The following is a 57,671-nucleotide window of genomic DNA, read 5'->3' as shown; positions in this document are numbered from 1 at the left end:
GAGCACTAGCTTGACTTTGGTTTGTTCAACAACGAGATAGCGAATACTGCCGTGCTCAACCTCACGTCTGGCGAAGGGGCAAATATTGTATTTCATGATCACTTTTTTCACCCAGTTATCGGTTTGTTGAGTGATCAGTTCTATCTCATTCATGCTAGTGCTTAACTCTTACGGCCAAAATTAGGGGGCGATCATAGGGATGATAGACGCCACAAGCAAGATGGCCATAGTAATATTAAAGATCTTCTGCTGGCGTTCGTTTTTCAAAATACGTTTAAGCGCCACGCCAAAACCAAGCCACACCACGGCGCAGGGAAAGGCCACACATAAAAACACTGTGGCAATAGTGACCACTTGCGGCGTGAGATCCTGTTGCACCGAGGTAAAAGTGGCAATTGCGCCCACGGCCATAATCCAGCCTTTAGGGTTAACCCATTGAAATGCGGCGGCCTGCAGAAAGCTAAAGGGTTTAGCGATACTTTTTCCCTCCATCTTGCTACTGCTGTTGGCAATCAGCCAAGATAGGTAAAGGAGATAGACAATCCCAATCACTTTAATCACTTGGTGGATTATCGGATAGGCTTGAAATAGGGCGCTTAAGCCTAGGCCGATGGCGAGGATCATAGTGGGAAAGCCAAGGCTAATCCCCATCAGATGCGGAATACTGCGTTTAACGCCAAAGTTGACCCCAGAGGTCATCAGCATAATGTTGTTAGGCCCAGGGGTGATCCCCGATGAGAAGGCAAACAACGCGATAGCGAGTATTAACTCCATAGATCTATTTCACACCTTTTGTTGTCGTTATTGGCATTGTGATAAGGGCATATTCCCTCGATTTTTGCGTCGTGACTATGCAAGTTGCAGTCGCTCGGCGAGGCATTCTAGCGGGTAAATTGAGCCGCGCCTATACGCCCTGCGGGCATAATAAAGTAACAAATCATAACGAATTGGCCAGAGTTGAGTGCCTTACTGCTATTTTGCCGCAATCCTTGTCGATGACCATGATTTAACACTATGATGCATATCGACTTTCAGTCTTGGAAATAGCAACTATCCTTAAGCTGTAAAAATCGCAATAAGGGAATAAGTATGTATTTACCACAAACTATTGGGCGTTTATTGACGCTATTAATCATAGGTTTTGCCGCGCTGACGGCCTGTGTGAGTGTGGATGATTCGCAGGCGCTGCGAACCACAATTGTGACTTCGGGGGATTTGAGCCAATTACCGCCGAGCGCCATGACCTACAGTTGGCACCCAACACTCCAGAAAATCTTTGTCGACAGTCGATTAGACAAACAACAAGTCCAACAGCATATGCAAGATACGCTGAAAAAAGTGCTACTGACGAAAGGTTATCGTTGGGTTGAAGATCCGCAGCTGGCTGACTTTCAAGTCGGGTTTGGCGTTGCCATGGGCACACAAATGTCGGATGAGCAGATACTCGCCGCCGCAGGCTTAGTGCCAGGGTTGTCAAACCAAGGTGTTGACCCTAAAAAGTACGATAAAGGCTCAGTGCTGATTAGCTTTTTTAAACCAACGGGCATCGCGGGGCAACCTACGGAAATGGTCTGGAGAGTCCTTGCCCAAGGCTTTGCCAACATTAAGGATATGGATGAAGTTAAGGCCCGCTTCGATGGTTTAATCGATGAAATGCTGTTATCGCTGCCCGCCACCCATGCGGTGCAATAGCGCGGTTATCTTGGCGTAGTCATCAGTACAGTCATAAGGCAGTACAGTCATAAGGCGAGTAAGATTCTCGTCTTATGCTCTTGCGGGAACATGAGTTTAGGATGCCGCAATGATTGACTAGACTGTTCTCTGAGCTATTTACAGTTACAGGTGTTTTTACAGGACAGGATGTGACGTCCGCAGAGGATTTTTAAAGGGAGATTATGATGACACAAAGTATCTTTGTTAATTTAGCGGTTGAAAGTGTTCAACAATCACGGGCTTTTTACGCTGGCCTAGGATTTGGTATCAATGAGCAATACAGCAATGAGCAGGCTGCTTGCGTGGTGATTGCCGACAATATTTATGTGATGTTGCTGGCGAAGCCTTTTTTCGCTGGCTTTACCGATAAGGCGATTGCCGATGCCCGCACCACGACAGAAGTGCTCAATTGCCTAGACTGCGACAGTCGAGAGCGTGTCGATCACTTGGTCAAGCTTGCCGAGCAGCATGGCGGCAAAGCCTATCGTCAAGCGCAGGATCAAGGATTTATGTATGGCCATGCTTTTGAAGATCCCGATGGACATATCTGGGAACTTGTTTATATGGTTGCGCAACCAAGTTAGAGCAAAGCCTCTGCTCGATTGATTTAATCTCTTCAAAATCAGGCTTATCCAAGAATGGCGAGCGTTGCGTGGGGCTTATGCTTTACACAACGCCGCTATTCCTAATCAAGCTAGCTTAAGCTGGCTTATTTTCTTGCCTTATTCTCTTGGTTAGCTACATGAGTTTCGAGAAATTCCTTCAGAAAATCAAAATTATCCATATTTATTTCCCTATTCGTGAACGACACTTGGCCGGAAATCTGGACAAAGTTGATCGTCAAGCGGCGTGTGCCTCTATATTTAAAGTATTTTGTGCTGGCAATCTCATCCAATGGGACAAACTGTTGTTTCATATCAAAAAGATGAAACTCGGCATCGTAGAGATTAAATATAAGGCCTTCTTGATAGATATCGATGTAATAACCATCAGGTCCAGCTTCAGCTAATCTAAGCTGTTCATCTTTAGCGGCTTTGCTCAATCTTATCGTTTCAGAAATGATCATGAAGGCGAAGAAAAATGCCACCACAACGGCTAAAACGACAACAATTGTAAATCCTATATCCCATGGTTCTGTCGATAGCGATGCGGTCAGTTCCTTCCAAGGACCGCTTGCTATTATTAGCGGGATTATTAAGAGCAAAAATATTCCAGATTGCTTATTACGTAATTTTTGTTGGAATGCACAGCGACGGATAAAATTTTGAGGTCCTTGTTTCATAAAATATATTCCATATAAAGATTTTTACCTTGGAAAAGGTGAGCGCCATTTTATCCATGTGGGATGCTGGGAGTGGGTGCGGCTGAGTGATTGCAAGATAAGGGGGATCACAATGCTTTAGGTATGAGTATATCGAGGTTCAACCTAAGCGATTTAGACGCTTCACTACTGTCATCTAACGGTTTAGCAATAAGTGTGCTGACTGCCATAGCGGCGCTCAACACACTCATTTGACAGGAATTTTAACTTATATTAGTCAGCTAACGCTATGCTGACTTCATAGGCGGTGAATTTGCGAATATTAATTACGCCCGTATCGAAGATCAGATACTGACCTTTAATCCCCTGTAAAATCCCGCTTATCACCTCATTTTTATCGAAGTTGTGGGAAGTGATTTTCTTCGGAAAGGTGTCGATGGGATAGTGAATCGACTGAATCGTTTCATCTAAACGTTCGATACTGTAATCGCCTTTTTGCATACCGATTTCATGCAACTTAGCCTCAATTTGCGGGATCAGTTCCGCCGCCTTAGCATTTAAATCGATATCGTCGGCGTGGCCCTTAAGCATGGTTTGCCAGTGGGTTTTATCGTTAATGAGTTTGGCTAACTCCACTTCCACTAAACCCGAGATTTGTCGTGTCGACACTTTAAAAATTGGTAAACCTTGGGTCGCGCCCTGATCTATCCAGCGAGTAGGCAATTGTGTGTGGCGAGTGATGCCGACCTTGATGCCTGAAGTATTGGATAGATAAACATAATGCGGCACAAAACAATGGCTTTGCGCCCACTCTGGCTCGCGGCAAGTACCTTGGTCAAAGTGACAGGTTTCGGGTTTCATAATGCACATATCGCAACTGGCGAGCTTTTGCATACACACAAAGCAATGGCCTTGCGAATAGCTCTTTTTGGTCTTTTTGCCGCAGTTACAGCAGAAGATGTTACCCGTGTGGGTCAGGGTCAGCGGCTTGCCAATTAAGGGATTCAGTGGCAGTAACTCGTCGCCAACAACCAGTTGATACTGTACTTGTTGCGCCTCATCTAAGTGTGCGCGCAGCTTTTTTAGCGTTCCTAACATAGGTGTTCCTAGTTTTTTATGGTGTCACTGGGTTTGGTAAGGCATCCAGCGGACTTATGCATTCGTCATTGCGTGATGTGCAGTATACAAGATTATCCCGCCGAGTTTAGATAGGAATTCTCGATTGAGAGCCTGACTGCCATGTGTGGCTAATCTGGGCTTTCTGGTGGCGTAATTATGTTAATAAATTGATTGTCTTGATAAAAACCAGTAACTTAGCTGCCATTATTCAGGGAGGTTAACGATGCGGATGGTATTAGGGCTGATTTTTTTCCTGTCGATGCAGGTGGTGGCGCAGACGGACAAGATGCAGATCCATTCTGAAATATTGAATGATGATATTAACTTGCAAATCAAACTCCCCGATACCTATGGTCATTCCAGCGATTTTCGTTATCCCGTTTTAGTTGTCTTGGATGGCTCGACACAATTTGAGCATATTGCCGCGAATGTCGGCTTTTTAAGTAGCTATGCCATTATCCCTGAGCTGATTGTCGTGGGTGTCAGCTCGAATAATCGCTTAAAGTCGTTTACGCCGACCCAATTAGAACAGTTTAAAGACCGAAGTGGCGGAGCAGAGAATTACAGGCAGTTTTTAGAAACAGAACTACTCAGCTGCTTGGGCCAGAAATATCGCACCGCCGATTACCACGTACTGTCGGGACACTCTATGGCTGGGCTATTCAGCAGCTATGTGGCTCTGACGCCTGACACTCGGTTTAATGCGGCGATATCCATCAGCCCAAGCCTTTGGTGGGACAATAATTGGCTCGTGCGAGAGTCCGCTCAGTTAGCCGTCGCCAAACGGATAAAACCCATGCGCTGGTTTTTGAGTATCGCCAGTGAACCTAATGAGATGGCCAGCGCCTTTGCAACCCAAATAACCCAATTGCAAAATACCTTGGGTAATAGCCCGTCAGTGAAGCCTCCTTCAACCAAAATGTTGCAATGGTTTAATAAACGCTTCCCCGAAGAAACCCATGACAGCACCCCGCTTATTGGCAATGTTGAGGCATTAAAGATGCTGTTTGCGAATTGGAATGCGGTGCCCGAAATCGCGGTGATGCCGCTAAAGGACTTAAAGCAGTTCTATCACCAGCAAACGGCGGTCTTCGGCTATGAGTTTCCGCTCTCTGCCCAGCAGTACAATGTCTATGGTCTCAAGGCCAGCTATGAGCAAAAAACGGCGTGGGGTGTGGAGATTTTACAGGAGGGGACAAAGGTGTTTCCTATGTCTGAGGTGCTCTGGGATAGCTTAGCAACAGCCTATGATCTTGATGGTCAAACCGCACTCGCGATTGATGCTTCCAACAAAGCGGTGCAGTTGGCAAAGCAATCAGACTCTGTGTTTTTAAATGAAATCTTGAGTCAGGCCAAAAGTCTACAAGGCAAGACTCGCCAGTAGCGTGCGGTTTAAACGCTAACAGTATCGCAACATATTTGGACAAGCGCCCAGCATCTGGGTAATCTTGTCATCCTTTTAAATCATTGAGACCGTATCTTGCCTGCCAATTTTTTACTCTTGCTCGCCGCCGCCATTTGGGGCTTTGGTTTTGTCGCCCAAACCTTAGGGATGGAGCATTTATCGCCCTTTGCATTCAACGGGCTACGTTTCTTAATTGGTACAGTGTCACTCGTTCCTCTGGTGTGGTACTTGGCTCGGCAAGGCAAAATTCATCTCGGTACGCCCAAAGACTTTGCCATGGGTTGCGGTGTGGTGGGCGGACTGTTATTTGCTGGCGCATCGCTACAACAGGTGGGGCTGCTTTACACTACGGCGGCCAATGCGGGCTTTATCACTGGGCTTTATATCGTGTTAGTACCGATATTGGGCTTAGCGCTGAAACATGCTACCGGCGCAAATACCTGGGTGGGCTGTGGTATCGCCGTGGTAGGGCTGTATTTTTTAAGCATTAAAGAAGGCTTTCACCTCGGCTATGGCGATATGCTGCAATTGATTGGCGCACTGTTTTGGGCGATGCATATTTTGGCGGTGGACCATTTTGCTAAGCGGATTTCGCCAGTGTTACTCGCCATGATGCAATTTTTAGTGTGCGGCGTATTAAGCCTGCTGGTGTCGGCGGCCATTGAGGTGACGACAGTCGATAAGGTGATTGCAGCCTGGGGCTCACTGGCCTACGCGGGGCTCATTTCAGTGGGTATTGCCTACACTTTACAGGTGCTGGCGCAAAAGCATGCACATCCTGCGCACGCGGCGATTATTTTAAGTCTTGAAACCGTGTTTGCGGCCATCGGCGGTATTATGTTCCTTGGAGAGAGCTTAGGGCTGCGGGCCTTGTTGGGTTGCGGTTTGATGCTGCTGGGGATGTTGATTTCCCAAGTGCCGCTGCGCTATTTAATTAAGTCTCGGCACCAGAAAGTCAGCTAGCTCACCATAAAAAACGCCGCAGGGTTTGCCCGCGGCGTTTTTTGTTGAAGGTGTTGAGGGTTAACGGCTGAGTTTATCCAGCACTAAGTCATCACCGAGGGCATAGAGGGATTGCACCAGTTGTTCCTCTTGGGCAAGGTCGGTTAAGCCTAAACCAATGGTGGCGCGAAACAGGGCGATGCCAGTATGGCCTGCGGTCTCAAACTGGCTGCTAAACTGTTCGATATTGATACCTAGTGCGGTGATCCGATTGGAAATATCCAGCACTAATCCGGGTCTATCGTAGGACACTAGGCTGTAGGTTAGTCGCTTAACGGGTTTGAGGGCGACCGAGGTTTTTGAATAGGTGAGGGTGAGGCCGTCGATGCATTCCAAGGCTTCAATTAGCTCGTCCATTTTCAGCGAAGGCACCTCGAGTAACAATATGGCGGCAAAAATCCCGTCGATATGGCGCAGCTCTGAGTCTAACCAGTTGCCGCCATGGCGACTCACGGCGTGGGCGATTTGCTCGACTAATCCTTTTCTATCAGGTGCTTGAAGCGTGATTAAATATCGTAGCATGGCGACTGACTCCTATTTTTTGTAAAAGGCACCTGTTTTAAAATCGGGTGTAACACAACTGTCATCTTTGCGTCATATAATTCAACGCACTTAGAATGAAGGGTGTTGTTATTGCTCAGTTTATGCTCAAACAGTGTAAGCATAGCATTTCGCAATTCCTAGCGAAAAAACTCACAGGCTTTAATAATAGAGGTTCTTAATGGAAAGTCAGGTCATTCAACCTGGTTCTGCGCCGCAAAGTATGCTGAAAGGCGGACGTTCAAGTCGCAGGGCATTTAAGGATAAAGCGGCTCAAATTGGGGTCACGATTGGCGGCACTATGGTGTTTGTTGCCTTATTGTTGATCTTCTTCTATTTGCTGTACGTGATTAAACCCATTTTCGACAGCGCGGATGTGACTCCCGTAAAAAGCGTGAGTTATCAACATGCTGAAGTCGCGACTCTGATGGTCGGTGCCGACGAGCAAAATGAGGTCATGTATCGCGTGGCCGCCGATGGCCAAGTGGATTTCTACACGGTTGCCGATGGCAGCTTACTCTCCAGTTTTACACCGCCATTACCCTCTGGGGTGAGCGTCACCAGCGCCGCGATTGCCGCGCCGAGTGAGCAACGCTTCGCACTGGGGTTAAGTAACGGTCAAGCCTTAATCGTGGGAATCGAATTTGGCTTAAGTTACCCTAACAACAAGCGCCTTATTACCCCAAAACTGCGTTACAGCGCGGGTGAAGCGCCGATCACTATCGATGAGTCGGGCAGCGCAATCCATCATTTAGCCTTTAGTTACAGCAACGATAAAATCAGCTTCGCCTACCAAGATGACAATGGCGCTTGGCGTTTAAGCCGTCTCGAAGGTCAAGAAAACATGATGACCGAAGAGGTGGAATGGACGACCACGGGCGCACTACTGCCCGATGCACCTAAAAAAGTCGCACACCAATTGATGACACCGGATCAACGCCAATTGATGCTGCAAATGGGCAACAAGGTGTTTATCTACAATATCCGTGATGTTGAAAGCCTAGATTTAATGCAGGTAATCGATGCGGAAAAGGAAAAGTCTAAGGTTAACAACATTGCCTTACTCGCCGGTGCCAGCTCGATTCTGGTGAGCTACGACTCAGGTGTGGTGACCCAGTACTTCCAAGTGAATGGTCCAAAAGGCCGTTTATACAAAGAGATCCGTGAGTTTACTGACTTAGCGCCAGTGGCCTCGATTGCCTCTGAGTTCTACCGTAAAAGTTTTGCCGTGGTGAGCCCTGAGGGTGAGTTATCACTCCTGTATACCACCAGTGAGCGCGAACTGTTTGATGAAAAGTTTGACTTTAAAAACCCAGGCGTGATGGGCTTTAGCCCACGTTCTAACGGCCTAGTGGTCGAAGCGAACAACCAACTGAATATCTTCCACGTGGAAAACTCGCACCCAGAAGTGTCTTGGAGCGCGCTGTGGAATAAGGTGTGGTACGAAGGTTACCCAGAGCCTAAGTTTGTGTGGCAATCCACCTCGGGTAGCGATGACTTTGAAGCCAAGCTCAGCTTAATGCCATTGGCCTACGGCACCATGAAGGCGGCGTTCTACGCCATGCTGTTTGCCGTGCCATTAGCGATTGCGGGCGCCATTTACACTGCTTACTTTATGTCGCCAAAGGTGCGCGGCATTGTTAAGCCAACGATTGAAATCATGGAAGCCCTACCGACGGTTATCTTAGGTTTCCTCGCCGGACTTTGGTTAGCTCCGCTGATTGAAGAGCACTTGCCGGGCATCTTAGTGCTGCTGGTACTGCTGCCGACGGCGATTCTGGTGTCGGCCTATTCTTGGAGCAAATTACCCGGTACTTGGAAACAACGCCTGCCTGAAGTTTATCAAGAGCTGATGCTCATTCCGGTTATCTGCTTTGTGGGGTGGTTCTCCTTTGCCATCAGTCCAATGATCGAAGTGGCGCTGTTTGATGGCAACACTCGTCAATTTATCACTAACGAATTAGGCATCACCTTCGACCAACGTAACGCGCTGGTCGTGGGTATCGCCATGGGCTTTGCGGTTATTCCAACGATTTTCTCGATTGCCGAAGACGCGATTTTCTCTGTGCCACGCCATTTATCCAACGGCAGTCTGGCGTTGGGCGCGACGCCTTGGCAAACCCTGACACGTGTGGTGCTGTTGACCGCAAGCCCTGGGATTTTCTCTGCGGTGATGATGGGTCTAGGCCGCGCTGTGGGTGAAACCATGATCGTACTGATGGCAACGGGTAACACCGCCATCATGGAATGGAGCGTGTTTGAGGGTATGCGTACGCTGGCGGCTAACATCGCGGTGGAAATGCCTGAGTCGGCGATTGGCAGCTCTCACTACCGTGTGCTGTTCCTCGCGGCCTTCGTTCTGTTCGTATTTACCTTCTTCTTTAACACGATTGCCGAAGTGGTAAGACAGCGTCTGCGTGACCGCTATAGCTCGCTGTAATGGAGATAAGATAATGATACTAAATACTATTTCGCCAATGACCTTGAGAGGTTTGTGCAATGGGTAAGTGGGTAAAATCAGGCTCGCCATGGATTTGGATGACAGGTGGCGCGGTGAGCATCAGTTTGATTGCAGTATTAGGCCTGTTACTGCTCATTGCATGGCGCGGATTAAGCTACTTTTGGCCTGCAACGATTTATCAATGGGAACTCGAAGATAACACTGGCGCACGTTCAACCTTAATCGGTGAGATTTACGATAGGGAAGAAGTGCCGACCGAACGCTTAACCGCCGCGGGCCACGTGTTTAAACAGCCACCCGGTGAGTTTGTGACACGTTACTTAGTGAAAACCGGTAACCGTGAGTTTGTGGGCTTAGATTTCCGTTGGATTTTAGCAACAGACATTATCAGCCGTAGTGAGCCAGCCGATGTGGCCATGCTCGAGCGTGCTAAAAACGGTAACTTTTATGGCTACCCTGTGGCCGTAATTGAAAACGGTAAACGCTTAGAGCTTAAAAACGATGCACTTGAATCCTCCTTAATGGAGCATATCGACCGTGCCGTTGCTTTGTCTGACAAAGCGTTATCACTGCAAAAGCAAGATATTGGTGCGATTAACTACAAGATTGAAAAACTGCGTTTAAAAGAGCGCCGTTATGAGTTAGATGGTGAGTTGACCGATAGCCGTAAGCAGGAGTTAGCTGCGGCGAAAGTGGCGCTCGAGCAAGACTATAAACTGCTTGAAAAAGAGCTGTTTGCCCTGCGTGATGAAGCGGCTCGCGACTCTGTTATCGTGCGTGATATGCGTGGTGTTGAGGTCGAGCTTAAGCTGGATTCGGTACTCGATGTTACCTACGTCAACCACTTAGGCTTGATGGGTAAAATCGGCAAATGGTTTGTCGGGCTTGGCCGCTTTGTTAGCGACGACCCACGCGAAGCCAACACCGAAGGCGGCGTGTTCCCAGCAATTTTCGGTACCGTGTTTATGGTGCTGTTGATGGCGATTATCGTGACGCCATTTGGGGTGATTGCTGCGATTTACCTGCACGAATATGCCAAAAAAGGTCCTATCACTAAGATGATCCGCATTGCGGTAATCAACTTAGCGGGTGTGCCATCGATTGTGTACGGGGTATTTGGTTTAGGGTTCTTCGTATACATGATGGGTGGCTCGATTGACCAACTGTTTTACGCCGAAGCCTTACCGTCACCGACCTTTGGTTCACCAGGGGTGATTTGGTCGGCGTTAACCTTAGCGATCCTGACCCTGCCAGTGGTGATTGTATCGACCGAAGAAGGCTTAAGCCGTATTCCGAGTGCGGTGCGTCAAGGTAGCTTGGCTCTGGGCGCGACCAAGGCCGAAACCCTGTGGCGGATTGTGATCCCGATGGCAAGCCCTGCGATCATGACGGGGCTGATTTTAGCCGTGGCCCGCGCTGCGGGTGAGGTAGCACCGTTAATGCTGGTGGGTGTAGTGAAATTAGCACCGACATTGCCACTGGACTTAAACTTCCCGTTTGTGCATTTAGAACGTAAATTCATGCACTTAGGGTTCCATATTTATGATGTGGGCTTCCAGAGTCCTAACGTTGAAGCGGCACGTCCTCTGGTATACGCCACCTCCTTCTTGCTGGTAACAGTGATTGTGGCACTGAACTTAACCGCGATTAGTGTGCGTAACCACTTACGTGAAAAATATCGTTCGCTTGAGCATTAATCAGCGATTATCCTGAAAGTATTAGGACTGAATATGATTTCTATAGATTCGACAGCCATGAAAACCAACAACTTTGACTTAGCAAACTTGAGCCAGAACGATACCGCACTGGAGATCCGCAACTTAGACCTGCGCTATGGTGACAAGCAAGCGCTGTTTAATGTGTCGATGAAGATCCCGAAGAAGCAAGTTACGGCGTTTATCGGCCCCAGCGGCTGTGGTAAATCCACCTTATTGCGCTGCATTAACCGCATGAACGATCTGGTGGACAACTGCCATATCGACGGCGAGATTTTGCTGCACGGTCAAAATATTTATGACAAAAAAATCGACGTTGCCGCCCTGCGCCGCAACGTAGGTATGGTGTTCCAGCGTCCTAACCCATTCCCTAAGTCGATTTACGAAAACGTGGTTTATGGTCTGCGCTTGCAGGGCATTAACAACCGCCGTGAACTCGACGAAGCGGCCGAGCGTTCGCTACGCGGTGCGGCGATTTGGGATGAAGTGAAAGACCGTCTGCACGATAACGCCTTTGGCTTATCTGGTGGTCAGCAGCAACGTCTGGTGATTGCCCGTGCGATTGCCATCGAGCCAGAAGTATTACTGCTCGACGAACCGACTTCGGCCCTAGACCCGATTTCAACCTTAACCATCGAAGAGCTGATCACTGAGCTTAAGACTAAGTACACAGTGGTTATCGTGACCCACAACATGCAACAGGCGGCGCGGGTGTCGGACCAAACGGCCTTTATGTATATGGGCGAATTGGTGGAATACGCCGATACCAACACGATCTTCACCACACCGAAAAAACGTAAGACCGAAGATTACATTACCGGCCGTTACGGTTAATCACCTTGCCTTTGGTAGTGGTGATGTGAGTGATAAGCGATTAACGAAATAAGCCACCGCCTAGAACAGAGTTAAGCATTGCAAACTCCATCTAGGCGTTGATACAGTTGAGTAAAAGGTTGGCCAAATGGAAAATATGAATTTAAACAAACATATCTCTGGGCAATTTAACGCCGAGTTAGATGATATCCGTAACCGTGTACTCGCCATGGGTGGCTTGGTTGAGCGTCAGTTAGAGCAAGCCATCGACGCCTTAAGTACCTTAGATGCCGAATTAGCGCAAAAGGTGATCACCGGCGATCACAAAGTGAATGGCATGGAAGTCTCGATTGACGAAGAATGCACCCGCATTATCGCCAAACGCCAACCGGCAGCGAGCGACTTACGTCTGATCATCGCGATTTCAAAATCGATTGCCGATCTTGAACGTATCGGTGATGCCTGTGTACGTATAGCCAAGGCCGCATTAGATAAGCGTTTGAATAATCAGCAGCCGTTATTAGTCAGCATTGAAAATATGGGCCGCCATGCGATTCGTATGCTGCACGCAACGCTCGATGCCTTAGCACGTATGGATGCCGATTCGGCGCTGGAGCTTCACAAAGAAGATGCCAAGCTCGACCGTGAATACGAAGGCATTATCCGTCAATTAATGACCTACATGATGGAAGACCCACGCTCAATCCCCGATGTATTAGACGTACTCTGGGCAGCCCGTGCGGTTGAGCGTGTCGGCGATCGTTGTAAAAATATCTGCGAATACATTATTTACTACGTAAAAGGCAAAGACGTTCGCCATACTTCCTACGAAGATATGGAAAAGGATTTAAAGGACTAAACGCCTTTTATCACACGGCTTTATCCGCAAACGCTCTGCCTAACCGCAGAGCGTTTTTGTTTAAGGGGATAAATGGGAAGAGGGCACTTGAGAGTCGTTGCTGATGCGTATTGGTAGGTGAGTCATGGCATTTGCTCAACGACGCGCAGCGAGTCCATCCGTGGATGCTCGACCGCCCCGTCCGTGGGGCGGACGGTCGTCTCGCAAATCATCATGGCTCACCTGTTTAGTATTGTCGTAGCCTGTAGACTTCATAATCTTACTCAGCACGCTTTGGGACAAAAGCGAGATAGCTCCTTTGCTCTAACTTGTTAGTTTCGGATTAAAATTTCTATGAATTTATGCTGCCATAAACGGCGCGAGCTTGCGAGCACCCGGTGACTGAAGGGAGCGAATGAAATGGCCTGTTAGACATTTTATAGTGAGTATTTTACTGCCTGAATGGTAACTAGTAGTCTTTGCAACTTTTCATAGTAATATTTTTGAGCCATTTTTTAAGTAGCTTCCTTACTAGTTGTAGCGCCAATGCTTAAAAATTGGGGGGTAGACTCTAATCTTTCATTGTACAGATTGTAAAACAGCTTTTTATAAATCCATGTTAAATCATAACTTTCTCTTGATAAAAAATTTTCTTTTCTCATGTTTTGGTTATATAGAGTCTTCTATTATATCAACTTCTTTTTCTAGTATAGATAATTCATACTCCGATAAACTATCTATTCTTTTTCTAATAATTTTTTCTAAAGGATCTAGCACTTCATCATTGTCAATGACTTTCATAAACATTTCATGTGACCTTCTCAGTGATTGTCTCAAATCATCACCAACAGAAGTGTCTAAAATTTTAGGCTTCATAATTGTTTGATGATAAATATGACTTTCTTCTTGATGGTAATCATGATTAAGGATCACATAATTCTGAAAAGTACTATATAACTCAATATAGCAATACAACACATACCTTCCGTTGTTTTTCTCTTCAGTGAAAAGTATTAAGGTGTGAGTAGGATAGTTAGGCTCCATCAATGGCCTGAACTCTTCATAAATAGCTTCTATCAATGAATTAGTAAAGTATGGAACGATATTTTCCGAAAAAATTATTTTCCCATTACCATCTATATCAATTTCAATAGTTCTATTTAAACACTCCCTTTTAATACCACTATGCAAGGCGAACTCTGAAGCAATTTTATTATAACCTAGCTTAATCTTTTCATCTAATCTATCAATATTTAAACCGATATAAGGCACAAACAATGACTCTTTATATGTTTCAATATTTATATATTCGAAGTCGTTTGGATTATATCCATTTTCCTCTATTTCATCTCTTACTCTTTTCTTGTAATTTGTAATAATTTAGCTACTGGCAAATATCTCAGCTATTCTTTTATCATAGTCTATTGAATGACTTGGTCTTGATGGAAAAATAGTGCCGTCTTTGTAGTTAACATCGAAATCAGATAACCTTCCATTAAATAGTTTACCGAGTATCTTTGTTGAAGAAGCAGAGCCATGATCTTTTTTCTCATATAATCTTTAAATAATTCATTTACAGGGGAGAAAAATTTAACAAATGCAATATCTATCTCGTCATTAAGTTTATTTCCACATTGTTTACATAAAATATTTTGTGACTTTAGCTTTCCTCTAAGAGCATTATGTAAAATATGTTCACAGTGCTTCTCACATTGATTTTTTTGTTCAATTTTATCAACCATTAGTTTGTTACAGATAAAACAATTCATAGAATAGAAGTACCTTTTATGTCTAACGTCTTAGTATTTATGTGCATGCACGTTTACCTCATTAGACCAGTAAAAACACGCATAGTTAATAACTTGTAATAAAAGAACTTATCAGCTTTTCCTCAAATACGCCATCCGGAAAAACGCGCACGAGTACAGGATAAAAATAGTTCAAAATTATTATGCTTTGAATACGACTGTGTACCTATCCAGCTTCGTGATGGAGGATTAGTGAATTACGTCACACGGGTTGTAACGATGAAAATTTTTAGCCTAGAAAGTCCGCTCATTACTTTACCACTGACAACCTGTTAACTCGTTATGGGGCAAAAGCTTTTAGCTAGATGAACAGTTCAATGGTCGTAAAGATTGTCATTGTTGCAACTGTGACCGTTGGCGGCATGGATGCCGCCGTCGAGCCCTCAGGGATGAGTTTATGGCGTGTCACAGGGGAAACAATGACAATTCATCCAGCACATCTGACGACAAACTTATCTTACTTTGGGGCATAAGCTTTTTTGCGGTCGAGCAAATCAGCCCCAATAACTGAAATGACTTATCCTAGGCGCTAAAGCCAATAATCAAGGCGAGAACTTCCCGCCTTGATTACGTAATTTGAGGATTGGCTAGGATTCAGGGCACACTTTGGGTTCGCGTTTGAACCGTATAATTCGTGGTAGCAGCAAGCCTGCGATAACCACGATAATCCCCAACAGTTGCAACTCGGTAACGGCTTGACCAAGCATAAACGAGGTTAATACGGAGAAGATGGGGACAAAGTTGAAAAACAGTGCTGCGTTGGCTGAGCCTAACTGGCGCACGCCGTTTAACCACAACAAATAGCCTGCAACCGTACCAAATACGCCGATATAGACCACTTCAGCCATGCCTAACGCCGAACTATTTACTAACTCTGCGATGGGATGCACCTCTGGCGATGCCAAACATAAAGCGCCAATCACGGCAGCGCCACTCAACATGCCGATAAAGGTATAGGGGATGACTGGCATCCAGCGGCTGATACCTTGACTGAAATAGGTGTAAAAACTCCAGGCTAGCATGCCGCCGAATATTAATTTATCTCCATGGTTTATCTGCATCGAGAAGAGGGTTTCAAGGTGCCCATTGGTGATCACCATCAGCACACCGGTGAGACTCACCAGCAGACTAAAACACTGGGCAAACGATGGCAGCGTTCGCAGGGCAACACAGGCAATTAGTGACGTGATGAGCGGGCTAAGAGCCATGATTAATGAGCCGTTCGTCGCATTAGTTGACGCCAATCCCGTAAACAGACCTAGGTTTAGCCCGCCTATACCTACCGCGCTGACCAGAATAATCCACAGCCATTGATTGATGCTTAAGTGCAATTTCGGCATGCGGACGAGCTTGAGGTAGATTGCGAGACAGGCCGCGGCAATCACAAAGCGCCAGAACACTAAGGTCAAGGCATGTACTTCGCTTAATACTTGTTTACCAATGGGAAAGCAACTCCCCCAAAAGAAGGTACAGATAATCAGCAGGATTACTGCTTTCATCGTTGGATCAGATTTCATTGCCACTCCGGATGACTTGTCAAATTCTGAGTCTTAGTGTATTGATTTCAATAATTGGATAAACAAGCAAAAGTAAGACGGTAAATGCCAATAATGAAACCTAATTATTCGTTGGACGATCTGCGCTGTTTTTGTGCTGTGGCACGCTCAGGGAGCTTTAAGGAGGCCGCCCAATCCTTAGGTATGCCGCTCTCCACCTTGAGTCGCCGTATCCGCCAGCTAGAGACAGATTTGCAACTGAGATTGCTTAATCGAGATGCTCACCGCGTTATCTTAACCAGCATCGGTGAGCAGTATTTTGAGCGCTCTGTAGCCCTGTTTGATGAACTCAATAATATTGACGAAGATTTGCATCGGGATAAGTACCAGCCACAGGGGAAAATCCGCATTTCCGCGCCCATCAACTCTGGCACTCATTTTCTGCGGTCGATTTTTTATGATTTTCTGTTGCAATATCCCGATATTCAGTTGGATTTGAGCTTTTCAAACTCGCTTATCGATATTGAAGCGGAAGGCATGGATGTGGCGTTTAGAGTGGGCAATCCAGTGGTTGAAAATTGGATTGCCAGACCGTTAAAGCATATTCACTTTATTTTGTGCTCTCACCCTGACTACGACATTTCGAGTATTACTACGCCAGACAAGTTATGCGGTCATCCAACCATTATTTGCCGCCCTATGATACCTTGGCAATTGGTGCATAAAACGACTGGCGAAGAGTTTGATTATCACCCGAATAAGGGCGTCAGGTTGGAGGTGGATGAACTGATGCTACTGACCCACGCCATCAAAACAGGGATAGGTATCGGATACGTGCCGGATTATTTTGCGCTACCTATGATAGCGCGGGGGGAGGTGAATCATGTTCTCCCTGACTGGAGTAGCAAAGCCCGCACCTTATCCATGTTATATCGGGACCGCGACCATCTCCCCATGCGGGTGCGGCTGTTTATCGAGTTTGTAAAATTGCACTTTAACTAGGGCTCGCGTTATCCCGCCTGCCAAGATACCGACATTTGAGCGCGTTGGGTTTATAGCGCGCAGGCGGGCAAATATTCGGATAATTCCAATAGATTCAAATCGGGATCGCGGATATAGACGGAGTTGATGCGGCCTGTGGCACCGGTGCGCAGTACTGGGCCTTCAATAATTGCAACTTCAAGGCTGTTTAAGTGGTTAATCACTTCTTCGATATTGTGGCTGACCACAAAGCAGAGATCGGCGCTGCCGGGCGTGGCAAGGTTTGCCTTCGGTTCAAATTCGGCGCCCGCTTGGTGGAGATTGATTTTTTGATCGCCAAAGCTTAAGGCGATACGGCCTTGACCAAAGATGGACTTTTTCATCCCTAACACGCGTTGATAAAAGTCGACGCTGGCCTCGATATCTTTCACGGTTAACACTAAATGGTCTAGGCGGGTCACGCGCATTTTCTTTCCCTCGATGCCGTAGCGGTTTGTTATTAGGGCGTGTTGACGTTTGATGGTTATTTTTGCAGTAATTTGGCTGGCTTTTATGCAAGGCAAAGTCCGTGCTGTGTAGTTATTCTACATAAACGGACGATAACGCAGCAGAAACGTCAGCCAAATGCTGCCCGAAGGGTTCGTCTGGCAAGCCCTTGCTCTTTGTCACTCGTCATTTGAGTAGAATAACTACACTTCATTCCTCGTTTCGCGAGCATGTGCTTGCCAGAACGAACAAAATCTAATCTCGAAACGTCAACACGCCCTAATGTTCTGCGCCATACCTTACATCAAGTGCTGGTGCAAAAGTGACTCTGTGGTAGCATTTAACGCGCTTTTTAGCGTAAATAATTTATGCCTTTTTTTATCCCATTGGATTTGATGAGATTGTAATGAAGAAAACCTTAGCCCGTGGCTTGATGAACCTGCTGCCGATGGCTTTAAGCCTGTGGTTGTTTTGGTCATTGTTTGTATCGTTAGATGGTTTAGGGATTTTTATTTTAGAGTTGGTAGGGATTAACCAGCATTTTGTCGGCGCGGGCTTTATCTTAGTCGTGGCCATAGTGTTTGCGGTAGGCCTGTTGTTTTCGGTGAGTCCTATTGTGTGGCTCTATGGCTGGATTGAACGTCAGCTGATGCGTTTCCCGCTGTTTAAATCTGTTTATGGCAGTATCCGTGATATCGCTTCTTTAATGAACCGTGAAGGCAAACCCAATACTCAGCAAACCGTGTTGGTTAAACAGGCCAATGGCGGGTTTGTGGTGGGTTTTATTATGACGGATACGCCGCCACAGCCATTGCTCGATGCCTTACCTGAAGGGGATTGGGTACCGGTGTTATTCCAACTCAGTTACCAAATGGCGGGGGTGACGAGTCTCGTCAAACGTGAAGATTTGATTTTAGTGGATTGGTCTTTTGAGGAGGCGATGCGCTTCAATTTAACGGCGGGTATCTCGCAAACGCCGGGCGCGGCAACGGCAAAAACTAAAGCTGAATAAGTGGGTTTTGATTTTTGCGTCAGTTTTTTGCGTCAAATAGGGGCATTTTTGTGATATAATCCGATGGCGACTTAATAGGTCGCCATTTTTTATGCTGATTCAGCGGCTGCTGTTTAGCATTATCTGTGTCTCTATTGAGTCAGTTTTTGACAGCATGTGGTCTCTGTTCGAAGGCACTCCTGTAGAGCTTAAGCAAGGCCGAGTCGATATTTATTACTGGTTATTTGCTACTGGTTAACCGTTAACCGCTAATCGCGCTTTGCATTCCTCATCCTCGATATCATGAATATCGAACCGCTTATATGCATTATGTCGCCATTGAGGTTGAACCCTGCGATTCGGTCGCATGGTGTCGATGCTCGCTGTCTTTGAGAGTCCTATAGGTTCTTAAAGCGCATTGCATAGCAGTGGTTTAGCTGTTTATCGAGCCAACTGTTTACCGCCTTTGCTATTAAGCAAAAGCGTTGAGCAAACGGGGAAGTGGGGAAGCGTTTTCAACATGAGTATGACATCACAAGGAATTGCCGACCGCGAGCCCTTGTCATGGATTATTTGTGCATATTTCATCCTGATCACATACTGCTGAGGCTAGAGTTATCTATTATTGAGCTATCTCTTCAAAATCGAAGGGATTTTAATAGGGAACTGGCTAGAACAAGGGAGTTTTATGTCTATCAAGTCGAGTATTAATCCACCGGTTTTTTATTCGTCGGTCTTTTTTATCACCTTAATGGTGATGATCTGCGCCATTTGGCCTACCGAGGCCAATCACTTTTTCAAATCCATGCAGTCGTGGCTAGAAGTCAAAGCGGGCTGGTTATATATCCTTGGCGTGGCGATTTTTCTGATTTTTATCATCTTTGTCATGGTCAGTCGCTTTGGCGATATTAAGCTCGGTCCAGACCATTCCGTGCCCGACTATAGCTATAAGAGCTGGATTGCCATGCTGTTTTCAGCGGGGATGGGGATTGGACTGATGTTCTTCGGCGTTGCCGAACCCGTGATGCATTACTTGGCGCCGCCCGATGCAACGCCTGAGAGTTTGGCCGCCGCCAAAGAAGCGATGAAGATTACTTTCTTCCATTGGGGCATACATGCGTGGGCGATTTACGGGGTGGTTGCCCTGAGTTTGGCCTATTTTGCCTATCGGCATAAGCTGCCACTGTTACCCCGCAGCGCCCTCTATCCCTTAATCGGTGAGCGTATCCACGGCCCGATTGGCCACTGCGTCGACACCTTTGCGGTATTGGGGACTATGTTTGGGGTCGCGACCTCCCTAGGGTTTGGGGTATTGCAGGTTAACTCGGGCCTAAGCTATTTATTCGAGCAATTGCCTAATAACACCACGGTGCAAGTATCGCTGATTATTGGCATTACCTTACTCGCTACTCTGTCGGTATTTTCGGGGCTCGATAAAGGGGTGAAGCGCTTAAGTGAGCTTAACTTAGGCTTGGCCCTTATTCTGCTGCTGATTGTGTTAATCCTTGGCCCAACCGTGATGTTGCTGCAGGCCTTTGTGCAAAATACCGGTAGTTATCTGAGTGATATCGTTAATAAAACCTTTAATCTATATGCCTATCAGCATAAGGAAGACTGGCTAGGTGGTTGGACACTACTCTACTGGGGCTGGTGGATCTCCTGGTCACCTTTTGTCGGCACCTTTATTGCGCGGGTGAGTCGCGGCCGCACTATACGTGAGTTTTTAGTCGGTATTTTATTTGTGCCTTCGGCGCTGACCTTTTTGTGGATGACGGTATTTGGTAACTCGGCCATCGACGCCATTATGAACCAAGGCGCGACCTACCTGAGCGAAGCGGTGAATACTAATGTGCCTGTGGCTCTGTTTGTGTTTTTTGAACATATGCCGTTCCCGCATCTGTTATCGGGCATTGGGATTTGTTTAGTGGTGACCTTTTTTGTGACCTCATCTGACTCGGGATCCTTAGTAATCGACAACCTGACCTCGGGGGGCGATAACAATGCGCCCGTTTGGCAACGGGTGTTTTGGGCATTGCTGCAGGGCGTGGTGGCCTCGGTGCTGCTCATCGCGGGCGGTTTACAGGCACTCCAAACCGCCGCTATTGCCAGTGCGATGCCATTTCTATGTGTAATGTTGCTGATGTGTTTAGGGCTGTATAAGGCGCTGAAGGACGATTGGCTGAAAATCAACAGCGTGCAGCTCCATACCACCAGTGTGCAATATGCTAAGACTAATATCAGTTGGGAGGAGCGCATCGAAGTCTTAGTGTCGCATCCTACCGAAGATGAGGCGCGTGTCTTCCTCAATAATGTCGCGACACCGGCGTTATCTAAGGTGTGTCAGCAATTTATGAGTAAGGGCTTAACGGCGGATCTTGAGTATCTCGATGGCAAAGTGCGATTGGTGATCAGCAACGAAGCCTATCAACCCTTCGTATACGGTGTGCGGATGCGCTGCTTTGAAATCGTCAATCCAGTCGGTGAAGAGTTAGAGCAGGGCAACAATTGGTATTATCGCGCCGAAGTGTACTTAGAGCAGGGCGGCCAGCACTATGACGTGATGGGCTATACCGAAGAGCAGCTATTGGCGGACGTGGTCACCCAATACGAGAAATACCTGCATTATTTGCACTTGTCCAATGCCGACCAAGGACATGTCGCCTAAACGCTTTGCTTGTTAGAAATATTGCCCCAAGGAATAACTCGGATTATCCTTGGGGCACTTTTTTAGGGGTCATCAGTTAGGTGTGAGCATGTCAGCAAATCCAGGCCAGAGTAAGTTAGATCAAGTCTTAGCCCAAGAGCGCGAATACCGTGCCAAACGTGAGGGCGGTTACCGCGAGCAGGCGCTCAAATTGTATCCTTGGATCTGTGGCCGCTGTACCCGCGAATTTACCTCAAAAAACTTAAGCGAGTTGACGGTTCACCATAGAGATCACAACCACGATAACAACCCATCCGACGGCTCGAATTGGGAATTATTGTGCCTGTATTGCCACGATAATGAGCATTCACGCTTTGAAGAACTTATTCGCTACGGTAGCACTACCGAAACCAAGCAAGCTGCCGCGACCTATAATCCCTTTGCGGATTTAAAGGCGATGATGAAAAAGTAGTGATAAAAGTAAAAAGCCTGAAATTTTCAGGCTTTTTTCGCAAGTCGTGCCTCGGCTTCCAGCCATTTGGCGCGGCTTAGCACCTGTTGATTTTCGTCGCCTTCGAAATGGGCTTTGCGGGCGGGGAGTTGCGCGATAATCGCGGCGTGCTCTGCATCGCTGGCGTCGCGCCAAGCAACAATCTCATCGATATGGCGAAAACAGCCCATGCAATAATCTTCATCATTTAAGCCGCAGCGGGCGACGCAGGGGGAGAGCATAGTTTTCCTCTTAACTCGTTTTCGTTATCGCGTTTAATGGGGGAGACCGCTACGTTAAATGTTACTGCGTTAAGGCGTATCTCCCATGCTTGCCGGCGAGTAAAACAGGCTGACAAAAATTGTGGCGATACTAGCAGCTTTGGCCGCCATTTGGGCAGTGATATTAAGTAAAATGCACCTTAATATTCGTAAAGGCTTAATGACGGCGCTGTTTTCAGAATAATGCTTTTAAACAAAACAGCATCGTTTACAACATCACGGTAGTGAAAGTTCGACGAACCTAAGGTTTGGCGGCTAAGCCCAATAAAATAGTCAAATGGAACACATTAGAGTAAAGCAAATTTAGCATGGCAATTAAGCGCGATAATCATACGCTCGGCAACTGCGATTGTGACAGTCAGAACACACTCAAGGCGCATTTTATCCAATTGGATAAGCTGCTTGAGCAGAGTCGTGCCCTCTGGCAAGTGCGCGCCTTTGAGGCAAAATCATTGCCTTGGGAGGCGCAATTTCCAAGGCTCGCAACCACCCTTTGGGTGCTTGATGATGCTGCGCTCGATACTTTGGATGCCGAGCAATCGGCGTTAGTCGATGCCTTATCGCCCGCACTCCAGCAGGATCTTGCCGCGTTAGGCTTAGACTGGGATTTATCTTTACTCATATCCTCCTTTGCCGAACTTTCGCTTGGTTCTGATATTGACTCAGATATAGGTTCAGATAGTGGCTCAGATATTGGCTCTGACGATATTGAAACGGCTACTTCACCTCGTATTGATCTTACTGAGCTGGCTCACTTTAGTGCCCATATAAAAGGCCGTAAGTGGGAGCAAATTACCGCTTTTGTGCAGCATTTGCCCGATGCGGGATTCCCCGTGCTCGAGTGGTGTGCGGGCAAAGGGCACTTGGGCCGTTTGATTGCCAAGGCACGTGGTGTAGATGTGTTAAGCCTCGAATGGCAGGCGATGCTCTGTGAAGAGGGCCAAGCTTTTGCCGATAAATGGCACTTATCACAGCGCTTTATCTGCGCCGATGCCTTCACTATCAACGATAATGCTCACGAAAATACCGCTGATCAGACCAATCCTTTTTGCGCCCAGCAACAGGCGGTGGCGCTGCATGCCTGTGGCGATTTGCATGTGCGTTTACTGCAATTGGCCGCAGCGGCGGGCACTCAGGCACTGGCAATTTCACCTTGTTGCTACCATTTAATTCAAGCTAATCAATATCAAGGCCTATCGACACTCGCCAAACACAGCGCACTGCGTTTAAGTCGCCATGACTTGCAATTGCCTTTACAACAGAGCGTGATAGCAAATCCGAAACAACAGGCGCTGCGACATCAGGAAATTGCTTGGCGGCTGGGGTTTGATGCGCTGCAGCGAAGCAGCCGTGGTATAGATGCTTATTTACCCTTGCCCGCAATAAAGCAAAGCCAACTGAGCGGTGAGTTTACCGAGTTTTGCCACTGGGCGGCGGCGCAAAAGGCGGTTACCTTAGCCGCAGATTGTGATTTTGACGCTTGGCTTGAGATAGGCAAACAGCGACAAAGGTTAACCCGGCGCATCGATTTGGCTGCGCATTTATTCCGTCGTGCGCTGGAACTGTGGTTAATTCTCGATCGCTGCTGTTTTTTGCAGGAAAGTGGCTATCGGGTAAGCCTGAGGGAATTTTGTGCAACTAGCGTGACGCCTCGAAATGCGCTGATTTTGGCGCAAAAATCGAGCGATTGAAAAATAATCTGAATAATGAGGCCATACTTGCCTGTTTTTTATGAAGTATTTCTTTATTAGTTCATTTTGAATTAACGGACAGGCGGCATGATCTGCACAAGGGCTTATAAGCTCTGTGAGACAAGTCTAAGACGAAAGATGGTTTTTTATTGAATCATCGGGCTTTTCTTGTTCAAATGTCGCCTTAATGACAAATAACAACTAAAAACTGACCTAAAAGATCAGTGATCTTAGTGAGCGAATAAAACAGTTTCATGAAATATTCCCGCGTATTTATTAATAGCCTTGCCTATGAACTGGCACCTGTGGTGGTTTCCAGTAGCGAGCTAGAATCTCGCCTCGCGCCTCTATATCAAAAATTTCGCATTCCTATGGGGCAACTTGCGGCGTTGACGGGCATTACCGAACGCCGTTGGTGGCCTAAAGGGCATCAATTATCCGATGGAGCGATTAAAGCGGCGCACAAGGCGATAGCAGAAACGGGAATAGAAGTCGCCGAACTGGGCGCAGTGGTGTACACCGGCGTGTGCCGTGATCAGCACGAACCCGCCACCGCCTGCCGGATTGCGGCGGCCTTAGGTGTGTCGAAGGACACGGCGATTTACGATATTAGCAACGCCTGTCTTGGGGTGTTATCGGGCATTTTAGACATTGCCAACCGCATTGAGCTTGGCCAAATTAAGGCGGGCATGGTGGTGTCCTGCGAATCGGCGCGGGATATTGTCGATGTGACCATTGATAATATGCTGGCCGACCCGACCATGCAGAATTTTGCTCAGTCGCTGGCGACCTTAACCGGCGGCTCTGGCGCGGTGGCGGTGATCCTCACCGATGGCAGTTTACCGCTGACTAATGTGCGTAAGCATCAGCTGCTTGGCGCCTCCCATTTATCTGCGCCGCAGCATCACCAACTGTGTCAGTGGGGCTTGCAGGAAGTAGGGCACAATATTTACCGTGAGTTTATGCGTACCGATGCGGTGACCTTGCTCAAAGAAGGGGTCGAGCTGGCAAAACACACGTGGGAGCATTTCCTTGCTCAGCGAAATTGGTTGGTCGAGCAGGTCGATAAAGTGATCTGTCATCAGGTCGGCGCCTCAAACCGTAAACAGGTCTTGAGTGCGTTAAATATTCCGCCTGAAAAAGAATTCCCAACATATCAACTGCTTGGCAATATGGGCACAGTCTCTTTACCCGTCACGGCGGCCATGGCACACGATCAAGGCTTTTTACGCCCAGGGGATCAGGTGAGCTTTTTAGGCATTGGCAGTGGTTTGAACTGCATGATGCTGGGTATTAAGTGGTAGTTTTCCAAGATTGTTATCTGCCTTAGCCGACGCTTAGAGCAAGTTTTGCTAGGGCATTTTTATGCTTATTGGTTTAGCGATGAGCATTAGCACTGAGCATAGGTAAAGGCGAATTTGCCCGCACAGGCTACCAATACAAAAACAATTAGAACAAAAGATAGGAAGCGTCATGTTAGACACTCTGTTGCCGTTTAAACGTCATTTTCTTAGCCGTAATGGCAACAAGCTGCATTACATCAATGAAGGCCAAGGTGAACCTGTGGTCATGGTGCACGGTAATCCAAGTTGGAGTTTCTATTACCGTAATCTCGTGAGTGCCCTTAAGGATACGCACCAGTGTATCGTGCCAGACCATATTGGTTGTGGCCTGTCGGATAAGCCGGATGACAGCGGTTACGATTACACCCTTAAGAATCGTATTGATGATTTAGAGGCGCTGCTCGATAGCCTAAAGGTAAACGAAAACATTACCTTAGTCGTCCACGACTGGGGCGGCATGATAGGCATGGGCTACGCGGCGCGTTACCCTGAGCGAATTAAACGTCTGGTGATTTTAAATACTGGCGCCTTCCATTTACCCGAAACTAAGCCTTTACCGCTGGCGCTGTGGATCTGCCGCAATACGCTACTCGGCACCGTATTAGTCCGTGGTTTTAATGCGTTTTCATCGATTGCCTCCTACGTTGGGGTGAAGCGTCAGCCGATGTCCAAGTACATCCGTGAGGCCTACGTCGCGCCGTTTAACTCATGGGCAAATCGCATTTCGACTCTGCGTTTTGTACAGGATATTCCGCTAAAACCGGGTGACAGAAACTATCAACTGGTGTCGGATATTGCCGCTAGTCTGCCAAAGTTTGCCAAGGTGCCGACACTGATTTGCTGGGGATTACAGGACTTTGTGTTCGATAAGCACTTTTTAGCCAAATGGCGCGAACATATGCCCCATGCACAGGTGCATGAATTTGCTGATTGTGGTCACTATATCCTCGAAGATGCGAGCGATGAGGTGATTACCCATATCAAACACTTTATGGCTGAGGCGCAAACGCCTGAGCCAGAAGTGCAGCCTGTTGAAACTGTGCAGGTCACAGAGCCTGAGGCAGAGACTCAAGCGCCACAGGCCGCACATTAATGGCTAGGGTGGAGGATGCGCAGCTCGGCCATGGGATATCTGCCGCCGAGCAAGCAAGCGATGCCAATATTTGTCGGCATTTAAAGCAGGCCGCCCATCACATTCCCCATCATCTCGCGGTTGCGGTGCAACAGGGCAAGGGTAAATCCCTTGCCAATCTGACTTACCAAGAACTCGACTTTATTAGCCTCGATAAACAAAGCGATGTCATCGCCTTCGCGCTCAATGCCCATGGGCTGACGCGGGGGATGAAGGCGGTGCTGATGGTTACCCCGAGTCTGGATTTTTTTGCGTTAACTTTCGCCTTGTTCAAGGCGGGGATTATTCCCGTGCTAGTTGACCCGGGCATGGGGATTAAAAACCTTAAGCAATGTTTTATTGAAGCTGCGCCCGATGCCTTTATCGGTATTCCTAAAGCCCATATCGCCAGACGCTTATTAGGCTGGGGTAAGGGCAGCGTGCAGCATCTTATCAATGTGGATGGCAATCCCAGCGGGCTTGTTGGCACGCTATCGCGCTTACTCACGGGCGCGCCAAGTTTAGCGACGATGCTCTTATCAACAGCTAAGTTGTCTACATCGAAGTCATCTGCGGCAAAGTTGTCGGAACAGGGCGAGTATCCGATGGCGCTGCTTAGGTATGACGAGATGGCGGCGATTCTGTTTACCAGCGGCAGCACGGGGACGCCGAAAGGCGTTGTCTATAGTCATGGCATGTTTGAGGCGCAAATTCAGGCGTTAAAGCAGGATTATGGCATTGCGCATGGCGAGCGTGATTTGGCGACATTCCCGCTATTTTCCCTCTTTGGTCCAGCGCTCGGTATGGCATCGATTGTGCCTGAGATGGATGCCAGCAAACCGATTACGGCCAATCCTGAATTTTTATTTGCCGCCATTGATAAATACCAATGCAGCAATATTTTTGTTAATCCGGCTTTACTTGAGCGTTTAGGCCGCGCCGGTGAACAAACCGAATCGAAAAAGCAGCACAAATTCAGCAGTGTGAAACGCGTGATATCCGCTGGGGCGCCCGCGACCATTGCCTCGATTGCCCGTTTTAGCAAAATGCTCAGTGATGGCGTGCCTGTACTCAATTCCTACGGCGCTACCGAATCCTTACCCATCAGCATGATCGCCAGCGATCAGCTATTGACCACGACTCAAACCACGGACAATGGCGGTGGGATTTGTGTCGGTCGCGCCATCGATGGTGTCAGCATCGAGATTATCGCCATCACTGAGGATAACATCTCTGAGTGGGATAATGGCATGCGTCTTAACGCGGGGGAAATTGGCGAAATAGTGGTAACAGGCCCTATGGTGAGCCAGTCCTATTATCGCCGCGAAACGGCAACGACGGCGGCTAAAATCTGGGACCGCGAGCAGCAAACCTTTAGGCACAGAATGGGCGACCTTGGCTATTTAGATGACAGCGGCCGCTTGTGGATGTGTGGCCGCAAAGCCCATAGAGTCGATGCCACCCAAGGTGGGCAGTTTGTTAAACGGTACTATTCCATTCCGAGTGAGCGTATTTTTAATACCCATCCGAATGTGAAGCGCTCGGCGTTAGTGGGGATCAAAGTGAAGGGGCAAGGCGGCGCGAGTGAGATTGAACCCCTCATCTGCATCGAGCTTGACCAATCTTTGGTATGCAATAAGAGTGCGCAGCTCTATCAAGAGCTGATGGCGATTGCCGAGCAGTATAGCCACACTCAGGGGATTAGACGTTTTCTCATTCATCCCGATTTCCCTGTGGATGTGCGGCACAATGCCAAAATATTTAGAGAAAAATTAGCCGTTTGGGCGCAATCGCAAACCAAAGGCTGATGTTCATTTAAGGGACTTTTAACCTTACTCGTCTAGATTTTCTGTTGCTTTTTAGTGGCATAGGGATGAAATATTATTCCATTGCATATAAGCGCTGAACTTAATACTGTAAACGACACTGTGTGTCTCGGAATAGCAAGATGACCGATAATTGTTCCATTTCTCTCGCCCCTACGGACTTAGAATGTACGCCGTCGCAACCAACAGGCCTAAACCAAGTGGGCGGTGACCAAGCATGTAGCAAACTAAGTCTCGATAAGCGTGAGCAAGTCGCGCTTTATGCCTTGGTCGCTAAGGTCAACCATGCCTTTGTGACTGGCGCGGGGGGATTTTTGGGTAAGGCCATTTGCCTACGTTTGGTCGCGGCTGGGATTAAGGTGACTGGTTTTGCCCGTGGCCATTATCCTGAGCTTGAAGCCCTTGGTGTGACTATGGTACAGGGGGATTTAGCCAATCCTGAGCAAGTCAAACAGGCGATGCAGGGCTGCGATATCGTGTTCCATGTGGCCTCAAAAGCGGGTATATGGGGCGACAGGGACAGCTATTTTTGCCCTAATGTGAAGGGCGCCGCTAATGTGATTGCTGCTTGTAAAGCGCTTAAAATCAGTAAATTAGTTTATACCAGCACCCCTAGCGTGACCTTTGCCGGCGAGGATGAATCGGGTATCGATGAATCGACGCCCTACGCCAGCCGCTTTTTAAATTATTATGCCCATTCCAAGGCGATTGCCGAGAAGATGATGCTCGATGCTAATCAAATCTCTTCAACTGCATCGGCGTATGCGCTAAAGACCGTTGCCCTGCGGCCGCATTTGATTTGGGGGCCAAATGATCCGCATCTGGTGCCAAGGGTGCTTGCCCGCGGTCGTTTAGGTAAACTTAAGCTGGTGGGGCGCGAGGATAAACTGGTCGATACCATTTATATCGATAACGCTGCTTATGCCCATATTCTGGCGGCCGTTGAGCTTTACCAAGTTTCGCCTAAATGCCAAGGCAAAGCCTATTTTGTCAGTAACGATGAGCCTGTGACTATGGCCAAGATGTTGAACCTTATCCTAGCTTGTGATGGGCTGCCACCTGTGACCGCGCGGGTGCCACAGACCCTGGCCTATGTGGTGGGCGCCTTGTTAGAAGCGGCGTATCGACTGCTGAATAAGCAAGAAGAGCCGATAATGACGCGCTTTGTCGCTAAACAGCTTTCCTGTAGCCATTATTTCGATATCAGCGCGGCAAAACGGGACTTTGGCTATCACGCCTTAGTGTCGATAGAAGAGGGAATGAAGCGCCTCAAGGCATCGCTCAAGTGCGGTATTTAGCACAGGACAAACTTGGTGATATCTTATGCCGTTACGGTAAGCTAATGGATTAAAACGTTAATGGCGTGCGACGATTGTAATACTTCGATTTTTCGGCAAAAGATTGGCCGCTGCAAACGCTGCATGTGGCAATTGACGTTGCTGTCGCTTATCGGTTGGCCGTTGTGGTGGTATCTCTACAGTGACACTCCACGTGAGGTCAACTCCATCGCCTTACTGTTTTTCTGCTCAGCTTTTACTGGCCTGTTGTTACTGCATCTTGTGGTATTAGTCACGCGTCGTCTGCTCGGTCGCGAATAGTTTTTTCGCTTCCCATCGAATCACTTTTTCATTCCTTGTGGCGAGTGGTCACGCTTACCATTCTCGCTATTTCAAACGGCTATTCTTACCCGCGAACTTTTTCATTTTCGCTTAATGCTCAAGTGTTACACAGTGCGCTGAAACACCTCGCTTTTCACTGCGTTAGCGACAAATACCATCGATTTGTGTCTGCTAAAGCGTGAGTAGTGATGAACTCACGCGATTATTTTACTCACGTGACCCCGTGAGGGCTAGGGCTAGGTTTAAATTTGAACAGAGTACAACAAATACTCAGATGATAGAGCCTTGCGTAACTAGTTGTTTTGGCTGCGTAGTATGGATTTAAAAAAATTTTAATCTGACATTTTAAGGTTTTTACCCTGTTTCACTGTTTTTGGTATCGCCAAGTACTAAGATCGAATGTGGCGATGGAGCCGAGAAAACTCGGTATTTTTTAGGTTTTAGGGAGTGTTATGGAGTTTTTAACCACGCTATTTGTGGGTTACCCAATATGGGTTTGGTTAATGTTTTTTGGCTTTGTGCTGGCATTGTTAGCCTTCGACTTAGGTGTGCTACATAAAGAGCAACACGAAATTACCGTGGCAGAGAGCCTTAAATTATCGGCCTTTTACATTTGTATGGGTCTGTTGTTCGGCGCTTGGTTATGGTGGTATAAGGGCTCGACCGCGGGGATGGAATACCTCACGGGTTACCTTATCGAAAAATCCTTATCTATGGATAACGTCTTCGTTATCGCGCTTATTTTCAGTAGCTTAGGCATTCCTCGTTTGTATCAACACCGAGTGTTATTCTGGGGGATCATGGGCGTTATCGTGCTACGTGCGATTATGATTGGCTTAGGCGCGGCGCTGGTAGCGCAATACCAAGGCGTGTTGGTGTTATTCGGCCTGTTCTTGATTTTCACGGGTATTAAGATGCTCTTTTCCGATGATGAGCATGGTGATATCCAAGATAATAAGTTTTACAAATGGTTACGCTCCAAAATGCGTTTTACGCCAAGCCTTCATCAAGAGAAGTTTTGGGTAAGGGGAGAGGAGCATCAACTCAGCAAAGGCTGGTGGGCAACGCCTCTGTTCTTGGCGTTGATCTTAGTCGAAACCGCGGATCTGGTGTTTGCAGTGGACAGTATCCCTGCGATTTTTGCGATTACCCAAGATCCCTTTATCGTCTATACCTCTAATATTTTTGCGATTTTAGGTCTGCGGGCATTGTATTTCGCCCTCGCGGCCATGGTGCATCGTTTCGAGTACCTCAAGTATGCGCTATCGGTGGTGTTAGTATTTATCGGCGTGAAAGTCGGACTGGTATACTTTAATCACGAAGGCATTGTGGACTTTAAGATCCCAACGGCCTTATCCCTTGGCGTCACCTTCGGCCTCTTGCTGGCGGGGGTATTATTCTCCCTGTGGAAGACGCGCGAGCAGAAGTAAAATAATGTTTTTCTAACGAAAACTGGCGCCATAGTGTGCCAGTTTTTATTCGGTTATCCCAAAGATGGGTTGTGAATTGCCCTAGTTATCGGCCGATGAAATAATTTCTATTTGCGGTTTTCGGTTTGGTAAAAGTGCGCAAACTGTTCTATTTTTCGTATAGACAGACGTTTGGTTCGGGCTTCCTTTCTACCTGAGTAATCGTTCGCATAACAGTGCACTGAGCCAAATATGAAGAGTCTGTTTTCATCAATTTTGTACTAATAACAATAAATTATTAGCACCATCAAATTTGTGGTTTAGCTCATTATCTGCCGGAATGGGGCGACAGTTTGGCTCATTCTAAGATCTTGAGCATTACGCCACGCCATCATTACAAATAATCGAACAAATGACAGCGAGCCAGGCCGTTATTGCCTAGGGTCGTACGAGGAGAAAGATCATGTCTATGGTGAGTGCGAAAGAATTCGCCCATTGGCTAAAGAATCGCTTCGAGGGTGTTGAAAAGGGCGTGAGTTTAACCCGAGAAGATATCAATCAGCTGACCGGGCGCCAAAATTTTTCATTGGTGTTTGTCCATGATATTCACTACGAGTTGATGCGTTTCGGCATCGCCTTTGTGACAGACACTGGGCGCGATACTTATTATCTTGTGCGGGTTTTCGATAAACCTTGGCGCAATCAATTGGAGCAGGACTCTGAAAAGGAGCTGTTCTCTAACGTAGTGTCGATTAATTTACTGCGTTAAGACGGCAATTCGTGGCATTTATCAGTGCAATTTTGCTTGAGGTGGTGAGTGCTTTCGACGCACCACAGCGCGCTGCTGCGCAAGCTCGACAGCCCCTGTTACATAAGGATTAACAGGGTTAATAAATCGCATCTTTGCGTGACTTCCCGTCTACTAAGTTCGTTACACTCTCCCTCTTTACACTTAAATCCGCTGTGAAAAGTGCAAATTCGCTTGTTCTTCGGCATGGATTTTCCTAAGGTGATTGAAAATGATTTTCACTGAGGCCCCCCTATGAATACCCATTTGCAATTACAGGTTAAGCATTGGCTCGAAAATGACCCAGATCCCCGCACTCAGGCACAACTGCAAGCCTTAATCGACGCCGGAAATGACGCCGAACTCGAGGCACGTTTTGCGGGACGTTTAGAATTTGGAACCGCCGGATTACGCGGTGTGGTGGGCGCAGGTCCTATGGGCATGAATCGCTTGGTTATCCGTCAAACATCAGCAGGACTTGGTGCCTATTTACTCGTACAAATTAAAGATGCCGCCGAGCGCGGAGTCGTGATTGGTTACGATGGCCGCCATGATTCACGCACTTTCGCCCATGATACCGCCAGTGTGCTCACCGCGATGGGCATTAAAGTGCGCCTCACCGCCAAAGTGGCGCCAACGCCGCTGGTGGCCTTTGGCGTTAAGCATTTTAATGCCGCCGCCGGTATTGTGGTGACCGCCAGCCATAACCCGCCACAATACAATGGCTACAAAGTGTATTGGGAAAACGGCGCGCAGATTATCCCGCCCCATGACTCAGGTATCGCCGCTCAAATTGAGCTGGCGGCTACCCAAGCAATTCCGTTTATGGATCAGGTGGAGGCGACCAAACAGGGCAAGCTTATCTGGTTGCAGGACGATTATTACGAAACTTATCGCCGCGGCGTGATGCACGCCAATGTGCTGCAAAATAACACCGCGCCTGAAAAAGTCAGCCTTGCCTATACCGCGATGCACGGTGTGGGCGCTGAAATGGCTGAAACCGTGCTCAAGGATGCGGGCTTTACCCAAGTGTATTCGGTGGCGGCGCAGCGCGAACCCGATGGGGATTTTCCAACGGTTAATTTCCCGAATCCGGAAGAAAAAGGTGCGATGGACTTAGTCATCGCCGAAGCGAAAAAGCATGGTGCTATGCTAGCTTGTGCCAATGACCCCGATGCCGACAGATTCGCGGTTGCAGTACGTAAGGATGATGGCGAGTATCAAATGTTAACGGGTGACCAAGTGGGCGTGCTCTTTGGCCATTATCTGTTAAGCCATGCGAGTAAGGAGCAACGTCTGGTGGGCACCACTATTGTGTCCTCCAGTTTGTTATCTAAAATCGCCAAAGGCTTTGGCGTTGAAAGTTATACCACGCTCACCGGTTTTAAATGGCTGATGAATGTGGGGATTGCGCAGAGTCAGCCTGATAATCAATTCCTGTTTGCCTACGAAGAGGCGCTGGGTTACACCGTCGGTAACATGGTGTGGGATAAGGACGGCCTGTCGGCCCTAGTCGCCTTCGCCCAATTAACCGCCGAGCTTGCCGCCAAAGGGCAAAGCATTTGGGATAGACTCGAACAGATATACCGCGAGCAGGGTTTCCATCTCAATGCTCAAGTTAGCATTGCCTTAAAACCCGACACGCCTAATATCGGCGCCTATCTGCGTGAACATCCGCCGCTGGCAATTGGTGAACATGCCGTGGTGTCGACTGATGATCTCAAGGCGTTAGAGCGCCGTTTTGCCGATGGCAAGGTCGAGAAAATCAATCTGCCCGCCAGTGATGTATTAACTTACTGCTTAGCCAATGGCGCACGGGTGATAGTACGGCCGTCGGGCACTGAGCCTAAAATCAAGTGTTACTACGAGGTGGTCGAGCCTATGACGGCGCAAGACACCTTGGCCAGCGCCCAGGCTCGGGCAACTCAGGCGATGGAGGCGTTTATTTCTGCCCATCAGGCGAGCCTATCTAAATAAGCGCTTTTAGCGCACTCAATAAAATCAGCTTCACTCAAAGGCTACTGACATGATGTTGTCAGTAGCCTTGTTTTATTCTTGTTGTCGTCCGCTGGTGAATCACATTTATAACATGATGAATCATAGGCATTTTTCAACAAGGAGAAAGTGAAAATGTTATCAATTGCACCGTTAGTCTGGGGTGAAATTCCTGTCAGTGATATGGATCGTGCCATCGCTTTTTATCAACAACATTTCGGGGTTGAATTTAAACGTGACGATATGGAAGACATGCAATACGCGACGCTGGTAACAGAGGAGGAAGGCGCCGCCAGCATTGGCCTCGTTAAATGCAGCATGAGCAAACCGTCGATGGAAGGTAGCACTGTATACCTGCATTTCAGCGCACAATTGCAACCTTTAGTGGATAAACTCGTGGCCGCCAATGTGACTATGCTATTGCCTGTAACGCCTATCAAAGACGGTAGTTGTGGTTATATCGCCCTGTTCGTGGATAGCGAAGGCAATAAGGTCGGCCTCTGGTCGCAAAATCAGTAATGTAAACCCTGCAGAGTCGTGCCTTGGCACGGCTCTCGGTACTGGTGTTTAGTACTGATGTTTACGCCGATCTTTAATTCGAGTGGATACAGTCAGTTCTGCGGATAAGAGCGCGACGAGTAAGAATGTCTTGCGATGGACCTTAAACAAGCAACAGCAAATTTCAGTGATGAAGGTGAAAGGATAATGGAACAGGTTTTTATGGCGGCTCAACCTATGCTTGGGCTGAGTACGCGCACCAACAATAGCGCCGAAATGGCGGGTGAGGGCGGCAAGATTGCAACGCTTTGGCAGACATTCTTTGAATCATCACAACTCACGGCGATGCTCGATTCTCCCATGTATGGGGTCTACTACGATTATGAATCGGATATGACGGGAGACTATTCGGTTTTAGTGGGGAAAAGCGTTGAGTCTGTCAGCGAGACAGGCCCTTTTACGGCGTTGCACCTGCGTGAGGGAAACTACCTTAAGTTCAGTGCACAAGGAGAAATGCCCCAGTGTGTGGTTGATCTTTGGGGACAGATTTGGCGCTACTTTAGTACAGCTGATTGTCCGCATCAGCGTGATTATCAAACGGACTTTGAGGTCTATCGGAGCGCCGATAAGGTCGAGATTTATATCGGGATCGTTTAGGCCGATTCCATAACACTTTGCCAATACAGTATCGCTTGGGCGGGTAAGCTTTAGCGGTTAAGATCCCTATACTTTCGCAGCAAAGCCAATTTGAGGTGTGATTACTGTCCATGCGCCGTGCCGACCGCCTATTTCAAATAGTGCAAATTCTTAAACATCGACGATTAACGACCGCCCAAGAGCTGGCGGATCGTTTAGAAGTCTCGACCCGCACTGTGTACCGCGATGTGCAGGATTTATGTTTGAGCGGCATTCCCATTGAAGGGGAGGCGGGTGTGGGCTATCTATTGCGCCACGAAGTGAATGTGCCGCCACTGATGTTTAACGAGGCCGAATTAGAGGCGATTCAAGTCGGCATGCGTATGGTGCAAACATGGGGCGGCAAAGAGCTTGGCAGTGCGGCGCGTCAGGCGATGATAAAAGTGGAAGCCGTACTCCCTAAGCGTTTGCAAGCCTATCAATCCTTGATGTTTTCGCCGGATTTTTATTTAGATTCCAATGAGTTTCAGTTTCTGGATCCGCTGCGTAATGCGGCCCAGCGCCGTGAGTACGTCAAACTCTTCTATCAAGATGTGAATAAAGCGCTGACCGAGCGCGAAGTGCGGCCGCTCGCCATCTATTTTTGGCGCGGCACTTGGACCTTGCTGACCTGGTGTGAATTACGCCAAGATTTTCGCAACTTTCGGGTCGATCGTATCACCGGATTATTAAGGCTTAACCGCCATTTTGAACCGACGCCGGGGCAGGAATTAGAGGATTATATTTGCCTGATGGACGCCCAGATGCGCGAGCGTGAAGCTGAAAAATAAAGCCACTCATAGAGTGGCTTTATTGTGATTACCTTATGAATTTTTTAGAAACTGCCGCGGATCCCGAGGGCGATTTGGGTGCCAAAACGCTCAAGGTAATTCACTTGGTCCTCATATTTCACATAACCCGAATAGCGGTTATTGGTCAGGTTAGAAGCCTCGGCGAAAATCGATACATTTTCGAAAATATCATAACTCGCGCTAGCATCGAGCTGGCCGTAGTCTTGGATCCAAGCTGGACCACCCCAAGCTTCGGGATCGACCAGGAACTTACTGCGCCAGTTATAGGCAACCCTGGCCTGCAGACCGTATTGCTCATAGTAAAGGACGGCGTTGTAAGAGTTTTTCGACATGCCCTTAAAGGGTAAGCCTTTCGCATCGATTTCGGGATCATCATAGCTGCTGTCCACATAGGTGTAGTTCAGCTGGAAACCTAAACCATTAAAGGGCTCAGGCAGGTATTCGTCGAGGGATTGTTGCCATGCGGCTTCCACCCCTTGCACTTTGGCACCGTACTTACCCGATACGGGTTGAGTGACATAATATTCTGTCCCCTCAACCATTTGAGGCCCTTTGTCGTCGGTGATAAAGGATTCAATGTCCTTGATAAAAATGGCACCGCTCAGTGAGCTACTCTCGTGGAAATACCATTCGAGGGAGATATCCCCTTGGCGCGCCTTTTCGGGGGCGACACTTGGGTTACCGCGTGTCAGTGTCGGTAAGCCATTCTCACGGGTCGTGAAACTCGGTGCAGCCCAGACACGCAGCGCATAGAGTGACGGACGGCTTAACACTTCGGCGGCAGAGACTCGTAGCAGTAAATCATCCTGCAGATTGAGCTTAAAGTTCATGCTCGGTAACACATTGGTATAGCTATCGTCGTAACTGGTTTGAACAACGTTTTTCCAATCATTGTTGGTGGGTTGGCCGGCGCTGTCTAACTCAACCTTAGCCAAATCGTAGGCATAACCGTCGGAGGTGACTTTGGTCTGGCTCGCTCTGAGGCCTAAGTTCAACATATACGGCAGATCGAAAATTTCCTCTTCAATATTCACCTGTACATAGGCGGAGGTCACAGCTTCTGTGACTTCATAGCTTCCTGCCTTATTGAGGCTAGCGACAATGCTCTTATCCGCCGCTTCTTGGTTAATGCTGCGGTAGTATTCAAGCAGTTTGTCGTAGTCGAAGCTTGGCCATGGCTCTGGGGAGATGCTGTTTTCACCATCGAGGAAGTTATCGAAGTTGGCGGGCACAAATACGCTCGAAGGAATTTGGAACAGTTCAAATTCGCCTTGAGTAAAGACAGTGCTGTTATCGAAGGTATAACCGTCGCGGGTAAGATAATAACCACCACGGCTGAATTGGCTGGAGTTAGCGGAGGCAAATTCGGTCTGCTTCTTCACTTGCTTGACATAATTGACGCCAAAATCGACCTTGCTGATGATGCCTTCATCGGGAATGTATTGGCTGATAAGTTTGATGTCAGTAATTTTATCGTCGACATCGACGCCACTGTTACGGCTATAGTGGGCGCCGTATTTTTGATCGGCGCTCAGACCTGGGCTGATCACCACATCGGGCAGCATATTGCCACGGGTGTAATCGATGTCGATACCATCGACGAAGCCACGGGCAACGACGAAGCGGTTATCGCCATTATTGGCATTTTGCGCGGCGGAGTAGGCAACATCGGCGGTAATCGACCAGTTGGGCATAACATACCAGTCGGCCTTAAGGCCCATTTGGTAGGTATCGGTTTTTCTTGGGGTACTGAGGTTGAGCAATTCAACCATAGTGTTGTCACCCGTTTGGTTCATGCTCACCACTCGGCCCTGATCGTCAAATATGGCGTCGGTAAATAGCGGTGTGCCCGGCGTCCATTCTTCGTCGTAGTTCACGAAGCCGATTTGGTATTTATGGCCATCGGTATTGTAGCGTGAATAGAGACCGTCGAAGTTAATGTCGAGATTATCCAGTGGGCGCCATTGCAGAGCGAGCGTGCCACCTACGCGTTCACGCACGTCTTGGGCGTTCGCAAAATACATATAGCTTGGGATCTTAGAGGCATAAATCTCACCTGGGTCGATCATGCCGTTATTGTTGGTATCGACTGGCACCCCGGCACTGTCGACGCCCCAGCCTTCATCTTCATCGAAGAAGCCTTCGGCCGAATAGGTGTCTGCCCGCAGTGTCTTACGGGAATATACCGCCGAGACCAGCGCACCAAAACTATCGTCATCCGTCTTATCACCGATGATCAGTGAGGCATGGGGATGAATATCCTCGGTACGGGACTCGTAAATCCCCTTGGCGGAGGCTTGAATGGTACGGCCTTCTAAATCCAGCGGTTTACGGGTTTGGATATCGACGATAGCGCCAATGCCACCTTCGGTCAGTCTGGCTTCGGGTGACTTATACACCGCCAGCACGTTTACCAGCTCCGAGGCTATGGTGTCGAAGTTAAAGTCTCGGCCCGCATTTTCTGAGGCCAATTTACGGCCATTGAGGGTGGTGACGTTATAACCATCGCCAAGGCCGCGAACCAGAATATTTTGTCCTTCGCCGCCGTTACGGGTAATGGTCACCCCTGGAATGCGTTGAAGCGCCTCGGCTAAGTTTTCATCTGGAAATTTACCAATGTCATCGGCGACCACAAGGTCGACTACGCTCACTGCATTCTGCTTTAGGAACATCCCTTCCTTAATACTGTTTCTGATCCCTGTGACCTGAATGCGTTCGACTTCGGCATCCTGGGCTTGCGCAGTGTCCTTCGCTTGAACTTGCTCTTTCGTTTCGGTTTGTTGCTCTGCTGGTATTTCATTGGCAGCGCTGTGAGTTGCTGTCAGAGCCGCTGCGATGGCTAGGGCAATCGCGGCAGGCTTGGTGGTTAAGAGTTTCATAGTATCCCCGCATGAGTGTGATGCACGGTCGTTGCCGTGTCTTTTAATACAATTTCGAAAGCGAAAGAAACTGCGCAAACCTTTCGAAGTCTTATTTATAGCGTTAAATTCTGTAATCGATCAATAAAAAAATGTAAAAATACTTTCAAAAAGTTTCACATTCATGCATGATGAAAATCAACTTATGGTAAAAACTTGAGCTAAAGCTTCGTAAGTTATTGTTAATTTAGTTATTTGTTTTTGCGATGGTGAAAAGTAATTTCGAAAGTGTTTGAAAGTTGTTCTTGGCGTGTTACCTTTCAATCGATAGTTAATCGAAAGAATGGAGAAGCTTGTGAGTACTTTGAACACGATAGAAAGGCAGCAGGAAATTGTGCGAATGACACAGTTACAGGGAAAGGTCTCTGTTGCCGAACTCGCAGAACACTTTGGGGTATCTGAAGTCACGATCCGTAGCGATTTAGCCATGTTGGATCAAAAGCAGTTACTGGTGCGCTCCCGGGGCGGCGCTATGGTCAACAGCGAGTTGATCCGGGAGTTATCACTGAAGGAGAAGGGCAGTTGCCATTCGGCCTTAAAGCAAGAGTTAGGTAAGGCCGCGGCAGCCTTGGTGCAAAACGGCGATCGCTTATTGCTCGACTCGGGGACGACCACCCAACAGGTGGCGGCGAACCTGATGGAGCATAAGGATCTGATCGTGATGACCAATGGCCTGAATATCGCCACCGAGTTGGCTAAGGCTGACGAAGTGGAGGTGATGTTAACCGGCGGACTGTTACGTAAAAAATCCCTGTCGTTCTACGGCAATATCGCCGAGAACAGCCTGCGGGATTACAACTTTAACAAGTTGATTTTAGGGGTGGATGGTTTCGATTTGCGGGTGGGATTAACCACTCACTTTGAAAAAGAGGCCAGCCTCAACCGAATGATGTGTGAGATAGCGAGTGAAATTATCGTTGTGACTGACTCATCAAAGTTTGATCAACAAGCATTCCACGTTATTTGCAGCAGTCGCCGTATTACGCGCCTAGTGACAGATACCGGGATCCCAGAGCGCTATGTTGATGAATTAACTAAACAAGGTGTGCAATTACACCTCATTGAGAAAGCTAATTTATAACGGGGAATTACTATGTCGGGTTTTGATCGTCGTTCGTTTTTAAAGGCTTCTATGGTAACCGCTGCGGCAACGGCCCTTGCGGCCTGTGCCAGCAGTGAACGTGCTACAGGCACAACACCTAAGGCTGCGGGTAAATCTGTGATGGGGCTGGTCGTGCCCAAGATGGATGAGGTTCGAGTGGGGTTAATCGGGGTGGGTGAGCGCGGCATTGGGTTTGTGCATCATTTCAGCCGTATCGAAGGCGCCCGCATTACCGCCATCTGTGATACCGATACCTTAGTGCTGGCCCGCGCTGAAAAAGCCATTAACGAATATGGACGTGATAAACCTGCTTATTTTAGCAAGGGCGACCATGCGTACCGCGATCTGTTAAACCGTGATGATGTGGATATCGTCGTGATTGCCACACCATGGGCCTGGCATCACCCCATGGCGAAAGAAGCCATGTTAGCGGGCAAGCATGCCTTCGTCGAAGTCCCGATGGCGGGCACGATTGAAGAGCTGTGGGATCTGGTGGATACCGCTGAACTGACCCAGCGTAACTGTATGATGATGGAAAACGTCTGTTACGGCCGTGATGAGCTGATGGTGCTTAACATGGTACGCCAAGGCCTGTTTGGTGAACTGCTCCACGGTGAAGCCGCCTACATCCACGAACTGCGCTGGCAGATGAAGGAAATCGACCGTAAAACAGGCTCTTGGCGTACGGCTTACCATGCTAAATACAACGGTAATCTCTATCCCACCCATGGTTTAGGCCCTGTCGCCCAGTATATGAATATCAACCGCGGCGACCGTTTAGACTATTTAACCTCTGTGAGCTCTCCTTCCTTAGGCCGCGCCGCCTATGCCAAACGTGAGTTTCCAGCGGATCATCAGCGAAACCAACTCAAGTACATTTGTGGCGATATGAACACCAGTCTGATTAAGACGGTAAAAGGTCGCAGCATCATGGTGCAGCATGACACGACCACGCCTCGTCCTTATAGCCGCCATAACCTGATCCAAGGGACCAACGGCGTGTTTGCAGGTTTCCCTAATCGTATCGCGCTGGAAAACGGTGGCTCTGGCAGTTATCACGAGTGGGATGAAAATATGGATTCATGGTACGCCAAATATGACCACCCTCTGTGGACCCGTATGGGCAAAGAGGCTGAGGAGAATGGCGGCCACGGTGGCATGGACTTCTTGATGTGCTGGCGGATGATTTACTGCTTACGCAATGGCGAGGCACTGGATCAGGATGTGTACGACGGCGCGGCATGGTCGGCGGTATTCCCCTTGTCGGTGGCCTCAGTCGGTGACCGTGGTAACTCCAAGGACTTCCCAGACTTTACCCGTGGTGTCTGGCAAACCGCGAAACCCCTCGGCATTGTGGGGTAAGCGCTATGTCAGTGATTCAAACTATCATTGACGCCAATAAAGCAGGTCAGCAGGCGGGCATTTTTGCCGTCTGCTCGGCCCAGCCCTTGGTGTTACAGGCGGCGCTATTGCAGGCAAAGGCGAATGGCACGCCCTTACTTATCGAGGCGACAGCCAACCAAGTGAATCAGTTTGGCGGTTATACCGGGATGAAACCACAGGATTTCATCGACTTCGTTACTCAAATGGCCATTGAACTTGGCCTTGAACCTTCACAATTACTCTTTGGCGGCGACCACTTAGGCCCCGTCGTTTGGTGCCAGCAAGCCGCCGAAGAGGCGATGCAATTGGCGGAAGACCTTATCGCCGAATATGTTAAGGCGGGATTTACCAAAATCCACCTCGACACCAGTATGGCCTGCGGCGGTGATGTGCTTCCCTTAGCGGATGAACTTATCGCGGCGCGTGCGGCGCGGCTCTGTGCGGTGGCTGAAGCCCACCGTGCGCCCGAGCAAGCACTCTGTTATGTGATAGGCACCGAAGTGCCTGCGCCCGGCGGTGTGAGTGAGATGGAGGCCGAGCTTGCAGTCACGCCCGTCAGCGCCATTGAACATACCTTAAATTGCCACCGCGATGCCTTTACCGCGGCAGGATTGGGTGAGGAGGTGTGGCAAAAGGTGATTGCGGTCGTCGTTCAGCCTGGGGTGGAGTTTGATAACAGCCAAGTGCATTTGTTTGAACCCGAGGCGACCCATGCCCAAAGTGAGTTCATTCGCGGTTATCCCAGATTAGTGTTTGAGGCGCATTCGACCGATTATCAGCTCAGCATGGGGTATCAAGCCTTAGTGCAGCAGCATTTCGCGATTTTGAAAGTGGGCCCACAGCTTACCTTTGCTCTGCGGGAAGCCTTGTTTGCCCTGTCCCATATCGAAAATGTGCTGTGCCAGCCCGAGCAATGCTCGGATTTACGCCAAAGCTGTTTTGAGTTAATGCGAGATAACCCTAAGTATTGGCAAGGGTTTTATGCCGACAACGAGGCATTGAAGTGGCAACTTGGCTTTAGCTTTAGTGACCGTGTGCGTTATTACTGGCCGAGTCTGCAAAACAAGGTCGAGCAGCTATTGAGCAACTTAGCCCAGAGCATTCCTCTGCCGCTGATCAGCCAGTATTTACCGAACCAATATACGGCGGTCTTGGCGGGGGAACTTAAGCCCACGGCCCGTGAACTCGTGCTGCATAAAATTACCGAAGTATTGGCCGATTACGCCAATGCCTGCCAGCTTCCTGTGATGCAATCACCTTTAAAGGGATGATATTTTGATGTTAACCAGTCCTCTTTCTCCATTCGAACATGAAGATAGCAACCTGTTATTGAGTGCAGAGCAATTAACCCAATATGGCGCCTTTTGGACGGCGAAGGAAATCAGCCAGCAGCCGAAAATGTGGCGCAAAGTGAGTGAGCAGCACAGTGATAATCGCACAATTGCAGCTTGGTTAACGCCGATTCTGGCAAAGCCGCAGTTAAGGATTATCCTCACTGGGGCAGGGACGTCGGCCTATATAGGTGATGTGCTCGCGGCCCATATTCAGCAGCATTTACCTTTGGCAACCCAACAAGTGGAAGCCATCAGCACCACGGATATCGTGAGTCACCCAGAGCTGTATCTGCGGAGCAATATTCCCACGTTGCTGATTTCCTACGGCCGCTCGGGAAACAGCCCCGAGAGTATGGCGGCGGTCGAACTGGCGGAGCAATTGGTCGATGATTGTTACCATCTGGCGATCACCTGTAATGGTCAGGGAAAGCTCGCCAACTATTGCGCCGACAAATCCCATTGTTACTTGTATAAGTTGCCCGATGAAACCCACGACGTGAGTTTTGCCATGACCAGCAGCTTTACCTGTATGTACTTGGCAACCTTGTTGATTTTTGCGCCAAACCCTCAGGCGCTAGCGCAATGCATCGAGATGGCCGAGCACATCTTAACTGAGCGCTTAGCTGAAATCCGTCTGCAATCGGAGCAGCCTAGCAAGCGGGTCGTGTTCCTCGGTGGCGGACCACTTAAGGCCATCGCCCAAGAGGCAGCGCTTAAGTACCTTGAACTCACCGCAGGGCAAGTGGTGAGTGCCTATGAGAGTCCGCTCGGGTTTCGCCATGGGCCAAAATCTTTAGTCGATAGTTATACGCAAGTGCTAGTGATGGTGTCGTCGGACCCCTATACTCGCCAATATGATAACGATTTAATTCAAGAGCTTAAGCGAGATAATCAAGCATTATCAGTGTTGACGCTCTCCGAAGAACTGTTAACTGGCTGCAGTGGGCTTAACGAAGTCTGGTTGGGATTACCCTTTATTTTGTGGTGTCAAATCCTAGCCATCTATAAAGCGATTCAACTTAAAGTATCGCCGGATAATCCTTGTCCTACGGGGCAAGTTAATCGAGTTGTGCAGGGTGTCAATGTATATCCCTTTGTAAAATAAATATAAATAAGGGCAAGGGCATGTATTACGGTTTAGATATAGGTGGAACAAAGATTGAGTTAGCGATTTTTGATACTCAATTAGCGCTACAGGATAAGTGGCGTTTAAGTACTCCTAGGCAGGATTACAATGCCTTTATGGCAACGCTTGCCGAGCAAATCGAAAAGGCGGATCAGCAATGTGGTGAGCGCGGTACTGTTGGGATTGCGCTCCCCGGGGTGGTGAAAGCCGACGGGACTGTGATTTCGAGTAATGTGCCTTGCCTTAATCAACGCCGTGTTGCCCATGATCTTGCTAAGTTGCTCAATCGAACCGTGGCTATCGGTAATGATTGCCGCTGTTTTGCCCTCTCCGAAGCGGTACTCGGGGTGGGCAGGGGACACTCCCGCGTACTGGGGATGATTCTCGGCACCGGCACTGGCGGTGGTTTATGTATTGATGGCAAATTGTATCTCGGTGCAAATCGACTCGCTGGAGAGTTTGGCCATCAAGGCGTGAGCGCCTATGTTGCCCGTCGACATCAACTGCCGCTCTATGCCTGTGGCTGTGGGCTTGAGGGCTGCGCCGAGACCTATGTGTCAGGCACTGGACTTGGCAGACTCTACCAAGATATCGCGGGGCAAACGGCCGATACCTTTGCATGGCTGAGTGCACTGCGGCAAAACGACCCGCTCGCCATCAAAACCTTTGAGACTTATATGGATATTCTCGGAAGCTTAATGGCTTCATTAGTGCTGGCGATGGACCCGGATATTATCGTGTTGGGCGGTGGATTATCCGAGGTGGAAGAAATTCTCGCCGCCTTACCCCAAGCGACCAAGGCGCATCTTTTTGATGGCGTGACTTTGCCGCAATTTAAATTGGCCGACTTTGGTTCGGCCAGTGGCGTGCGCGGCGCGGCCTTGCTCGGTCACGGGCTCGATGCGGGGATAAGCTATGAAGCCTAATACGGATTTTAAGCTGATTGCCGACGGCGCTAAGGTGCTAACGCAAGGCAAACTTGCTGAGCACTGTGCTATTGAGGTGTCGGATGGCATTATTCGCGGCCTTAAAACCTCAATATCGGCAGAGTGGACAGCGGATAAACCATGCTACCGATTGACCTCTGGCACGCTGGTGGCGGGATTTATCGACACTCAAGTCAATGGTGGCGGAGGCGTGATGTTCAATCATGCTCCGACGCTGGAAACCTTAAGGCTGATGATGCAGGCCCATCGCCAGTTTGGCACTACGGCCATGTTACCTACGGTGATCACCGACGATATTGAGGTGATGCAGGCGGCGGCCGATGCGGTGGCTGAAGCTATGGTTTGCCAAGTTCCTGGGATTATCGGTATCCACTTTGAAGGCCCGCATTTGTCGGTTGCAAAGCGCGGTTGCCACCCTCCCGCGCACTTGCGTAGCATCACTGAGCGCGAGTGGCAGCTTTACTTAAGGCAAGATCTCGGTGTTAGGCTGATCACCCTAGCGCCAGAATCAGTCACACCAGAACAAATCAAACGCCTCGTTGCCTCCGGCGCCATTGTCAGTCTTGGGCATTCGAATGCCGACGGCGACACTGTCCTTAAGGCCATTGAGGCTGGCGCATCGGGTTTTACCCACCTCTACAACGGCATGTCGGCACTGACTTCCCGCGAGCCTGGAATGGTGGGCGCGGCATTGGCCAGTGAAAACACTTACTGCGGGATTATTCTCGATGGTCAACATGTGCATCCCATCTCGGCGCTGGCGGCGTGGCGGGCAAAGGGAACTGAGCATCTGATGTTGGTCACCGATGCCATGTCGCCCTTAGGGAGCGAGCAAACGGAATTTCAATTCTTCGATGGCAAAGTGGTTCGTGATGGGATGACGCTGAGGGATCAGCATGGCTCCTTAGCGGGCTCAGTGCTCGATATGGCAAGCGCGGTGCGTTATGCCGCCACCGAACTCCATCTTGGCCTTAGTAACGCAGTACAGATGGCGACGAGCACGCCTGCCGACTTTATTCTGCGGCCACAATTGGGGGATATAGCCGAAGGTAAACAGGCTGATTGGGTCTGGCTCGATGACGAGCACAGGGTCCTAGCGGTCTGGATTGCGGGTGAGTTGCAGTACCAAGCCGAGCAGGCTCGGTTTGTGTAAGTTATCGATATATCAATTAAAACAATAATTAAAGTGGCATTAATTTGGGGGTAAGTACTCAACTCATTGCCCATTCAACAAGCAAAATAACAAAAAGGTGAAACGATGAAATTCACGTCCGACAGCACCCAAGCCACGGCCTCACCGCAGGGCAGTTTTATTCCTATGTTATTGATAGGAATTTTATTTTTTGTCTTTGGCTTTGTGACTTGGCTCAATGGTGCCTTGATCCCATTTTTAAAAATCGCCTGTCAGTTGAATGAGTTTGAAGCCTATTTAGTCACCTTTGTGTTTTACATTGCTTATTTTGTGATGGCGCTGCCGACCTCATCTATCCTCACGCGTCTCGGCTATAAGATGGGCATGACCTTAGGTTTAGGGATTATGGCGGCTGGCGCGGGCTTGTTTATTGTGGCGGCTTTGGTCGGCCATTTTGCGACCTTCCTCTTGGCGTTATTTGTGTTGGGCACAGGCTTAACCTTGCTGCAAACGGCCGCCAATCCTTACATTGTCTGTATTGGCCCACGGGAAAGTGCGGCAATGCGGATAAGTTTAATGGGGATAGTGAATAAGGGCGCGGGCTTTATTGTGCCAATTATCTTTACGGCCTGGATTTTAACGGGCATGGACCCCTACAGTGAAACGGCATTGGCCAGCCTGTCCGAAGCGCAGCGCGAATTGGCGTTAACGGAATTAGCCAATCGTTTAGTACAGCCCTATTTAATGATGATGTTTGTACTACTGGGATTGATGGCCTTTGTGTGGTTTTCGCCGCTGCCAGAGCCCGAATTAGGTGAGCGAGTCGAGCGTACCCAAGCCGATTGGAAGGCTATTCTACAGTATCCGCAGGTGATCTTAGGGGCTCTAACACTCTTCTGTTATGTGGGCGCCGAGGTGATTGCCGGTGATAGCATAGGACTATTTAGTCAAGGACTCGGGGTTGCCCACTTTGGCATGATGACCTCCTACACCATGGGATTTATGGTACTTGGCTATGTGTTTGGAATCGTGCTGATCCCAAGATGGCTCAGCCAGCAAACGGCATTAGTGGGCTCGGCTGTCGCGGGCTTGTTATTTACCCTCGGGGTCTTGCTCAGCGACAGTCAAAGCCAAGGTTTGTCTGAACTGTTACTCGGTTGGTTAGGCGTATTACCCGTGCCCGATCCCGTGCTTTACTTAGCCCTGCTTGGGTTGGCAAACGCCTTGGTATGGCCTGCGGTGTGGCCATTAGCCCTTGAAGGACTCGGGCGCTTAACGGCCACGGCATCGGCGCTACTGATCATGGGGATTGCGGGCGGTGCGATTCTGCCACTGCTCTATGGCTACATAGCCCATAGCCAAGGTGACAGCCAAATGGCGTATTTCTTACTGTTACCTTGCTACGGTTTAATATTTTACTACGCCATTTGGGGCCATAAGTTAACGGCCAAAGTGGCCTCTAGCACTGCTATGGTTAATGAATAGCAAAGAAAAGCCCCATGCTTAGCACTGTGGTCAATAGGGTATTACGCGTGACAAATGCTAATACCGTTGCGACCACTGCGCATATCAAGTAGCTGTTATCTAAGCTTAAATCGAGTTTGCCTTCCTGCACAAATACGATAGGTGCAAAGATGGCTGTGAGTACGGCGGGCGCCGAATAACTCAAAAAGGTCTGGGTATTTTTACTCAGCCTTAGCGGCAGTTTGGGCTCGAGCAGTAAATGCCGACTGATAAATACCACCGCCGCCATTGAAAAAATCATTAACCAGATCATAGGGTTTCCTCAGCTTGGGTGGCAGTCGTGTCGGTTTTTGGGGCTGGCTTATCCTCGCCCGAGACTTTGGCATAGAGCACGCCAGCGCTCATCCCCGATAGGGCGGCAATTAACAGTCCCGCCTGAATATCCAGCACGGCGCACACCACAGCTAAGGTGAGCGAAACCAGCACACAGACTAAGATTGATGGCTTTTTCACCGTCGGGACTACAAGCGCAATAAAGGTCGCAGCAATGGCAAAGTCGAGCCCTAATTCGCCTAAGTTATCGATAGCATTGCCCGCGATAATGCCGAGCAGGGTGGCGAGGTTCCAACCAAGGTAAAAACTCAGGCCGCCGCCCAGCGCGTACCAAGGATCGAATTTATGCAGCTTGCCTTGGTTGGCGATGGCAAAGAGTTCATCGGTCAATAAAAAGCCCAGAGTGAGGCGCCATTTCAGTGGTAAGGGGCTGATTTGGCTGCGCATCGCCATGGCGTACAGCAAGTGACGCGAGGTGATCAGCAAAGTGGTGATTAAAATGCTCCACAGACCAATCCCCGCCTTAACCATGCCGAGCGCGACCAATTGCGCGGCGCCCGCAAAAATAATCGCCGACATGGCCTGACTTTCTATTGGTGTTAGTCCGACCTCAATCGCGAATGAGCCCGCGAGGATCCCCCAAGGAACGACGGCAATGGTGAGTGGCAACATGGCGAGTGTGCCCTTGAAAAAGGCCTTGGTCTTACTGGATGAATGGGTGTGGACAATATACGGCTCTGACACTCTGACTCCTCACAACGGCTGGGATAAAAAGAATATAAGGGGTTAAGGCTAACGTAAAATCAGGGCTTAAGCTTGGATAATATTGCGGCCGATCCCCTTGGCAAATTGCCCAGGGGTGAGCCCGACAGTCTTTTTAAAATGGCGGTTTAAATGGCTCTGATCATGAAAACCGCACTCCATGGCGACATCTAGCAGCTTGATCCCTTGGCCGATTTTCTGTTTTGCCAGTTTGACTCTGGCCTGAGTTTGATAGGCGTGGGGCGGCAGACCATAACAACGTTGGAATTGTCTAAGCAAATAATAGGGGCTTAATCCTGCGAGTGTGGCTAGCTCTTCGAGGGAGATATCGGCCGCGGGGTGATCGTCAATAAAGGATTTCACCAAGGCTAATGCGGGCTTAGCGTTTGCCCCCAAGTGTTCACTGGGATAATTACGGCCATGGCGCGCCATCAGTTGCGTCAGGCTCGAATAGACCAGACTTTCACGTAGTAGGCGATTGTCCGAGGTATCTAAGGTGCTAAAGGTGAGGCGCAGCAATTCGGCAAGCTCGGGGTCGTGCACTACGGGTTGTGGGAAATAGGGCGCGCCGCGAGCTGAAGTGAACTCCTGAGTCATATTGGCAAATTGGGCGGGAACGGGATACATAGCACGATAGGACCAGCCGTCCTCGGTGGCGCTACAACCATTATGCACTTCGTCGGCATTGACAAGAATAATGCTGTGCTTTGGCGCCACATGGTTGCCACCCGTGCGATAAAAACGCTGAGCGCCCGTTTCAATCACGCCAACCGTATAACCTTCGTGGGTATGGCGACTAAAATTTTGCTTATGGTAGCGGGCATTAAGTAGCTCAAGGCCACCCAGTTCATTGGCGATGTGGTAGGCCGCATGTTCAGTGTTCATTCGGCCTCCTTTATCGACTGGATGAATGGGTGAGTGCGTTTATCAAGACCAAGGCGTTTAACGCTTGTTTTGCCAGATAGTAACCCAGAACGCCTCGACACTTTTGTACAAAATTGCGCTTTGCCGTGTTTGTGGGGAAGTTTTGGGCGCTGTCTTCTGGCGCAAACGCTTAGGGCCGCGAGTGAATCTCATCGGCCAAGCGGGCTAATTGGCTAAGATCGGCGCCCACAATGGCAGGTAAATGCTCGGTGATTTTCTCAATTGGCCAGTCCCACCAGGCAATGGCGAGTAATGTGTCTATTACTTCGGGCTCGAATCGCAACTTAATCACAGTTGCGGGGTTGCCGCCGACGATGGCGTAGGGTGGCACATCCTTAGTGACCACGGCTTGGCTGGCGATAATGGCACCGTGACCGACGTTGACGCCGGGCATAATGGTGGCGTTATAGCCGATCCACACATCATGGCCAATGCGGGTGTCGCCCTTAAAGGGTAAATCCTCGGGCTTAGGTGTTGCCTTCTCCCAGCCATTGCCGAAGATATAAAAGGGATAAGTGGAAAAGCCCGATACCTGGTGATTAGCGCCATTCATAATGCATTTAACGTCCCGTGCAATGGCACAAAATTTACCGATAATCAGTTTATCGCCAATAAAGTCAAAGTGATAAAGCACGTTTGACTCGAAACGCTCTGGCCCTGCTGGGTCGTCGTAATAGGTGTAATCGCCGACGATAATGTTGTCACTGCTAATAAAGTTCTTCAGAAACCCCACCTGAGGGAATCCTTTTAAGGGGGATTTGTCGTTCGGGTTAGGTCCCAGTTGAGATGGGGAATGCGTCGGCATGTTTGCCTCCCTGATTATTCAATGGCTAAGAATTGGGTAATAGCGCGCAGTTTATAGTCGTAGCGCCGTTAAGAGTCACGCATAGTTAATAACAGAAAAGTCCAGTTAAACCCGCTGGTGGATCTTTTACTCACAATAGGCCGCTTCCCTTGCCAATATGGCATGTTTACGGGTTTCACCCCAGCGATAACCACCAAGTTCACCACTTTGACGTAGCACTCGATGGCAGGGGATAAGTAATGCCACCGGATTGGCGCCAATCGCCGTACCGACGGCGCGTGAGGCCTTAGGCTTGCCAATGGCCTTGGCAATATCACCGTAGGAGGCGACCTCTCCCTTAGGTAAATTCAGCAGGGCGCGCCACACATTGAGCTGAAAATTAGTGCCTTTTACCCAGAGTGATAACGGGGCAGGCTTGGCTTGGTGAATCGCCTGAGTATTAGGTGCTGTTAAATTAACCTCTGCGGCACTCGAGCCCGCAAAGTACTGGCTAAAGAGGTGATCGATTAAGCTTGCCGTTTGCGCCGTGTCCTCATAAATGGTGGCCTGACTCCAGCTCTGCTTTAGACGTTCCAATGGCGATTGAATTTGCTGCATATCGACAAAATCAAACTGGCAAATGCCCCGTGCCGTTTGGGCGATAAAGGCCAAACCGAAGGGCGTAGGATGATAGCCATAGGCAATGCTGATCCCTAAACCCTGCTGACGATATTCGAAGGGGGTGACCGCCTCGAGTTGCACAAAATGATCGTATAAGCGCGAGCCACTGCTCAGGCCTAACTCATAACTGGCACTCAAGGTCGAGTGGGACGGCTGCTGCAATAACTGTTTAGCCCGCTCAAGAGTTAAGGCCTGCAAATAACGTTTGGGAGTGATCCCCGCCCAGCGACTAAAGAGCCGCTGAAAATGGAATTCACTTAAATGGACGTGCGCCGCAATCTCGGCCAGTGAGGGTTGATGACCCACATGCTGACGAATAAAGTCAATGGCACGCGTAATTCGCTCGTAATCTTGGGTCATCGTTATCCATTCCCTAGGTTTTACAGATGGAAACACCACCATCGACCAATAAGGCTATCCCTGTGGTAAAACTGGCCGCATCGGAGGCGAGATATAGCGCCGATTGGGCCATTTCCGCGGGATCTGCGAGGCGCTTGAGGGCATGGAGGTTCTTCACAAAGGCCATGGCCTCCGGAGTATTGGCAAACTCCCGCCCCATCGGTGTATCAGTCCCGCCTGGTAATAGTGCATTGACCCTAATCCCGCGCGCGCCGTATTCAACGGCCAAGGATTGGGTTAAACCAATCATCCCCGCTTTACTCGCCGCATAGGCCGCCGTTTGCGGAAAGCCTATGGTATAGCCAACAAAGGAAGATGTAAAAATAATCGACCCTGCACCACGTTTAAGCATTTGTGGCAATTGATATTTTGCCGCTAAAAATGCACTGGTAAGGTTGGTTGTTAGGGTGTTTTCCCATTCCGCTCGGCTAAGCGCATCCGAATCTACGCCTAACTCACCATTAATGCCGGCATTATTAAAGGCGATATCTAATCCACCATACTGCTTGACGGCAAGCGCCACTAAATCACTGGCATACACCTCGTCGGTCACATCACCCGCCAGATAAACCGCTTCACCGCCTTGGGTGATTATTTCATCCACCAATGAGGCCAATATGGCGCCGCGGCGCGCGCCCAGCACCAGCTTTGCGCCTTCACGGGCAAAGCGTTTTGCGGTGGCATAGCCAATCCCCGAACTTGCCCCAGTAATGATTGCGACCTTTCCCTGTAACACTGCCATAGATATGTCTCCATTAATTGCCTCGGCCATTATGCGCCGATAGAGACATAGTGAAGGGTTAGGGCAGGTTACTCGACCCGAATCTTGCGCTTTTACACTCGGCTGCTAACGTCGTGAAAGTTTGGCGGATTGCTACGGAGTTTTAGGCAACGCCAGCGGCATAAATCAGTAGCAAAGACAGCGGGACGGAAACAACACCGATTAAGCGGAATTGATTTTTAAACGCTTGGGCTGACCATAGGGCAAATTTACGATGTTTACTCGGCGGCGTGCATGCCAAGCCTATTCCAACGCAGAGTAAGACAATGCCTATCGCCAAAAAGATCTGTGGAAATCGGGTATTGGCGCAATATTGGATAAAAATCACACCCGCCATAATTCGGCTAACCACTTCAGCAATATGGAAGTAGGGCTGCTCGCTAAATGCAATAATGCCATCAGCGAACGTCGCTGGCTTGACGACCATCACAAGACTGAATAACAGCATCAATAGACCAAAAGCCGCAATAAAGTACATCGCCATACCTTGTCTTGTGAGGTGTATTAGCACCTTTATTCAATGGTTTAATCGATACTGTTCAACCCAATAGCTTTAAGCCAGTATCGATTTCCCCTCTTTATCGCACAAGCCTTACCACAGCTCTTTTACCAGGGAGATTTTGCCATCGGTAAAGCCAAATAAGACCAGCAGAGGCTGCTCTTGCTGCCATTGTCCATCGGGTTGAATGCTGCCGTGGGCATATTCGACGGCGACATGGTTTTTACCCACAATGTAATTTAATACCCGCTGCTCCTTCGGCTGTTGATAGGCGCCGCGAGCAATATTGCGGATAAAGGCACTGCGCCAACTGGCCCTATCAAAATTAGCGCCATATTCGAGGTGGATATAATTTACATTAGGATGCAGTAATCCCAGAAAATCATCGACATCTTGTTCGCTAGAACCCGATTGGCTGACCTTATCTAAGGCTTTAAAGTAGGCATGAATTTGCGGTAATTGGCACTCAGCACCACAGGTTTGGCTCGCGTTTGCGGATGGACTCAGCAGACAACAGAGGGTGAGCAACATCGATAAATAGTATTTCATCGCAACTCCTTTGCATTGGTTATAAAAATGTCTAAATGTTGATTTTGGCTAGATTACTCTGACGTGGTGCAAAAACCAACATCGAGCAAACCTCGACTATCTGGAAGGCAAACATTTATTTATCAGCTCATTTTTGATGATTGTTTTACCTTGTTATTCAAGACTAAAACAGCGTCGTGGGTTTCACCCCCTGATTTATAATCAAGAGTCGACCAAGGAGGGTTGCTCGTTAAATTATTTAAAAGCAAAGTCAAAGTCGTGGGGCTTCACCCCACACCCGACCAAGGAGGACTGCTCGTCCTATCCTCCTTGGATGCTCCAAGACGCCCCTAACGGAGTTGAAAACCCCTTGTGCTCATTGCCAAATTTGCTATCGCTTCCGAAGGATGCGTCCCTGCACCTGCGAAAGCTAGCTCGGCATCCATGCCGAGACTCACGCAATTTGTCTATTCGCCCTGCGGCAACTCCGAGGGGAGGTGTATTCTGTTACTTCGGAGTTAACTGTTAACCCCAAAAGACTCATGCCTCTCCTGTCTTTCTTTCATATGCAAAGGCTGCGGCCATTATTCGCTGTGGTCGCTTAAGCCGCGCCGCTGACCGTCGTATGATGGCCGCTGAAATGTATATTAGCCCCAGTGTACTGGCCTAGCTGGTGCCACTGGATTATGTAATGAAGGATATGAACACGAATTAAGTGGTGAAGGGGAATATTAAAACCACATATTCAGTTTTAATCCCATTGATTTCGTGAACCCGGTGTTTTTCAAGATAGTTGTCACTCTTTGTTTAAATATTAAGCTGCATTTATTACGCCTTCTTCTGGTGCCTTATCTGGGTTGAGTGTTACAGCGCCAACCGCTTCACAATTTCTGATCTCTGTAGACCAACGCATCGGTTTTCTTTCCTTCGCCGCCTCAAGCACTTTCTTGCGCTTCGCTAAAATAGCGCCATCTTGCAGTGCATGACGTTGCCCTGGTGAGACAAAATTTAGCTGGCTGTGTTTATGCTCATCGTTGTACCAGGTTACAAACTTTTCCACCCATTCTCTTGCTGTTGCTAAGCAGCTAAAACCTGATGCCGGCCACTGTGGGCGGTATTTCAACGTTTTAAATAACGACTCTGAAAAGGGGTTGTCATTACTCACCCGCGGCCGACTTAATGATGCCGTAATACCAAGCTCTTCCAGCTTGGCTTTCATGGTCAGTGACTTCATCGGCGCCCCATTATCAGAATGCAGCACTAATGGCGTGTTAAAGCATTGCTCGCGTAACAGACAGCGTTGGATTAGCGCAGCGGCATATTCCCCACTTTCTTGCTCATGAACTTCGTAACCCACTATTTTTCTACTGTAAATATCTTCAAACAGGTACAAATAGTAGAACTGGCCTTTGACGATTGAGGCTAAATAAGTGATGTCCCATGACCACACTTGATTCGGCCCATCTGCCCGATAACTCAACGGTTTGCTTCGATTGACCGCAGCCTGAGTGCGGCCACGATGGTTAAGTTGACCATGAGCATTTAACACTCTGTAGAAGCTGGATTCCGAGGCGATATAAATCCCGTTATCTAATAATGTTGGCACAATTTGCGACGGGGGTAAGCTGGCGTACTCCGCTTGATTGCACACACTTAATATCTGTTGTCGCTCATGTTCTTCGAGTTTATTTGCTGGCTCTGGTCGAGCTGCTGTTGGCCTTAAATCAGCTTGCACTTGACCTTCTCGATACCAACGTCGATAGGTACGCTTACTGAGGCCCGTTTCAGCACAAGCCTTATAAAGGCGAGCACCATTGGTATAGGCCTCTTGGATTAAGGCAATCAATGCTATGCGCTCAGGCAAGGGGGTTAGCTCTCCTCGCTGTCGTCCCCCCAGAGCGCATTGAGCTTTTTTCTGAGCACCAGTAACGCAGCAGCTTCAGCCAGCGCTTTCTCCTTATAGCGCAATTCCCGTTGCAGCGATTTGATTTCGGCTTTGTCAGCCTTAGCCTGCTGTTTAATGGTTTTAGTTTGTACTTCTGAGGTTTGAAAACCAGCTAAACAATCCTGTTTCCACTGCTGTACTTGCTCGCGGAACAAGCCCTTTTCACGGCAATACTGGTTTATCTCCGCTTCCGACAGCGGCGCTGTTTCAATAATCACGGCAAGTTTTGCTTCAGCCGACCAATCATCGGCTGTTAATGTTTTACCTGGCACGGGGCGACCTTCTTTTCTGGCAATATCTCGCCAATGATACAAGGTTTGCACCGCGATGCCTTCTTCCCGAGCGACCTCTGCGACCGTTAAGTTGTGAGGAGGTAATAATTTTTTAAGGATCGCTTCTTTACGTTCTGGTGAATACCGAGCCATATCGTTCTCTTTTGCCGCACCCTGTCTTTAAACATAATGATTATTTAGGGGTGACAACAATCCTGACACAGGGGGAACCACGTTACAATACAATCAATCTATTAACATTCTATTTCTGGAATCGTAACTGTGGTGATTAATAGATTTTTCAAGGGTTTCTTTTCCTTTTCGCTCATGTTATTAATTGGAGCTTTGGGTTCAGGATTGTGGGAAGTTGCAGTAAAAGACTTGCTTTACTGGTTAGGTAGTATTTTTGTTCGTCTAGCTACTTCAATACATTCAGGGTATATTGATAGACTATATGAGCAAGTAGGTTCTGGCGCGGATTCCCTTTACTTTATTCCTTCACTTTTCATTTTGTTATTTATTATAGCCTCACCATTTATTGTCTTTTATATTCTCAGAAATAATTGGAGAAAACTTGAACTCGCAGAAAGAAAACTTACAAAACTATCGACAGCCAGTACTGATACCATTAAAGAAAAAGAACCCTTAACAACAGTAAATTCTAATGTTAATTCTATAAATGAAAATATTAATTCTTTCATTCAAAGTGCAACATTAAAAAAACGTAGATATGGTCAATTTATTGTCATCATGATGGTGGTTTATTTTTTCATCTCAGTTGTATACACAGATTTATTAATTGCTTCCTTGGTGAATTTAAAGGCTGTCAAAGGCATTGAACGCCGCTTAGAAATAATTAGACCTTATACTTCCGATAGGGATTATATGCTCTTGGTTAGCGAGTTTAGGCAAATAGATGACAGAGAGAAAACTCAGGTTTTAATATCAAAAATCAACTCGGTAGCTACTGAAAGCCATGTAATTTTGCCAAAGTTAGATCTTTACGGGATTAATTAATTTTAGAGGAAGTATAGTTTATAAAGCGTAAAATCCCCGTATACCTATAAGCGCACTTAGCCAACGCTGTGAAGCGTGGGCACGTTAACCCGCAGTGAGGCGCTTATAGTCTGCCGTGAGGCAACGTATGCAAAGGGAAAATCTATGTTTAAAAATACCAGCCTTTTGTGGCGATTGCTGTCGGTGTTGTCTATGCCGCTAATCGCGTCATGTCTGTTCTCCATTTGATTGGTTAAGGGGGAGAACATGCGTACAACTGCTAAACTCTCATCTTTTTAAACGTTGCCGCAGATTACACCGAGGTTTGCTAAGCCGAATTCGATTGCGGACGTGACCTTCGATGATATGGATATCATCGCAGAGCCGCCATGGATGGCTTTACGGCGTGTCACGGAAGCAATGGAATTCGGCGTGTCCGTGACGAGATCAGAAGTGCTTTGAAAAGCCTTATATTTTTAACCTAACCTTCTTTCATCCCAGCTCTACAAACAAAAACAGCCGCAAATATTTGCGGCTGTTTGTGATTAACATTCTGTATTTAAATTAGATTTAAAGCTTACGCTAAATCACTCGCTATTCATTGGCCATAGCTAATAGCGCGGGCAAGAACTCTTTATCCAATGCGGCAATTTCACCTTGCTCGATAAGCACTTGATTTAGGATCTCATGGCTAGTTAAAGGGTTGGCTAATACGACGCGAAACACCACTGTCGCTTGTCTAAAATAGCGGGCTGGCTGAATGCGGGTGCGGGAGACGAAGGATTTGCCCTGTTCGCGTTGGTGTTTTTGAATAAATTGGGTTAGACCATCGAGCAGCTCATTAAAGCGAGCGAGTTTCACCTTATCGCCTTGTTCAATCGCCACTTGCATGGCGGCTTGCACCTGCGCGGGCACATAACGATAGGTGAGCAGGCACAGCTCTGGCGCGGTGACTAGCTCAAAGTCAGGGTGTGCGTCGATTTGCTCGGCAAAATAACGGGCTTTTTCAAGGCTGTTATTGATCAGGATTTCGTAACCATCGCGGCCGATAATCTGCAAGCAGGCATGAACTAACATCGCCATGCCGGGGCGTGAGCCTTCGAGCGTTTGGCTGCCTAAATCCTTGGAGCCTCGACGCAGAATATATTCGGCGTGGTGGGCAATCGCATGGGCAAACTCAGGATTTTTAAACAGCACCATACCCGCGCCCATGGGGACATACATTTGCTTATGGGCATCGATGGTAACTGAGTCTGCGAGTTCAATACCATCGAGTAAGTGACGGTATTTATTGGATAATAAGCTTGCGCCGCCCCAAGCCGCATCCACATGGAAGTGACAGTTTAACTCACTTGCTAATGCCGCAAGCTCGCGCAGTGGGTCGATATTGCCCGTCTCGGTTGTGCCTGCCACCCCAACAATCGCCATGACTTTAATGCGTTTATTCGCCAGTTCGGCGGCGACTTCGCGCATTTTGGCAACATCGACTTTATTATTGCCATCGGTTGGGATGCTGACGATATTGTCGCGACCGATACCGAGCAGATCGAC

Annotated in this window: 55 protein-coding genes (2 of these 55 running past the window's edge); 34 read left to right on the top strand and 21 right to left on the bottom strand. The window is 48.4% G+C overall.

The features are described 5' to 3' along the window. A protein-coding gene (locus tag N7386_RS14360; protein WP_279769277.1) for a DUF1415 domain-containing protein crosses the window boundary here: on the bottom strand, positions 1 to 153 show its 5' portion. It extends 396 nt beyond the left edge of the window; the window shows 153 of its 549 coding nt (coding positions 1-153); its start codon is at positions 151 to 153; its stop codon lies beyond the left edge, outside the window. 27 nt (positions 154 to 180) lie between these two features. Further along, positions 181 to 774, bottom strand: coding sequence for a LysE family translocator (locus tag N7386_RS14355; protein ID WP_011623319.1), 594 nt, complete (start codon positions 772 to 774; stop codon positions 181 to 183). Positions 775 to 1,089: 315 nt separating this feature from the next. On the opposite strand from N7386_RS14355, the gene N7386_RS14350 reads away from it, so the two are divergent. Further along, positions 1,090 to 1,692: a DUF4136 domain-containing protein gene (locus N7386_RS14350; protein ID WP_279769275.1), complete on the top strand. Its 603-nt coding sequence runs from the start codon at positions 1,090 to 1,092 to the stop codon at positions 1,690 to 1,692. Positions 1,693 to 1,898: 206 nt separating this feature from the next. After that, a complete protein-coding gene (locus tag N7386_RS14345; protein WP_279769273.1) occupies positions 1,899 to 2,297 on the top strand; it encodes a VOC family protein in 399 nt (132 codons plus the stop codon). A 125-nt stretch (positions 2,298 to 2,422) separates the two neighbouring features. Here N7386_RS14345 and N7386_RS14340 read toward each other — a convergent pair whose 3' ends face one another. Next, positions 2,423 to 2,995: a hypothetical protein gene (locus N7386_RS14340; protein WP_086904549.1), complete on the bottom strand. Its 573-nt coding sequence runs from the start codon at positions 2,993 to 2,995 to the stop codon at positions 2,423 to 2,425. A gap of 252 nt (positions 2,996 to 3,247) precedes the next feature. After that, a complete protein-coding gene (locus tag N7386_RS14335) occupies positions 3,248 to 4,072 on the bottom strand; it encodes a DUF2797 domain-containing protein (RefSeq protein WP_086904548.1) in 825 nt (274 codons plus the stop codon). Between the two features lie 244 nt (positions 4,073 to 4,316). Between N7386_RS14335 and N7386_RS14330 the strand changes: the two genes are divergently transcribed. Both N7386_RS14330 and N7386_RS14325 read left to right on the top strand, forming a co-directional pair. Beyond that, entirely contained in the window at positions 4,317 to 5,477 is a 1,161-nt protein-coding gene (locus N7386_RS14330; RefSeq protein ID WP_086904547.1) for an alpha/beta hydrolase-fold protein, read from the top strand. Between the two features lie 96 nt (positions 5,478 to 5,573). Beyond that, positions 5,574 to 6,461: a DMT family transporter gene (locus N7386_RS14325; protein WP_086904546.1), complete on the top strand. Its 888-nt coding sequence runs from the start codon at positions 5,574 to 5,576 to the stop codon at positions 6,459 to 6,461. A 60-nt stretch (positions 6,462 to 6,521) separates the two neighbouring features. Here N7386_RS14325 and N7386_RS14320 read toward each other — a convergent pair whose 3' ends face one another. Then, positions 6,522 to 7,022, bottom strand: coding sequence for an ACT domain-containing protein (locus tag N7386_RS14320; protein ID WP_011717616.1), 501 nt, complete (start codon positions 7,020 to 7,022; stop codon positions 6,522 to 6,524). 199 nt (positions 7,023 to 7,221) lie between these two features. Here N7386_RS14320 and N7386_RS14315 point away from each other — a divergent pair, with 199 nt between their 5' ends. The 4 genes from N7386_RS14315 (at position 7,222) to phoU (ending at position 12,888) form a co-directional block, all read left to right on the top strand. Continuing rightward, positions 7,222 to 9,480, top strand: coding sequence for an ABC transporter permease subunit (locus N7386_RS14315; RefSeq protein WP_279769265.1), 2,259 nt, complete (start codon positions 7,222 to 7,224; stop codon positions 9,478 to 9,480). Positions 9,481 to 9,539: 59 nt separating this feature from the next. Then, positions 9,540 to 11,198 (top strand): phosphate ABC transporter permease PstA, encoded by a 1,659-nt coding sequence (pstA, locus tag N7386_RS14310; RefSeq protein WP_011717614.1) that lies wholly within the window; start codon positions 9,540 to 9,542, stop codon positions 11,196 to 11,198. A 33-nt stretch (positions 11,199 to 11,231) separates the two neighbouring features. Further along, entirely contained in the window at positions 11,232 to 12,050 is an 819-nt protein-coding gene (gene pstB, locus N7386_RS14305) for a phosphate ABC transporter ATP-binding protein PstB (protein WP_011623310.1), read from the top strand. Between the two features lie 127 nt (positions 12,051 to 12,177). Beyond that, complete coding sequence (phoU, locus tag N7386_RS14300) at positions 12,178 to 12,888, top strand: phosphate signaling complex protein PhoU (RefSeq protein ID WP_011623309.1); 711 nt, start codon at positions 12,178 to 12,180, stop codon at positions 12,886 to 12,888. A 648-nt stretch (positions 12,889 to 13,536) separates the two neighbouring features. Here the strand turns inward: phoU and N7386_RS14295 are convergent. After that, positions 13,537 to 14,139 (bottom strand): hypothetical protein, encoded by a 603-nt coding sequence (locus N7386_RS14295; protein WP_279769261.1) that lies wholly within the window; start codon positions 14,137 to 14,139, stop codon positions 13,537 to 13,539. 149 nt (positions 14,140 to 14,288) lie between these two features. Continuing rightward, positions 14,289 to 14,636 carry an HNH endonuclease gene (locus tag N7386_RS14290; RefSeq protein ID WP_279769258.1) on the bottom strand — a complete coding sequence of 116 codons (348 nt, stop codon included), beginning with the start codon at positions 14,634 to 14,636 and terminating at the stop codon, positions 14,289 to 14,291. Positions 14,637 to 14,992: 356 nt separating this feature from the next. On the opposite strand from N7386_RS14290, the gene N7386_RS14285 reads away from it, so the two are divergent. Continuing rightward, a complete protein-coding gene (locus N7386_RS14285) occupies positions 14,993 to 15,148 on the top strand; it encodes a hypothetical protein (RefSeq protein WP_279771093.1) in 156 nt (51 codons plus the stop codon). A gap of 114 nt (positions 15,149 to 15,262) precedes the next feature. Here N7386_RS14285 and N7386_RS14280 read toward each other — a convergent pair whose 3' ends face one another. Beyond that, positions 15,263 to 16,192 carry a DMT family transporter gene (locus N7386_RS14280; RefSeq protein ID WP_279769256.1) on the bottom strand — a complete coding sequence of 310 codons (930 nt, stop codon included), beginning with the start codon at positions 16,190 to 16,192 and terminating at the stop codon, positions 15,263 to 15,265. A 93-nt stretch (positions 16,193 to 16,285) separates the two neighbouring features. Here N7386_RS14280 and N7386_RS14275 point away from each other — a divergent pair, with 93 nt between their 5' ends. Then, on the top strand, positions 16,286 to 17,173 hold the full coding sequence (locus N7386_RS14275) for a LysR family transcriptional regulator (RefSeq protein WP_086904540.1): 888 nt from the start codon (positions 16,286 to 16,288) through the stop codon (positions 17,171 to 17,173). Positions 17,174 to 17,223: 50 nt separating this feature from the next. Here N7386_RS14275 and N7386_RS14270 read toward each other — a convergent pair whose 3' ends face one another. Beyond that, positions 17,224 to 17,619, bottom strand: coding sequence for a VOC family protein (locus tag N7386_RS14270; protein WP_086904539.1), 396 nt, complete (start codon positions 17,617 to 17,619; stop codon positions 17,224 to 17,226). 425 nt (positions 17,620 to 18,044) lie between these two features. Here N7386_RS14270 and N7386_RS14265 point away from each other — a divergent pair, with 425 nt between their 5' ends. From N7386_RS14265 to N7386_RS14250, 4 genes are all read left to right on the top strand, one after another. After that, entirely contained in the window at positions 18,045 to 18,650 is a 606-nt protein-coding gene (locus N7386_RS14265) for a DUF502 domain-containing protein (RefSeq protein ID WP_220056074.1), read from the top strand. Positions 18,651 to 18,741: 91 nt separating this feature from the next. After that, a complete protein-coding gene (locus tag N7386_RS14260) occupies positions 18,742 to 18,888 on the top strand; it encodes a hypothetical protein (protein ID WP_279769245.1) in 147 nt (48 codons plus the stop codon). 429 nt (positions 18,889 to 19,317) lie between these two features. Continuing rightward, positions 19,318 to 21,294: a BCCT family transporter gene (locus tag N7386_RS14255; RefSeq protein ID WP_279769243.1), complete on the top strand. Its 1,977-nt coding sequence runs from the start codon at positions 19,318 to 19,320 to the stop codon at positions 21,292 to 21,294. Between the two features lie 88 nt (positions 21,295 to 21,382). Next, positions 21,383 to 21,745, top strand: coding sequence for a YajD family HNH nuclease (locus N7386_RS14250; protein ID WP_011717601.1), 363 nt, complete (start codon positions 21,383 to 21,385; stop codon positions 21,743 to 21,745). A 26-nt stretch (positions 21,746 to 21,771) separates the two neighbouring features. Here N7386_RS14250 and N7386_RS14245 read toward each other — a convergent pair whose 3' ends face one another. After that, the gene (locus N7386_RS14245) at positions 21,772 to 22,005 is read right to left on the bottom strand and encodes a DUF1289 domain-containing protein (protein WP_011717600.1); all 234 of its coding nucleotides are present in this window, start codon (positions 22,003 to 22,005) and stop codon (positions 21,772 to 21,774) included. 347 nt (positions 22,006 to 22,352) lie between these two features. Here N7386_RS14245 and N7386_RS14240 point away from each other — a divergent pair, with 347 nt between their 5' ends. The 12 genes from N7386_RS14240 (at position 22,353) to N7386_RS14185 (ending at position 35,789) form a co-directional block, all read left to right on the top strand. Next, on the top strand, positions 22,353 to 23,735 hold the full coding sequence (locus tag N7386_RS14240) for a methyltransferase (protein WP_279769240.1): 1,383 nt from the start codon (positions 22,353 to 22,355) through the stop codon (positions 23,733 to 23,735). A 254-nt stretch (positions 23,736 to 23,989) separates the two neighbouring features. Next, positions 23,990 to 25,039, top strand: coding sequence for a 3-oxoacyl-ACP synthase III (locus N7386_RS14235; protein WP_011717598.1), 1,050 nt, complete (start codon positions 23,990 to 23,992; stop codon positions 25,037 to 25,039). Positions 25,040 to 25,208: 169 nt separating this feature from the next. Continuing rightward, entirely contained in the window at positions 25,209 to 26,171 is a 963-nt protein-coding gene (locus N7386_RS14230) for an alpha/beta fold hydrolase (protein WP_279769238.1), read from the top strand. Continuing rightward, a complete protein-coding gene (gene oleC / locus N7386_RS14225) occupies positions 26,171 to 27,997 on the top strand; it encodes an olefin beta-lactone synthetase (protein ID WP_279769236.1) in 1,827 nt (608 codons plus the stop codon). Before N7386_RS14230 ends, oleC begins: the two co-directional genes overlap by 1 nt. Before the next feature lie 140 nt (positions 27,998 to 28,137). Further along, positions 28,138 to 29,313, top strand: a complete 1,176-nt coding sequence (gene oleD, locus N7386_RS14220; protein WP_279769234.1) for a 2-alkyl-3-oxoalkanoate reductase — start codon at positions 28,138 to 28,140, stop codon at positions 29,311 to 29,313. A gap of 60 nt (positions 29,314 to 29,373) precedes the next feature. Next, positions 29,374 to 29,613, top strand: a complete 240-nt coding sequence (locus tag N7386_RS14215) for a DUF3624 domain-containing protein (RefSeq protein ID WP_088585781.1) — start codon at positions 29,374 to 29,376, stop codon at positions 29,611 to 29,613. A 473-nt stretch (positions 29,614 to 30,086) separates the two neighbouring features. Further along, positions 30,087 to 31,064 carry a TerC family protein gene (locus N7386_RS14210; protein ID WP_011717593.1) on the top strand — a complete coding sequence of 326 codons (978 nt, stop codon included), beginning with the start codon at positions 30,087 to 30,089 and terminating at the stop codon, positions 31,062 to 31,064. 442 nt (positions 31,065 to 31,506) lie between these two features. After that, positions 31,507 to 31,812 carry a hypothetical protein gene (locus N7386_RS14205; protein WP_011717591.1) on the top strand — a complete coding sequence of 102 codons (306 nt, stop codon included), beginning with the start codon at positions 31,507 to 31,509 and terminating at the stop codon, positions 31,810 to 31,812. 273 nt (positions 31,813 to 32,085) lie between these two features. Then, positions 32,086 to 33,807, top strand: coding sequence for a phospho-sugar mutase (locus N7386_RS14200; RefSeq protein ID WP_279769230.1), 1,722 nt, complete (start codon positions 32,086 to 32,088; stop codon positions 33,805 to 33,807). 153 nt (positions 33,808 to 33,960) lie between these two features. After that, positions 33,961 to 34,344: a VOC family protein gene (locus tag N7386_RS14195; protein ID WP_279769228.1), complete on the top strand. Its 384-nt coding sequence runs from the start codon at positions 33,961 to 33,963 to the stop codon at positions 34,342 to 34,344. A 186-nt stretch (positions 34,345 to 34,530) separates the two neighbouring features. Further along, positions 34,531 to 34,980, top strand: coding sequence for a GyrI-like domain-containing protein (locus N7386_RS14190; protein ID WP_279769225.1), 450 nt, complete (start codon positions 34,531 to 34,533; stop codon positions 34,978 to 34,980). A gap of 110 nt (positions 34,981 to 35,090) precedes the next feature. Then, a complete protein-coding gene (locus tag N7386_RS14185) occupies positions 35,091 to 35,789 on the top strand; it encodes a YafY family protein (protein WP_011623290.1) in 699 nt (232 codons plus the stop codon). A 44-nt stretch (positions 35,790 to 35,833) separates the two neighbouring features. On the opposite strand, the gene N7386_RS14180 is transcribed toward N7386_RS14185, so the two are convergent. Then, positions 35,834 to 38,689, bottom strand: coding sequence for a TonB-dependent receptor (locus N7386_RS14180; RefSeq protein ID WP_248967201.1), 2,856 nt, complete (start codon positions 38,687 to 38,689; stop codon positions 35,834 to 35,836). Between the two features lie 334 nt (positions 38,690 to 39,023). On the opposite strand from N7386_RS14180, the gene agaR reads away from it, so the two are divergent. The 7 genes from agaR to N7386_RS14145 all read left to right on the top strand — a co-directional run bounded on the left by agaR (position 39,024) and on the right by N7386_RS14145 (position 47,237). Next, a complete protein-coding gene (gene agaR / locus N7386_RS14175) occupies positions 39,024 to 39,809 on the top strand; it encodes a transcriptional repressor AgaR (RefSeq protein WP_011623288.1) in 786 nt (261 codons plus the stop codon). 12 nt (positions 39,810 to 39,821) lie between these two features. Further along, complete coding sequence (locus tag N7386_RS14170) at positions 39,822 to 41,192, top strand: Gfo/Idh/MocA family oxidoreductase (protein WP_086902528.1); 1,371 nt, start codon at positions 39,822 to 39,824, stop codon at positions 41,190 to 41,192. A gap of 5 nt (positions 41,193 to 41,197) precedes the next feature. Then, positions 41,198 to 42,484 (top strand): class II D-tagatose-bisphosphate aldolase, non-catalytic subunit, encoded by a 1,287-nt coding sequence (locus N7386_RS14165; RefSeq protein ID WP_279769218.1) that lies wholly within the window; start codon positions 41,198 to 41,200, stop codon positions 42,482 to 42,484. 7 nt (positions 42,485 to 42,491) lie between these two features. After that, positions 42,492 to 43,652 carry a D-galactosamine-6-phosphate deaminase AgaS gene (gene agaS, locus N7386_RS14160; RefSeq protein ID WP_279769216.1) on the top strand — a complete coding sequence of 387 codons (1,161 nt, stop codon included), beginning with the start codon at positions 42,492 to 42,494 and terminating at the stop codon, positions 43,650 to 43,652. Between the two features lie 20 nt (positions 43,653 to 43,672). Further along, positions 43,673 to 44,599, top strand: a complete 927-nt coding sequence (gene agaK, locus N7386_RS14155; RefSeq protein WP_279769214.1) for an N-acetylgalactosamine kinase AgaK — start codon at positions 43,673 to 43,675, stop codon at positions 44,597 to 44,599. Then, positions 44,589 to 45,773: an N-acetylglucosamine-6-phosphate deacetylase gene (nagA, locus tag N7386_RS14150; RefSeq protein WP_279769212.1), complete on the top strand. Its 1,185-nt coding sequence runs from the start codon at positions 44,589 to 44,591 to the stop codon at positions 45,771 to 45,773. Before agaK ends, nagA begins: the two co-directional genes overlap by 11 nt. A 105-nt stretch (positions 45,774 to 45,878) precedes the next feature. Continuing rightward, positions 45,879 to 47,237, top strand: a complete 1,359-nt coding sequence (locus N7386_RS14145) for a sugar MFS transporter (RefSeq protein WP_089067470.1) — start codon at positions 45,879 to 45,881, stop codon at positions 47,235 to 47,237. Here N7386_RS14145 and N7386_RS14140 read toward each other — a convergent pair. From N7386_RS14140 to N7386_RS14100, 9 genes are all read right to left on the bottom strand, one after another. Then, the gene (locus N7386_RS14140; protein WP_011623281.1) at positions 47,227 to 47,529 is read right to left on the bottom strand and encodes an AzlD domain-containing protein; all 303 of its coding nucleotides are present in this window, start codon (positions 47,527 to 47,529) and stop codon (positions 47,227 to 47,229) included. The genes N7386_RS14145 and N7386_RS14140 overlap by 11 nt on opposite strands. Further along, positions 47,526 to 48,221, bottom strand: a complete 696-nt coding sequence (locus N7386_RS14135; RefSeq protein WP_240520091.1) for an AzlC family ABC transporter permease — start codon at positions 48,219 to 48,221, stop codon at positions 47,526 to 47,528. The genes N7386_RS14140 and N7386_RS14135 overlap by 4 nt, the downstream gene beginning before the upstream one ends. Positions 48,222 to 48,359: 138 nt before the next feature. Beyond that, a complete protein-coding gene (locus N7386_RS14130; protein ID WP_279769208.1) occupies positions 48,360 to 49,196 on the bottom strand; it encodes an AraC family transcriptional regulator in 837 nt (278 codons plus the stop codon). A 169-nt stretch (positions 49,197 to 49,365) separates the two neighbouring features. Further along, positions 49,366 to 50,040 carry a Vat family streptogramin A O-acetyltransferase gene (locus N7386_RS14125; RefSeq protein ID WP_279769207.1) on the bottom strand — a complete coding sequence of 225 codons (675 nt, stop codon included), beginning with the start codon at positions 50,038 to 50,040 and terminating at the stop codon, positions 49,366 to 49,368. Between the two features lie 126 nt (positions 50,041 to 50,166). Further along, positions 50,167 to 51,060, bottom strand: a complete 894-nt coding sequence (locus N7386_RS14120; protein WP_279769205.1) for a methylated-DNA--[protein]-cysteine S-methyltransferase — start codon at positions 51,058 to 51,060, stop codon at positions 50,167 to 50,169. A gap of 13 nt (positions 51,061 to 51,073) precedes the next feature. Further along, complete coding sequence (locus tag N7386_RS14115; protein ID WP_279769203.1) at positions 51,074 to 51,841, bottom strand: SDR family oxidoreductase; 768 nt, start codon at positions 51,839 to 51,841, stop codon at positions 51,074 to 51,076. Positions 51,842 to 51,983: 142 nt separating this feature from the next. Further along, entirely contained in the window at positions 51,984 to 52,358 is a 375-nt protein-coding gene (locus N7386_RS14110) for a hypothetical protein (protein ID WP_279771034.1), read from the bottom strand. A gap of 114 nt (positions 52,359 to 52,472) precedes the next feature. Then, entirely contained in the window at positions 52,473 to 52,928 is a 456-nt protein-coding gene (locus N7386_RS14105) for a nuclear transport factor 2 family protein (protein ID WP_279769201.1), read from the bottom strand. Between the two features lie 793 nt (positions 52,929 to 53,721). After that, a protein-coding gene (locus tag N7386_RS14100) for an IS3-like element ISSpu6 family transposase (protein WP_086937296.1) occupies positions 53,722 to 55,277 on the bottom strand; the annotation gives its coding sequence in 2 pieces (ribosomal slippage) (positions 53,722 to 54,815 and positions 54,815 to 55,277; 1,557 coding nt in all). A 129-nt stretch (positions 55,278 to 55,406) separates the two neighbouring features. Between N7386_RS14100 and N7386_RS14095 the strand changes: the two genes are divergently transcribed. Then, the gene (locus tag N7386_RS14095) at positions 55,407 to 56,141 is read left to right on the top strand and encodes a hypothetical protein (protein ID WP_279769199.1); all 735 of its coding nucleotides are present in this window, start codon (positions 55,407 to 55,409) and stop codon (positions 56,139 to 56,141) included. Positions 56,142 to 56,714: 573 nt separating this feature from the next. Here N7386_RS14095 and panP read toward each other — a convergent pair. Continuing rightward, a protein-coding gene (panP, locus tag N7386_RS14090) for a pyridoxal-dependent aspartate 1-decarboxylase PanP (RefSeq protein ID WP_279769197.1) crosses the window boundary here: on the bottom strand, positions 56,715 to 57,671 show its 3' portion. 693 nt of this gene lie beyond the right edge of the window; only the last 957 of its 1,650 coding nucleotides appear in the window; the start codon falls outside the window, past its right edge — the gene reads right to left on this strand; the stop codon is at positions 56,715 to 56,717.

Origin of the sequence: Shewanella sp. GD04112, from assembly GCF_029835735.1 — a bacterium.
Classification (GTDB): Bacteria; Pseudomonadota; Gammaproteobacteria; order Enterobacterales; family Shewanellaceae; genus Shewanella.
This window is presented reverse-complemented; position numbering and strand designations above follow the sequence as displayed.

Excerpts from the sequence above, each read along its gene's own strand:
- N7386_RS14355 (WP_011623319.1), bottom strand. The coding sequence starts at position 774 with ATGGAGTTAATACTCGCTATCGCGTTGTTTGCCTTCTCATCGGGGATC.
- N7386_RS14350 (WP_279769275.1), top strand. The coding sequence starts at position 1,090 with ATGTATTTACCACAAACTATTGGGCGTTTATTGACGCTATTAATCATA.
- N7386_RS14345 (WP_279769273.1), top strand. The coding sequence starts at position 1,899 with ATGACACAAAGTATCTTTGTTAATTTAGCGGTTGAAAGTGTTCAACAA.
- N7386_RS14340 (WP_086904549.1), bottom strand. The coding sequence starts at position 2,995 with ATGAAACAAGGACCTCAAAATTTTATCCGTCGCTGTGCATTCCAACAA.
- N7386_RS14335 (WP_086904548.1), bottom strand. The coding sequence starts at position 4,072 with ATGTTAGGAACGCTAAAAAAGCTGCGCGCACACTTAGATGAGGCGCAA.
- N7386_RS14330 (WP_086904547.1), top strand. The coding sequence starts at position 4,317 with ATGCGGATGGTATTAGGGCTGATTTTTTTCCTGTCGATGCAGGTGGTG.
- N7386_RS14320 (WP_011717616.1), bottom strand. The coding sequence starts at position 7,022 with ATGCTACGATATTTAATCACGCTTCAAGCACCTGATAGAAAAGGATTA.
- N7386_RS14315 (WP_279769265.1), top strand. The coding sequence starts at position 7,222 with ATGGAAAGTCAGGTCATTCAACCTGGTTCTGCGCCGCAAAGTATGCTG.
- pstA (WP_011717614.1), top strand. The coding sequence starts at position 9,540 with ATGGGTAAGTGGGTAAAATCAGGCTCGCCATGGATTTGGATGACAGGT.
- pstB (WP_011623310.1), top strand. The coding sequence starts at position 11,232 with ATGATTTCTATAGATTCGACAGCCATGAAAACCAACAACTTTGACTTA.
- phoU (WP_011623309.1), top strand. The coding sequence starts at position 12,178 with ATGGAAAATATGAATTTAAACAAACATATCTCTGGGCAATTTAACGCC.
- N7386_RS14290 (WP_279769258.1), bottom strand. The coding sequence starts at position 14,636 with ATGAATTGTTTTATCTGTAACAAACTAATGGTTGATAAAATTGAACAA.
- N7386_RS14285 (WP_279771093.1), top strand. The coding sequence starts at position 14,993 with ATGGTCGTAAAGATTGTCATTGTTGCAACTGTGACCGTTGGCGGCATG.
- N7386_RS14280 (WP_279769256.1), bottom strand. The coding sequence starts at position 16,192 with ATGAAATCTGATCCAACGATGAAAGCAGTAATCCTGCTGATTATCTGT.
- N7386_RS14275 (WP_086904540.1), top strand. The coding sequence starts at position 16,286 with ATGAAACCTAATTATTCGTTGGACGATCTGCGCTGTTTTTGTGCTGTG.
- N7386_RS14270 (WP_086904539.1), bottom strand. The coding sequence starts at position 17,619 with ATGCGCGTGACCCGCCTAGACCATTTAGTGTTAACCGTGAAAGATATC.
- N7386_RS14265 (WP_220056074.1), top strand. The coding sequence starts at position 18,045 with ATGAAGAAAACCTTAGCCCGTGGCTTGATGAACCTGCTGCCGATGGCT.
- N7386_RS14260 (WP_279769245.1), top strand. The coding sequence starts at position 18,742 with ATGCTGATTCAGCGGCTGCTGTTTAGCATTATCTGTGTCTCTATTGAG.
- N7386_RS14255 (WP_279769243.1), top strand. The coding sequence starts at position 19,318 with ATGTCTATCAAGTCGAGTATTAATCCACCGGTTTTTTATTCGTCGGTC.
- N7386_RS14250 (WP_011717601.1), top strand. The coding sequence starts at position 21,383 with ATGTCAGCAAATCCAGGCCAGAGTAAGTTAGATCAAGTCTTAGCCCAA.
- N7386_RS14245 (WP_011717600.1), bottom strand. The coding sequence starts at position 22,005 with ATGCTCTCCCCCTGCGTCGCCCGCTGCGGCTTAAATGATGAAGATTAT.
- N7386_RS14240 (WP_279769240.1), top strand. The coding sequence starts at position 22,353 with ATGGCAATTAAGCGCGATAATCATACGCTCGGCAACTGCGATTGTGAC.
- N7386_RS14235 (WP_011717598.1), top strand. The coding sequence starts at position 23,990 with ATGAAATATTCCCGCGTATTTATTAATAGCCTTGCCTATGAACTGGCA.
- N7386_RS14230 (WP_279769238.1), top strand. The coding sequence starts at position 25,209 with ATGTTAGACACTCTGTTGCCGTTTAAACGTCATTTTCTTAGCCGTAAT.
- oleC (WP_279769236.1), top strand. The coding sequence starts at position 26,171 with ATGGCTAGGGTGGAGGATGCGCAGCTCGGCCATGGGATATCTGCCGCC.
- oleD (WP_279769234.1), top strand. The coding sequence starts at position 28,138 with ATGACCGATAATTGTTCCATTTCTCTCGCCCCTACGGACTTAGAATGT.
- N7386_RS14215 (WP_088585781.1), top strand. The coding sequence starts at position 29,374 with ATGGCGTGCGACGATTGTAATACTTCGATTTTTCGGCAAAAGATTGGC.
- N7386_RS14210 (WP_011717593.1), top strand. The coding sequence starts at position 30,087 with ATGGAGTTTTTAACCACGCTATTTGTGGGTTACCCAATATGGGTTTGG.
- N7386_RS14205 (WP_011717591.1), top strand. The coding sequence starts at position 31,507 with ATGTCTATGGTGAGTGCGAAAGAATTCGCCCATTGGCTAAAGAATCGC.
- N7386_RS14200 (WP_279769230.1), top strand. The coding sequence starts at position 32,086 with ATGAATACCCATTTGCAATTACAGGTTAAGCATTGGCTCGAAAATGAC.
- N7386_RS14195 (WP_279769228.1), top strand. The coding sequence starts at position 33,961 with ATGTTATCAATTGCACCGTTAGTCTGGGGTGAAATTCCTGTCAGTGAT.
- N7386_RS14190 (WP_279769225.1), top strand. The coding sequence starts at position 34,531 with ATGGAACAGGTTTTTATGGCGGCTCAACCTATGCTTGGGCTGAGTACG.
- N7386_RS14185 (WP_011623290.1), top strand. The coding sequence starts at position 35,091 with ATGCGCCGTGCCGACCGCCTATTTCAAATAGTGCAAATTCTTAAACAT.
- N7386_RS14180 (WP_248967201.1), bottom strand. The coding sequence starts at position 38,689 with ATGAAACTCTTAACCACCAAGCCTGCCGCGATTGCCCTAGCCATCGCA.
- N7386_RS14170 (WP_086902528.1), top strand. The coding sequence starts at position 39,822 with ATGTCGGGTTTTGATCGTCGTTCGTTTTTAAAGGCTTCTATGGTAACC.
- N7386_RS14165 (WP_279769218.1), top strand. The coding sequence starts at position 41,198 with ATGTCAGTGATTCAAACTATCATTGACGCCAATAAAGCAGGTCAGCAG.
- agaS (WP_279769216.1), top strand. The coding sequence starts at position 42,492 with ATGTTAACCAGTCCTCTTTCTCCATTCGAACATGAAGATAGCAACCTG.
- agaK (WP_279769214.1), top strand. The coding sequence starts at position 43,673 with ATGTATTACGGTTTAGATATAGGTGGAACAAAGATTGAGTTAGCGATT.
- nagA (WP_279769212.1), top strand. The coding sequence starts at position 44,589 with ATGAAGCCTAATACGGATTTTAAGCTGATTGCCGACGGCGCTAAGGTG.
- N7386_RS14145 (WP_089067470.1), top strand. The coding sequence starts at position 45,879 with ATGAAATTCACGTCCGACAGCACCCAAGCCACGGCCTCACCGCAGGGC.
- N7386_RS14140 (WP_011623281.1), bottom strand. The coding sequence starts at position 47,529 with ATGATCTGGTTAATGATTTTTTCAATGGCGGCGGTGGTATTTATCAGT.
- N7386_RS14135 (WP_240520091.1), bottom strand. The coding sequence starts at position 48,221 with ATGTTGCCACTCACCATTGCCGTCGTTCCTTGGGGGATCCTCGCGGGC.
- N7386_RS14130 (WP_279769208.1), bottom strand. The coding sequence starts at position 49,196 with ATGAACACTGAACATGCGGCCTACCACATCGCCAATGAACTGGGTGGC.
- N7386_RS14125 (WP_279769207.1), bottom strand. The coding sequence starts at position 50,040 with ATGCCGACGCATTCCCCATCTCAACTGGGACCTAACCCGAACGACAAA.
- N7386_RS14120 (WP_279769205.1), bottom strand. The coding sequence starts at position 51,060 with ATGACCCAAGATTACGAGCGAATTACGCGTGCCATTGACTTTATTCGT.
- N7386_RS14115 (WP_279769203.1), bottom strand. The coding sequence starts at position 51,841 with ATGGCAGTGTTACAGGGAAAGGTCGCAATCATTACTGGGGCAAGTTCG.
- N7386_RS14110 (WP_279771034.1), bottom strand. The coding sequence starts at position 52,358 with ATGTACTTTATTGCGGCTTTTGGTCTATTGATGCTGTTATTCAGTCTT.
- N7386_RS14105 (WP_279769201.1), bottom strand. The coding sequence starts at position 52,928 with ATGAAATACTATTTATCGATGTTGCTCACCCTCTGTTGTCTGCTGAGT.